The sequence below is a fragment of the Microbacterium sp. NPDC089696 genome (assembly GCF_044749125.1).
GTDB lineage: Bacteria > Actinomycetota > Actinomycetes > Actinomycetales > Microbacteriaceae > Microbacterium.
Genome location: NZ_JBIVHF010000002.1, coordinates 1,011,787 through 1,067,114, shown reverse-complemented (window position 1 = coordinate 1,067,114; position 55,328 = coordinate 1,011,787). Strand labels below are relative to the sequence as shown.

Sequence of the window (55,328 nt, the reverse complement as noted above, 5' to 3'; positions counted from 1 at the left end):
GTGAACGAGCTCGGCCTGGAGAAGGGCAAGATCACGATCGTCGGCTTCGACTCCGGTGCCGCGCAGATCAACGCGATCAAGGACGGCACGATGGCCGGCGCCATCACGCAGGACCCGATCGGCATCGGCGAGCAGGTCGTGCAGGCGGCCTACGACGCCGCCAACGGCAAGTCGGTCGAGGAGTTCTACGACACCGGTTCGTACTGGTACGACAAGACGAACCTCGAGGACTCGAAGATCGCCGCGGTCCTGTACGAGTGATCCTCTGAGAAACGGGAGAGCCCCTCGCCTTCGGGTGAGGGGCTCTTTCGCGTGCCGGGGTGTCTGTGTGTGGCGCGCGAGCCCGGATGCCGGCGCCCCACCTGCCCGTCGACGCCCCACCGTGTGGACGTCAGTCAGAGGGGGCGTCGGCACGCGGATGGGGCGCCGGCGTGGGGCGGAGAGGGATGCCGTCAGATGCGGCGCAGGAAGGTCAGCCGCGACGAGGGCTCGACGATGAGCTGCTGCAGCGCCTCGTTGAAAGGGACGCCCGCGGGGGAGGCGAGGTGCGCCTGGAACGCCGCCTCGTCGCGATACACCTCGTACACGAAGAAGCGGTCGGGGTCGTCGACGAGGCGCGTCGCGTCGAAGACGACGTTGCCCTCCTCGGCGCGCACGCCCTCCGCGAAGTCGGCGAGGAGCGCGGCGACGCGGTCGCCCTCACCCGGTCGTGCGGTGAAGGTCGCGTGGAGGATGGTGGGTGCGGTCATGAGGGGCTCCTTCGGGGTGGTGGGTGTGGGGGCCTGGTCGTTGAGCGAGGAGCGGAGCGACGAGACGAAACGTCGTGAGGTTGCTGCAGGGCGGTGTTCCGCGGGTCGTAGTGCGTTTCGCCTCGCTTCGCTCGCTCAACGACAGGTGACCTGACGAGCGGTAGGGGTCACCGGTTTCAGCGCGTGAGGGTCAGGAGGCGGGCGGGGTTGGCGACGAGCATCCGGTCGACGGCGTCGTCGCCGAGCGCCTCACGCAGCCGGGGCACGTAGCGTTCACCGAGGTACGCGAGTCCGGGCATCCCGCCGTAGGCGATGTAGCGGGTCGCGCGCGCGACGTCGCCGCCCAGCAGGACGCGATCGCCGGCGCCGCGAGCCACCACGGCTTCCGTGAGCGCCAGCAGCTCGGCATCCGACCTCGTGCGCGGTCGGGCGAACCCGTCGTACCCGAGGTACGCCCCGCGTTCGGCGAGGGAGGCGTGCAGCCCCGGATCGGGATCGCGGTCGGCATGGGCGAGGACCACACGGTCGGCGGTGACGCCCTCGGCGGCCAGCAGATCGAGGACCTCGTGCGCCGCGGTGCAGAACTCCAGGTGCACCATGATCGGCGCACCCGTCGTCCGATGCGCGACGGCGAGAGCGAGCAGGGTCGTGTGCTCGAACGCGCTGATGCGCCAGTAGTCGACGCCGCCTTTGAGCATCCCCGCCCGCACGGGCGCGCCATCCGGTCCGAATGCGCGGGCATCATCCGGTGCGGCGTCGTCGCGCGGCATCCCCTCGGCGATCTCGCGCACGAACCGGGCCGTCAGCGTCTCGACGTCCGCCGCGCGCGTGGGGTGGTCGGCGGCGTAGTGCGCCTCGCGGTGGCGTCCCGTCGTCGCGACGATGCGCAGACCCGTCGACGCACTGATCCGCGCCAGCGCCTCCGGGTTCCGCCCGAGGCCGAACGGCGTCGCATCGACCATCGACGCGAAGCCGCTGTCGCGCAGCAGCGCGGCCTCGGTGCGTGAGCGCTCCTCGTCGTCGAGCTCGTCGCCCGGCAGCAGCGGCGACACCTGGAAGAGGTGCTCGTGGTAGTTCGTCGACCCCAGGTCCGCGGGGTCGACGTCGCCGAGGACCGTGCGGATCATCGGCGCGCCGACTCCGCCGCTTCGGCCAGGCGCTCGACGGTCTCGGGCGTGAGGTCGAGCTCGAACACGTCGGCGACGACCTGCGACCAGCCGTGGATGAAGTAGCGCCACCCGTCGACCACGTGCAGGTTCCGGGCCGCCTCCTGCGCGCGCGCCTGGTGCAGGAACTCGAGCGATCCGCGGTAGTTGAACTCCCACACCCATGCGTCCTCCGGGAACACGACGTCGTCGGGGAGCGGCGAGCCCGGGCGGTCCTTGCCGAGTCCGGTGGCGTTGACGATCAGCGATCCGGCGGGGGCGGCGGCGACGAGTGCGGCGGCCTCCTCGACGGTGTCGGTCCGCATGTACGAGATGAGCCCCTCGCGGGTGCCGTGCTGGCGGTGCACCTCGCGCAGGTGGTCGAGCTTCTCGTCGTCGCGGGCCGTGACCGTGATCTTCGCCGGGGCGTCGCCGCGCTCCGCGAGCGCCCAGCTGAGCGCCGTTCCCGAGCCGCCCGCCCCGAGGATGACGACCTCGGCTCCGGTGCGGGAGAAGTGGTCGATCGGGAGGAAGTCGTTCAAGGCGAGGTCGACCGTGAGCGGATCCTTCGCACGGCCGATCAGGCGCTCGCCGCGCTTGGAGATGCTGGAGATCTCGGAGCACGACACCGCGAACGGGTCGAGCTCGTCGAAAAGGTCGGATGCCGCGGCGAACACGTTCATCTTGTGCGTCGTGACGAGCGCGCCCCGGTGGTGCGGGTCGTCGCGGATCTGCTCGACCATCGCGCGGTACTGCGCGGAGGTCGCGTCCATCGGCAGGTCGTGTCCCACGAGTTCGGTGGTCGGGAGGCCCAGCACCTCAGCCCACCGCGGGAACACCTGCATGATCGAGGAGGAGCCGGTGCTCACGCCGACGAAGCCCATGTAGCCGCCGGTCGTGGTCGGCGCGTTCTCGGTGATGGTCATGTCGGTGTCCTTCAGGGTCGGGGCTTCAGGTCGGGGCTTCAGGGTCGGGAGGAGACGAGGTGCGCCGGTGCGCCGCCCGTGAGCACGGAGAGCACGTCGTCGAGCGACAGCGAGCCCATGTTGTCGACGGCCTGGGTGGTCTGCGCGCCGAGGTGCGGGGTCACGGTCACGCGGTCGGCGAGGTCGGCGGTCAGCAGCGGGCTCGCGCTCGCCGCGGTGTCGCCGGCGAGCGTGTCGGCCGCGTAGGCACTCAGACGTCCGTCGCGGAGCGCCGCGGCCAGGGCCCCCTCGTCGACGAGGTCTGGACGTGCGGTGTTGACGATGACCGTGCCGGGGCGGATGCCCTCGAGCCGCGCCGCATCGACGAGCGTCTGCCCGCCGGGTGCGTGCAGCGTGATCAGGTCGGCGGCGCGAAACAGCTCGTCGAGGTCGACCGGGGTCGCGCCGAGCTCGGCGATCCGATCGGCGGGCAGGAACGGGTCGGCCGCGAGCACGGTGCAGCCGAAGCCGCCGAGTCGTCGGGCGACGCCCTGGCCGATCCGACCGAAGCCGACGATTCCCACGGTCGCGGCACCGAGCTCGCGACCGCGTCGCACGCTCCAGTCGCCGTTCCGCACGCGGCGGTCGCCGTCGGGGATGAACCGCAGCGCGGCGAGCATGAGTCCCACGGCGTGGTCGGCCACCGCATCGGCGTTCGCCCCGGGGGTGTTGGTGACCGGGATGCCTCGGCGCTCGGCGGCCGCGATGTCGACGGCCTCGGTGCCGACGCCGTAGCGGGCGACGATGCGCAGGTGCGGCGCGGCCGCGAGGTGTTCGTCGGTCACGGGTCCGGTGCCGGCGATCCACCCCTCGGCGCTCGCGAGCAGCGGCACGAGGTCGGCGAGATCGTGGTGCGCAGGCCCGCGGACGATCTCGTGCCCCGCGGCCTCCGCCCGGGCGACGAGGTCGAGGTCGCCGTCGGAGAACGATCGGCTCGTGGCGAGGATGACGCCCATCACGCCCCTCCGGCAGGGGCCGGCGCCGCGGCGAACCACGGTGCGAGCGCGTCGTAGGCCGACGTGAAGCGGGCGTGCCGCTGCGCGTAGACGTCGTGGCGACCGGCATCCGGGGCGAACTCCGCCGTGACCTCGCTGAGCGCGCGCGCCGCCGAGAAGTCGGCGAGTCCCAGGCCCACCGCTCCCGTGACGGCCGCGCCCAGGCTGTTCGCCTCCTCGACGATCGTGCGGCGCCGCACCGGCACGCCCCACACGTCTGCGAGGATGCCGAGCCAGACGTCGCTCTGCGCTCCGCCCCCGACGGCGTCGATGCGGTCGATCACGGCACCCGACTCGCGGAACGCCTGGATGCAGGTGAAGAGGTTGAACGCCACGCCCTCGAGCACCGCGCGCGTGAGGTGCGCCCGGGTGTGATGGCGTCCGATCCCGACGAACGCGCCGCGCGCCGCGGGGTCCCAGAGGGGCGAGCGCTCGCCGAGCAGATAGGGCAGGAAGTAGAGGTCCTCGGTGTTGAGGTCGCCGCCCGCGTCGGCGGTGAGCCGCCCGGTCTCGGGGCGGGCCGGATCGGGGGACAGGGCTTCGGCGATCCACTGCACCGAGGCGCCGCCCGCCTGCATGGTCGCGGTCGGCACGAACGAGCCGGGTACGACGTTGTCGAACGTCATGGTGCGCATCTGCGGGTCGTGCAACGGGGCGAGGCTCGCGAACGAGATCCACGACGACGTGCCCAGGCACACGTACGCGCCGTCCTCGGGCGCCACGACGCCGGAGCCGACCGCCGCGAGCGGACCGTCGCCGCCGCCCATCACCACGCGCGCCGAGCCGGGCAGGCCGAGGGTGGCCGCGGCGTCGGAGGTGAGCGTGCCGGTGATGGTCGTGGAGTCGAGGATCTCGGGGAACAGCGCGGGATCGAGACCGGCCGCCGCGAGGACGTCGGCCGACCACGCGCCGGCCACCTGGTCGTAGGCGTTCGTGCCCGAGGCGTCGGAGCGCTCGGTCGCCAGTCGTCCGGTGAGGCGGTAGACGATGTAGTCCTTCGCGACGCAGAAGCGGCGCACCCGCGCCCACACGTCGGGCTCGTTGTCGCGGACCCACATGATCTTCTCGAGCGAATAGGTCGGGTTGAGGCGGTGGCCGAGCACGCGGTAGGCCGCCTCGGCGCCGAGCGTCTGCTCCAGCATCCGGGTCTGCGCACCCGAGCGCGTGTCGGCCCAGATGATCGCGGGACGCACCGGGGAGCCGTGCGCGTCGAGCAGCACGGTGCCCATCATCTGGCCGCTCACGACCAGGCCGCCCACGGTCTCGGGTGCGACGTCGGCCTTCGACAGGAGCTCCCGGGTCGCGGAGACGACCGCGCCCCACCAGTCCTCGGGGTCCTGCTCGGCGATGCCGCCGGCCGCGAAGTGCGCGGGGTAGGGGACCGTGACCGAGGTCACGAGTCGACCGTCGTCGTGGTGCAGCGACGCCTTGTCGCCGGTGGTGCCCAGGTCGTGCGCGATGATCATGGCCGGAGCCTATTCCGCGGTCGAGGCGTAGGGGCGCAGGTCGACGCCCTCCGCCGCGCGGTACGCCCGGGAGCCCATGCCGTGCTCGAGCACCCAGCCGTAGTCGTGGCCGGCGCCGCCGGGGTACACCGCGAGGAACGCGTAGGGCTCGTCGCCCGTGTTGATCGAACGGTGCGCCCACCCCGGCGGGATGTAGCCGATGGTGCCCGGGAGCATGTCGAGCCACTCGGTGCGCTCGCCGTCGAACATGAGCAGGCCGCCGCGGCCCTTGAGCGCGAGGTAGATCTCGCCCTGGTGGTTCGGATGCTGGTGGCCCTTGGTCATCCAGAGCTCGCCCGAGGTGTCGCCGGGCATGATCGTCGTGATCGACTGCGGCAGCTCCCGGTCGATCTCGGGCACGGGGGAGCTCGTGACGGTGTACACGACGGGGTTGTCGCCCGCGGATGCCGCGGCCCAGGCGTCCGCGTCGAGGAACAGTCCCTCGAGGTCGGACATGCGCCGCGTGAGGGTGGGGCCCTCCGGCGACAGCGTGAGCCTCTCGGCATCGAAGGCGATCGCCATCGGGGAGATCGGCGGGGTGTGGAACTCGGGCATCGGTGCTCCTCGTACGGGTGCTGCGGCGCTGCGCAACCTGTAATGACAGGTTGAGCGTACCTGTTATGACAAGTGGTGTCCAGTGCTCATCTGCGCGCGAGCACGGGCGCGAGCGTGCGCGATGTCGCGGAGGTTCCGGAAGTGGTACGCGGGCCCGTGGCTCGGGGGATAGGAAGTGACTCGGGGGTAGGGGAAATCTCGGGAGATCGTCCTACGCCGGTGTCATCGCCTACCTGCAGGCGGGGATGCGGAGCGCAGCGCTCGAGCGAGGTGGGCGCGACCGCCGCGGACGGCGTCGGCCGTGACGGCATCCCACCCGGGGTACTCGGCGTGCCCCGCAGGGAGGACGGCCAGTTCGAGGTCGCGCGCGGCATTCGCGATGCCGAACTGCCCGGGCGGCGGCACGTACTGGTCCCAGAGCGCGGCCTCGACGCGCACGGGGACCTCCGTGAACCCGAGCGTGCTCGACGCGTCGAAGAGTCGCAGCCGCTCACGCGCCTCCGGGTGGGCGGCGACGTGCTCCCGGACGACCTCGCCGCTGCCGAGGCAGGGCACCGCGAGGCGTTCGTCGTACTGGCCGAAGCTCGGCACGATGAACGTCGCCCCGATGTACCGGTCGTCCCACGGCAGCGCGAGGGCGCCGATCCCGCCGCCGAAGCTCTCGCCCACGTAGTACAGCGGCACGTCGCCGGTCAGGGTGAGAAGAGCGTCGGCGGCGAGCCAGAGGTCCCGCGCGCACAGGCCGAGGACGTACGCCGCGGGGTCGTCCAGCCCCGCGAGGACGTGCTCCTCCACGGGCTCGGGCGCTCCCACTGCTGTATTCAGCGTCGGCAGTCCGCGGGCGACGGGGAAGATCGCCGCCGCGTCGTCGGGCAGGCGGTCCAGGTCGATCGCGTCGCGGCCGCCGTAGCCGTGCGAGTGCACGATCCCCACGCGCGCCGGGCCCGAGGCGGGACCCACGACCCAGGAGCGCAGGCGGATGCCGTCGACGCCGGCGTGCTCGACGATCGAGACCGTGCGCCCGTCGATCGCCTCGCTCGAGAGGGTACGCGGTGCGGCATCCACCCTCCGCGCCTGTGCGCGCCAGCGTCGCCAGGCGTCGGCGAGTCCGGGTGGCGCGGCGACCGGGGCGACCCGTCGCAGTGCGCTCTCGTCGAATCTGTAGGTGCCGTCGAACGCCGCATCGGGGAACCAGGTGTCGTAGGGCGCGGGAAGAAGCATGATCCTTCGACCGTATCCCGCTGGCCATTCAGGACGGAATCTGTCCTGGGTGCTCGGGATGATGAGTGAGACGAAAGGACGAGCCATGACTCATCTCCCCGCGATCCCCGCCGGATCGAACACCGTGAACCCCTTCCTGATGACCGACGACGCCTCGCGCATCATCTCCTTCCTCGTCGACGTGTTCGGCGCGCAGGACGTGCCGGAGGCCCGCACCCTCGACACCGACGGTCTGATCCTGCACTCCGAGCTGCGCATCGGGGACTCGGTCATCACGGTCGCCGACCGCAAGTCCGACTGGCCCTTCACCCCGGGATTCACCCAGGTGTACGTCGACGACGTCGAGGCGACGCTCGCCCGCGCGGTCGACCGTGGGGCGCGGATCGTCACGGCGCCGACCGACTTCTTCGGCGATACTCTCGCGCGCTTCGCCGACCCCGCGGGCAACCTCTGGTGGGTGTATCGCCACGTGCCGTACGCGGCGGAGGCCGGAGCCGCGGATGCTGAGGAGTGGGGTGCGGCCGGCGGCGAGGGTGCGGAGTCGGAGGACTGGTCGGCGTTCACCTCGCCGGAGCTCGAGTACATCCACGAGAGCCTCGTCGACGCGATGCGCGCGCTGCGCGATCCGCGGGCGCGGGAGGTCTAGGCGCTCGCCTGTCGGGCGCGGTACGCCGCGACGGCGTTGCGGTTGGTGCAGGTCGGCGAGCAGTAGCGCTTCGAGCGGTTGCGGGAGAGGTCGAGCGCGAGCGCCTCGCAGGTGTCGTCGGCGCAGACCGAGATGCGCGAGCCCTCGTCGGTGCGGATGACGTCGATCAGCGCCATGGCGGTCTCGATCAGCACGCGTTCGTCGAGCGGGCGCTCGTCGGCCACGGCGTGCAGGTGCCAGTCGGCGGCGTCGTGGCGGACGAGTCTCGGGGTGAGGCGCGTCTCGGCGAGGGCGGCGTTGACGTGCGCGGCCATGTCGTCGCGCGGGGCCAGCAGCATCGCGCGCAGGCGCGGACGGAGAGCGCGCATCGCCGCGAGCTCGGTCCCGTCGCGATCCAGCCGGCCGGAGTACGGGAACTCGTCGAGGAACGCGCGGTACTCGTCGATCGACTCGAGGGTGTCGGGGTCCTCGGCGGAGTTCACCAGCCACACGGCCGAACGCAGCGCCTCCTCGGTGTCATCGGTGAAGATCATGTTGACACCTTACTCCGGGCGCGAGTAGCGTCACTTTCCATGAGCATAGTCACCGATGACAGGCGGGCGACAGGCATGCGCCTGGGGCTGCCCCTCGCGATCGCCGCGGCGTTCTCGTTCGGCATGTCCGGTGCCTGGGCGCGCGGGCTCATCGACGCCGGCTGGACCCCCGGCGCGGCGGTCACCGTGCGGGTCGGCGTCGCCGCGTTCGTGCTGCTCATCCCCACGATCCTCGCCCTCCGCGGGCGCTGGCGCGCGCTGTGGCGGAACGCGGGCATGGTCGTCGCCTACGGGCTGCTCGCGGTCGCCGCGACGCAGCTGTTCTACTTCCAGGCCGTGGCTGTGATGGACGTCGGCATCGCGCTGCTGATCGAGTACACCGCGCCCATCGCCGTGCTCCTGTGGCTGTGGCTGCGTCACGGCGAGAGGCCGAGCCGTCGCAGCGTGATCGGCGCGGTCGTCGCCTTCGTCGGGCTCGTCCTCATGCTCGACATCGTCACGGGCGCGGAGGTGAACGTCGCCGGCATCCTCTGGGCGCTCGCCGCGATGGTCGGCGCCGCGACGTACTTCGTGCTCTCCGCCAAGGCCGACACCGGCATCCCGCCGATCGCGCTCGCGGGGTCGGGGCTGCTGCTCGGCGCCGTCGGGCTCTCGGTCGCGGCGGCCGTCGGCATCCTGCCCTTCCGCTGGACCACCGACGACATCGCCTACCGTTTCGGCACCGTGCCGTGGTTCGTGCCGGTGCTCGCGATCGGCCTTCTCGCGACGGCCCTCGCCTACGTCCTCGGCATCACCTCGACGCGGATGCTGGGGTCGCGCCTCGCGTCGTTCGTGGCGCTCGCCGAGGTCGTCGCCGCGCTGCTCTTCGGCTGGCTCCTGCTGGGGCAGCTCCCCGACCTGCTGCAGGCACTGGGGGGAGCGCTCGTGCTCGTCGGCGTCGTGGTCGTCAAGCTGGGCGAGCCCGTGCCGGCGCCGGAGTTCGTCGAACCCCTCCCAGCGGACGCAGTGTATACGGAGTCTCCGGGAAACTCGATAACCTAACGCCTCGATCGGTTTTGTGTATACACTGGCGGCATGTCCGTGGTCTCGCCCGAGCGTCTCAGCGCAAGCGAACGCGCCTACGGGACGCTGCTCGACGAGATCCAGTCGGGCGCGCTGCCGGCCGGGTCCGTGCTCGGCGAGGTCGAGCAGGCCGCCCGGCTCGGGGTCAGCCGCACACCCCTGCGTGAAGCCCTGCGCCGCCTCGTCGCCGACGGCCTCGTCGTGCAGCAGTCCCCGCGCGTGACGGTGGTCGCCGATCTCGACGTCTCCGACATCCGCGAGCTCTTCGAGATCCGCCGCGCCCTCGAAGAGACCTCCGCCCGTCTCGCCGCGCAGCGGGGGGATGCCGCGCTGTTCGCTGCGCTCGCCGAGGAGTTCGCGCACGTCGATCTCGACGGAGCCGCCGGACGCGACGACTACTACGTCCTCATCGCGCGATTCGACGCGGCCCTCGACGCTGCGGTCTCGAACGACTACATCGCCTCCGCGCTGCGCACCGTGCGCACCCACCTCGTGCGGGTGCGCCGCATGGCGAAGGACAAGCCCGCGCGCCTCGCCGCCTCCGCCGCCGAGCACCGCACGATCGCGCGGGCGCTCGCCGACCGCGACGGCGATCTCGCGGCCCACGCGACGCACGTGCACCTGCACAACGCGCTCGCCGGCATCCTCGAATCGCTCGCCACGACCACGACCTCCGACCAGTAGGGATCGATCATGACCGTCACGCACCACGTCCGAGTCCACCGCAGCGACGAGAACCTCGCGCGCGAGGACCAGCTCGCCTGGAAGATCGCCGAGGTCGCCGCCGACCCCGTCGAGGTGGAGCCCGCGGTCGTCGACATGATCATCAACCGCATCATCGACAACGCCTCGGTCGCGGCCGCCTCCCTGACCCGCGGACCCATCAACGCCGCCCGAGCGCAGGCGTTCAGCCACCCCGTCTCGACCGGCGGAGCGGGCGCCACCGTGTTCGGCGCCGCGCTCGACCAGCGCACCAGCCCCGAGTGGGCCGCCTGGGTGAACGGCGTCGCCGTGCGCGAGCTCGACTACCACGACACGTTCCTCGCGGCGGAGTACTCGCACCCCGGCGACAACATCCCGCCGATCCTCGCGGTCGCGCAGCACGTCGGCTCCGACGGCCGTGCGCTCGTCCGGGCGATCGCCACCGGCTACGAGATCCAGATGGACCTCGTGCGCGCCATCTGCCTCCACAAGCACAAGATCGACCACGTCGCGCACCTCGGGCCCTCGGCCTCCGCGGGCATCGGCACGCTCCTCGGACTCGACGTCGAGACGATCTACCAGGCGGTCGGTCAGGGGCTGCACACCACGACCGCGACGCGGCAGAGCCGCAAGGGCGAGATCTCGACGTGGAAGGCGCACGCCCCGGCCTTCGCGGGCAAGATGGCGGTCGAGGCTGTCGACAGGGCGATGCGCGGACAGACCAGCCCCGCCCCGATCTACGAAGGCGAGGACGGCGTGATCGCCTGGATGCTCGACGGCAAGGATGCCGCGTACGAGGTGCCGCTCCCGGCATCCGGCGAGCCGAAGCGCGCGATCCTCGACTCGTACACGAAGGAGCACTCGGCGGAGTACCAGGCGCAGGCGTGGATCGACCTCGCACGCAAGCTCGGCACCGAGAACCCCGCGCTGCGCGACCCCGCGAACATCGAGTCCATCGTGCTGCACACCAGCCACCACACGCACTACGTGATCGGCTCGGGAGCGAACGACCCGCAGAAGTACGACCCCACGGCATCCCGCGAGACCCTCGACCACTCGATCCCGTACATCTTCGCGGTCGCGCTGCAGGACGGCGGCTGGCACCACGTCGACTCGTACACGCCCGAGCGCGCGGGCCGCCCGGACACGGTCGCGCTGTGGCACAAGGTCACGACGGCCGAGGATGCCGAGTGGACGCGCCGCTACCACTCCGAAGACCCCGACGTGAAGGCGTTCGGCGGTCGCGTCGAGTTCCGGCTGACCGACGGGTCGACCGTGGTCGACGAGATCGCCGTCGCGGACGCGCATCCCCTCGGAGCCCGACCGTTCGCGCGGGAGAACTACATCGCGAAGTTCACACTGCTCGCCGAGCCCGTGCTCGAGCCCGCCGAGATCGAGCGGTTCCTCGAGCTCGTGCAGCGCCTGCCGGAGCTCACCGCGGCGGAGGTCGGCGAGCTGTCGATCATCGCGAAGCCCGGTCTGCTCGACGGTGCGGATGCGCCGAAGGGCCTGTTCTGATGCTGTACTCCACGACTCCGGTCGCCGAGAAGCGGCGGCTGTTCCGCGAGCGGCTCGCGTCGGGGGAGCTGCTGCGCTTCCCCGGTGCGTTCAATCCGCTGAGCGCACGGCTCATCGAGCAGAAGGGCTTCGACGGCGTCTACATCTCCGGTGCCGTGCTCGCGGCCGACCTCGGTCTGCCCGACATCGGCCTCACGACGCTGACCGAGGTCGCCGGGCGGGCGAAGCAGATCGCCCGCATGACCGACCTGCCCGCGATCGTCGACGCCGACACCGGATTCGGCGAGCCCATGAATGTGGCGCGCACGATCCAGGAGCTCGAGGACGCCGGCCTCGCCGGCACGCACATCGAGGACCAGATCAACCCGAAGCGCTGCGGTCACCTCGACGGCAAGAGCGTGGTCGACGAGGACACGGCGATCAAGCGCATCCGCGCCGCCGCCGACGCGCGACGCGATCCGAACTTCCTGCTGATGGCGCGTACCGACATCCGCGCGATCGAGGGGCTGGACGCGGCGATCGACCGCGCGAAGGCGCTGGTGGACGCCGGGGCCGATGCGATCTTCCCCGAGGCGATGCGCGACCTCGCCGAGTTCGAGGCGATGGCGGAAGCTCTGGACGTGCCGATCCTCGCCAACATGACGGAGTTCGGCAAGAGCGACCTGTTCTCCGTCGACCAGCTGCGGGACGCCGGCGTGAACATGGTCATCTGGCCGGTCTCGCTGCTGCGGATCGCGATGGGCGCGGCGGGCCGTGCTCTCGATACGCTGAACGACGAGGGGCATCTGACCTCGAAGCTCGGCGAGATGCAGCACCGCGCCGATCTCTACGACCTGATCGACTACGAGTCGTACAACCATTTCGACTCCGGGGTCTTCAACTTCACGATCACGAAGGAGTGAGCATGACCGAGCCGGACATCAAGAAGGGCCTCGCGGGGGTCGTCGTCGACACCACGGCGATCTCGAAGGTCAACCCCGAGACGAACAGCCTGCTGTACCGCGGGTACCCCGTGCAGGAGCTGGCCGACACCCAGCCGTTCGAGGCCGTCGCCTACCTGCTGTGGCACGGCGAGCTCCCCACGCCCGAGGAGCTCGCGGCGTTCCGGCTCGAGGAGCGGCGTCATCGCGCGCTCGCCGACAACGTCAAGGCCGCGATCGACCTGATCCCGCTCGAGGCGCACCCGATGGATGAGGTGCGTACCGCCGTGAGCGTGATCGGCGCCTCCGACCCCGGTGCCGGCGGGTCCGTGCTCGACGCCGGCGGCAGCCCCGAGCAGAACCTCGAGCGCAGCATCCGCCTCTTCGCCGCCCTGCCCTCGATCGTCGCCTACGGGCAGCGTCGCCGCCGCGGGCAGGAGCTCGTCGAGCCCCGAGACGACCTCGACTACTCCTCGAACTTCCTCTGGATGACGTTCGGCGAGGAGCCCGACCCCGTCGTGGTCGACGCCTTCAACCGCTCGATGATCCTGTACGCGGAGCACTCGTTCAACGCCTCGACGTTCACGGCCCGGGTCATCACCTCGACCCTCAGTGACCTGTACTCGGCGGTCGTCGGTGCGATCGGCGCGCTCAAGGGTTCGCTGCACGGCGGCGCGAACGAGGCCGTGCTGCACATCTTCGACGAGATCGGGGATGCCGAGAACGTCGTGCCGTGGCTCGACAAGGCGCTCGCCGAGAAGCGCAAGATCATGGGCTTCGGGCATCGCGTGTACAAGAGGGGCGACTCGCGCGTGCCGACGATGAAGGCCGCGCTCGACACGCTCGTCGAGCACTACGACAAGCCCGAGGTCGCGGCGCTGTACGACGCGCTCGAGTCGGAGTTCGTCGAGCGCAAGGGCATCTACCCCAACCTCGACTATCCGTCCGGCCCGGCGTACAACCTCATCGGCTTCGACACGCTCACGTTCACGCCGCTGTTCGTCGCCTCGCGGGTCACCGGCTGGACCGCGCACGTGATCGAGCAAGCGGGCGCGAACGCGCTGATCCGTCCGCTCTCGCACTACGACGGCGTCGACGAGCGGCACGTCGAGAGCTGAGGCGCACCGCGCGTAGCGCGATCGGCGACGGGGCGCAACCGGGTGCGCGTGCTGCGGCGACGGGAGTATCACTGATCCGTGGCGCGAGGGCGCCGCGTGAGAAGGAGGCCCCGTGTCCGCATCCGACGTGCCCGTGAAGGAAGTCCGCTCGCTCGTCCCCGCCCGGATGGACCGACTGCCCTGGGCGAGATTCCACTGGATGATCGTCGTCGGGCTCGGATTCTCCTGGATCCTCGACGGCCTCGAGGTGCAGATCGTCGCCGCGAACGGCTATGCCGCGACTCTCGGCATGGGGCCGGCCGAGGTCGGCCTCGCCGGCACGTGCTACCTGCTCGGGCAGGTCTTCGGCGCGCTCGTGTTCGGACGACTGACCGACCGGCTCGGCCGCAAGAAGCTCTTCATCCTGTCGCTGGCGGTCTACCTCGTCGGCTCCGCGGTCGCGGGCCTCGCGTTCGCGCCGTGGTTCTTCTACATCTGGCGTTTCGTCGCGGGTGCCGGCATCGGCGGCGAGTACGCCGCGATCAACTCGGCGATCGACGAGATCATCCCGGCGAAGTACCGCGGACGCGTCGACATCGCGATCAACGGCACCTACTGGGGAGGTGCGGCCCTCGGCGCCGTCGCCAACCTCTTCTTCCTCAACACCGACATCCTCCCCGCCGACATCGGCTGGCGACTGAGCTTCTTCCTCGGGCCGGTGCTCGGCCTCCTGATCATCTGGCTGCGCCGGCACATCCCCGAGAGCCCGCGGTGGCAGATGACGCACGGGCGCGAGGAGGAGGCCGAGCGCAACGTCGACGGCATCGAGGAGCGCATCCGCCAGGAGGGCAAGGAGATTCCGCCCGTCGACGAGTCGAAGGCGATCACGGTCAAGGAGTACGGGCAGGTCCCGTTCCTCGTCATCGCGAAGGTGCTGTTCCGGAAGTACCCGCGGCGCACGCTCGTCGGCATCACGATGATGGTGACGCAGTCGTTCCTCTACAACGCGATCTTCTTCACCTACGCGCTCGTGCTCGAGAACTTCTACGACACGCCTCCGGCATCCGCGTCGCAGTACTTCATCGTCTTCGCGGTCGGCAACCTCGCGGGCGCGCTCATCCTCGGCCATTTCTTCGACACGTGGGGCCGGCGGCGGATGCTGTTCCTCACCTATGTCCTCGCGGGATCGATCCTGCTCGTCAGCGCCTTCCTGTTCAACGCCGGGGTGCTGAACGCCGGAACCCACACCGCCTTCTGGTGCGCCTCGTTCTTCTTCGCCTCCGCCGGCGCCTCGGCGGCATATCTCACCGTCAGCGAGATCTTCCCGCTCGAGCTGCGCAGCCAGGTCATCTCGTACGTCTTCTCGATCGGCCAGCTCGTCGGCGCCATCGCTCCGGTGCTCTACGGCTCGCTGATCGGTCAGAGCGCCGAGACCGGCGATCGCGGTCCGCTGTTCTGGGGGTACGTGCTCGGCTCGGGGATCATGATCTTCGGCGGGGTCGTCTGCGGGATCTTCGGCGTGAGCGCGGCGGGCAAGTCGCTCGAGGACATCGCCGACCCGCTGTCGCTCGTCGAAGCGGGAGAGAAGCCGGTCACCCCTGACAGAGGTCGTTGAGCGAGGAGCGAAGCACCGAGACGAAACGCGGTGAGGGGCGTTAGACGCATCCTCACCGCGTTTCGTCTCGCTCGGCTTCGCCGGGCTCGCTCGACGACCGGGGCTACGCCAGCTCGATCACCGACCACGACAGCGGCGGCAGCGTCGCCCGCACGGCGCCGTCGACGACCTCGGTCGCGCTGAGGGGCACCATGTGCACGGCATCCGGGGTCGTCTCCAGGTTCGACGTGTGGCGGTCGCCGCCCTCCGGGATCGTCAGGGTCTCGGCGTTCACGACGCGCAGGTCCCCGAGGCCGTGCAGGTCGATCGTGAGGTCGCTCTCCTCGGTGAGCGAGCGGTTCGCCACGAAGACGACGACCCGTCCGGACGCCTCGTCCCAGGTGGCGGCGGCGTCGACGGCATCCACCCCGCCGTAGCGCTTCGTCTCGATCTGCGGGGCCGAGACGGCGAGACGCAGGATGCGCCCCTTCGCCAGGCGCGCCATCCGCTCGAAGGGCCAGAAGCTCGTCTGGCGCCACGCGGCCCCGCCCTCCTCCGACCGGATCGGCGCGATCACGTTCACGAGCTGGGCCTGGTTGGCGATCTTCACGCGGTCGCCGTGGCGCAGCAGGCTGTTGAGCAGGGTGCCGACCACGACGGCGTCCGTGACGTTGTACGTGTCCTCGATGAGACGCGGATGCTGTCGCCAGCCGGCCTTCGCGATCTCCTTCGCCTCCACGTCGTTGTACTTCGCCTGGTCCCACACGTTCCACTCGTCGAACGAGATGTCGATCTGCTTGGTGTGCTTGCCGGCGGCCTTGACCGCGTCGACGGTCGCGATGACTCCCTCGATGAAGGCGTCCATGTCGACCGACTCGGCGAGGAACGACTCGGCGTCGCCGTCGTGCTCCTGGTAGTAGGCGTGCATCGAGACGAAGTCGACCTCGTCGTAGGCATGGGTGAGCACCGTGTGCTCCCAGGTGCCGAAGGTCGGCATCGAGCGCCCGGACGACCCGACGGCCACCAGCTCGATCGTCGGGTCGACCAGGCGCATCGCCTTCGCGGCCTCCTGTGCGAGCCGGCCGTACTCGGTCGCGGTCTTGCCGCCGATCTGCCACGGGCCGTCGAGCTCGTTGCCGAGGCACCACAACTTGATGTCGAAGGGCTGCTCGGCACCGTTCGTGCGCCGCAGGTCCGACCAGTAGGTGCCTGAGGGGTGGTTCGCGTACTCGACGAGCGCCCTGGCCTCCTCGACTCCGCGGGTGCCGAGGTTGATCGCCTCCATCACCTCGACCTCGGCATCCTTCGCCCAGTCCATGAACTCGTGCAGGCCGAAGGCGTTGGTCTCGATCGTGTGCCATGCGCCGTCGATGCGCACCGGGCGGTCCTCGGCCGGGCCGACGCCGTCCTCCCAGCGGTACCCCGAGACGAAGTTGCCGCCGGGGTAGCGGACGACGGTCGGTCCCATCTCCTTCACGAGCGCGAGGACGTCCTGACGGAAGCCGCGCTCGTCGGCCTGCGGGTGACCCGGTTCGTAGATGCCGGTGTACACGCAGCGCCCCATGTGCTCGACGAACGAGCCGAAGAGCCTCCGGGGGACGTCGGCGATCGTGAAGTCGCGGTCGATGGTGATGCGGGCCTTGCTCATTGCTCTCCTTGGTCGGCGGGATGCCGGTCGGTGGGGATCGGGGGACTACTGACCGCCGAAGCCGCTGGTCGCGACTCCCTTGACGATCTGCTTCTGGAAGATGATGAACACGACGATCAGCGGCAGCGCCGCGAGCACGGCCTGGGCCATGACCTGCGCATACTGCACGCCGTATGCGCTGATCACCGTCTGGAGGCCGACCGGCAGCGTCATCAGGGTCGTGTCGTTGATGACGAGGAACGGCCAGAGGAAGTTGTTCCACGCGCCGATGAACACGAAGATCGCGACGGACGCCAGGATCGGACGCGACAGCGGCAGCACGATCGACCAGAAGATGCGGAACCGGCTGGCCCCGTCGACGCGGGCGGCGTCTTCGAGCTCGATCGGGATGGCGTCGAAGAACCGCTTCAGGATGAACACCATCGCGGGCGCGACGACCTGGGGGAGGATCAGCCCCCAGTGGGTGTCGATCATGTTGAAGGCGAGCATCTGGTAGAAGAGCGGGATGATCAGCACCTGCGGCGGCACGACGATCGAGGCGATGATCACGACGAACAGCCACTTGCGACCCGAGAAGTCCAGCCGTGAGAAGGCGTAGGCCGCGAGCGCCGAGATTGCGAGCGTGATGAGCGTGATCGCGACGGACGTCCAGAGGCTGTTGAGCGCCCAGATGTAGACGTTGCCCTGCGACAGGATCGCGGTGAACGCCTCGACGGTCGGTCCGGTGGCACCGATCCACGACGGGTCGCCGCTCGCGGCATCCGTCTCGGTCTTGAAGGCCGTGGCGACCGCCCAGAGGAACGGCAGGAGCCAGCCGACCGCGAGGATGATCAGGACGACGAGCGCGCTGATGCGCAGGATGCCGAACGGCTTCTGCCCCGGGAGGTGCGAGCGCCGAGCGCTGCGCGGCGTCGGGGTGACGATGGTCTCGGTGAGGGTGGCGGAGGACATCAGTGCTGCTCCTTCCGGCGGCGCGTGATGAGCGCCTGCGCGACGCCGATGATGACGATGAGAGCGAAGAACACGTAGGAGATGGCGGCGGAGTAGCCGAACCGGTAGCTGACGAATCCGGCCTCGTAGATGTACTGGACGATCGAGCGGGTGGTGTCGCTCGCGACGCCGCCGAGCATCTGGTACGCCTGGTCGAACAGCTTCAGCGACGCGAGGATCTGCAGGATCAGGATCAGCACGGTCGCCGGTCCCAGCTGCGGGAGCGTGATCGACCAGAACTGCCGCCAGGGTCCCGCGCCGTCGAGCGACGCCGCCTCGTACTGCTGCGACGGGATGTTCTGCATCGCGGCGAGGTAGAGCAGGAAGTTGAAGCCGACCGTCCACCAGACCGTCGCGATGACGATCGACAGCATGTTCGTGTCGGGGTTTTGCAGCCACGCGAGCGGCTCGAGGCCGAACGCCTTCAGGATGTTGTTGGCCGCGCCGATCTGCGGGTTGAAAATCCACACCCAGATCTGCGAGATCACGGTCGACGCCAGCAGGTACGGCATGAAGAACGACAGCCGCCACAACCATTGACCGGGGATGCCGCGGTCGACGAGCGCCGCCATGAGCAGGGCGATAACGACGAGGGGCACGGTCGAGAGCAGCGTGAACCACACCGTGTTGCCCATCGACTGCCACATCTTGGGGTCGGCGAGCGCTTCGGCGTAGTTCGCGAAGCCGACGAACGACCCCCCGGCGCCCGTGAGCGACTGGTCGGTGAAGCTGAGGATGATGCCGTGGACGATCGGCCACACCAGGAACAGCGCGAACGCGATGAGGAACGGGGCGAGGAACGCCCAGCTGATGAGCTGCTCGCGGTTGCGTGAGCCGGCGCGGCGGCCTCGCGACGTGGTCTTCGAGCCGGTGACGATGGTGCGCGTGGAATCTGTGGGAGCGGTCGTGGTGGTCATGATGCGAACGCCCCTTCCGGGTCGGCGGGGTTCGGCTGTCGGAGGAGTGCGTTCACGCGGGCCTCGAAGCGGTCGATCGCGGCTGCGGGGTCGTCGCCGGAGAGGAGGACGCTCTGCACCGCGGCACCGAACTCGCCCTGGAAATTCGAGCCCGAGCCGGTGAACCACGCGGTCGGGTCGTAGACGACGTGCTGCGCCGCCTCGGCGTAGTGCGCCTGCGGGACGAGCTCGTCGTACTCGGACGACTCGGTGACCGGGAGGTAGGCGGGGATGTGCCCGGCCTCGGCCCAGCCGAAGGAGCCCTTCAGCATGTCGGCGACGAACTGGTACGTCAGGTCTCGCTTCTCGGGATCGGCGTTCGTCTGGTGGGGGAGCACGAACGAGTGGGAGTCGGCGTACACGGCCGGAGTCCCGAACAGGGTCGGGATCATCGTCGCGTCGAACGGCAGCTCTGCCGCCTGCATGGTGCGCAGCTCCCAGACGCCGGTGAACAGCATCCCGCTCTTCCCGGTCGCGAACTCGGCGATCGCGCTGCCGTAGTCGGCCTGCGCCTGGGCGATCTCGCCGTCGAGGAGCGTGCTCATGAGCGTGAGCGACTCGATCGCGGCATCCTTGTCGATCACGGCCTTCCCGCCAGCCGGGAGCTCCATCTGGAGTCCGTGCTGCGAGTAGAAGGTGTAGAAGAGGCGCCACATCTGAGCGCCGTCGCCCAGGTATCCGAACGAGAGCGCGTGGCCCTCGGACTGACCGCCGATCGCACGGAGCTGATCGATGAACTCCTCGGGCGACGAGGTCTCCTGCAGACGCCCGTCGCTGTCGAGCACGCCGGCCGCGTCGCAGATGTCGGTGTTGAACATCGCGACGAACGGGTGCGCGTCGAGTGCGACGCTGAACATGTCGTCGCCCACGAACCCCTTCTCCCAGATGGGCGTCGGGAAGGTGGAGCTGTCGACGCCGAGGGCGGCGAGCCGGTCGAGGTCCCAGGGGTCGAGGAGCCCGCCGGGTGCCCAGCCGACCGTGCGGGTCGCGTGCATGATCGCGACGTCGGGAGCGCGGCCGCCGGCGCCCGCCATGGCGAGCTTCGTGTAGTACGGGGTTCCCCAGGCGAGCACGGTCGGACGGATGCGGTAGGCGCTCTGCGCACCGTTCGCGACGTCGAGCAGCTGCGACATGGTCACGCCGTCGCCGCCGGAGAGCAGATGCCAGAACTGGAGGGTCTTCGTGTTCGCGCCGGGAACGGTGCCGGGGGCGCATCCGGCGAGCAGGGCGGCACCTGCCATGACGGAGGCGGCAGTGAGGAACTGCCGCCGAGACAGATCGAGCGGGGGCGTCATCGTCACTCCTTCGTGACTGCGGGGGTGGTCGGCTACATCATTACATCGATGTAATGCGGACGGCAAGAGACGCTCAAATCCGGTTCCGGTCGCACTTCGCGTCGAGCAGCGGTATCCGGAGCGGCACGAAGTGCGACGGGAGCGGGCAGCGTGACAGCGCGAGCGGCACGAAGTGCGACGGGAGTGGTCAGCGTGACAGCGCGAGCGGCACGAAGTGCGACGGGAGCGGCAACGCGGCGCCGGCGCTAGGGGCGGTAGCCCGCGGGGGAACCCTGCGTGCTGTCGCGCTCCAGCAGATGGTGGGAGAGGGTGAGGCCGCGCGGCGGCGAGACGCGGTCGTCCATCCGGGACTCGAGCAGCGTGATCGCGGCATCCGCGAACGCCCGACGGTCGAACGCGATCGTCGTCAGCGAGGGTGACGTGTACCGCGAGAACTCGACGTCGTCGAAGCCGGTCACGATCACGTCGTCCGGCACACGGATGCCGTTGTCGTGCAGCGCGTGCAGAGCGCCGAGGGCCAGCGAGTCGGTGAGCGCGACGATCGCATCGAAGGCCACACCGCGACCCAGCAACGTGCGCACACCGTCGGCGCCGCCCGTCATCGACCACGGCATCGGGTTGATCTCGAGGGCGGGATCGCGCGGGATGCCGGCGTCGCGCAACGCGTCGTGCACCCCCTCGAGGCGCAGTCGGCTCGTGGCGGTCGCGACCGACGGGTCGTCGTCGGCCCCGATCACGGCCACCCGCGTCGCACCGCGCGCGAGCACATGACGAGTGGCGTCGGCGGCGGCGCGTCGACTGTCGATGCGCACGTGATCGGCCCTGTTCTGCTCGACCTCTCCGATCACGACCAGCGGCGGCAGGCGGTCGGCGTACTTGAGCACGCTGTCCTCGAGGCGGATCGGGTTCAGGATGAGGCCGTCGACGAGGTGGGCGCGAGCGCGCGAGACGAGCTCCTTCTCACGCTCCGGCGCCGTCGCCGTCTCCTCGATCTGCACCGCGAGGCCGCGCTCGTGCGCCGTCTCGACGATGCGGTGGACGAGCTCCGCGGAGAACGCGGTGGCGAGATCGGGCAGCGCCACGGCGATGATGCCCGAACGTCCCTTGCGGAGTCCGCGGGCGCTGAGGTTGGGCACGAAGTCGAGCTGCGACATCGCCGCCTCGACCTTGACACGAGTCTCCTCGCGCACCGAGACGGTTCCGGTGACGACGTTCGACACGGTCTTGATCGAGACGCCCGCGAGTGCCGCCACGTCCTTCATCGTCGCGCGAGGAGGCGGCGTCGCTGTCATCCGGTCAGCATAGTCGGAGGGCCGACGTGCATCGATGTACGCAGAACCCCGCTGGTTATCATGGCGCCATGACCACCGAACGCAACTGGGCAGGCAATCTCGCGTACCGCGCCGCACGCGTCGAGCATCCGGAATCCGTCGTGGAGCTGCAGGCGCTCTTCGCGCAGGGCGGGGCGGTGCGGATGCTGGGGTCGCGGCACTGCTTCAACGACATCGCCGACACCGACGGCCTGCTGATCGCGCTCGACCGGATGTCGGCGGTGTTCGAGATCACCGCCGATCGCGACGCCGTGCGCGTGGGCGGTGGTCAGCGCTACGGCGACATCGCCCCGCTGCTCGAGGCGGAGGGGCTCGCGCTCGCGAACCTCGCCTCGCTCCCGCACATCTCCGTCGCCGGTGCGGTCGCGACGGGCACTCACGGTTCGGGCGATGCGCTCGGGTCGCTTGCGACAGCCGTGCGAGCACTCACGATCGTGACGCCCTCGGGTGAGCTGCGCTCGCTGCAGCGCGGCGACGACGACTTCGCGGGCGCGGTCGTGAGCCTCGGCGCACTCGGCGCGGTGGTCGACGTCACCCTCGACGTCGAGCCGACGTACGAGGTCGCCCAGCACGTGTTCGAGCATCCGTCGTGGGACGCGATCCTCGCCGACTTCGACGACGTGACCGGCATCGGCACGAGCGTCAGCATCTTCTCGCGATGGGAGCGCACCGACGTCGCCGACCAGATCTGGGTCAAGCAGCGTCAGCCCGAGGCGCGGGAGCTGACCCGTGCCGACCTCTTCTCGCGTCTCGACGGCGAAGCGGCGACGACCAAGCGGCATCCCATCCTCGGGGCGGACCCGATCGCGTGCACCGAGCAGCTGGGGGAGGCCGGACCGTGGTCCGAGCGGCTCGCGCACTTCAAGCTCGAGTTCACGCCGTCGGCGGGCGCGGAGATCCAGAGCGAGTACCTCGTGCCGCGGGCGGATGCCGTCGCCGCGATCCAGGCGGTGCGCACCCTCGCCGGGCAGATCGCGCCGCTGCTGTTCGTCAACGAGATCCGCACGGTCGCAGCCGACGACCTGTGGCTGAGCCCGGCGTACGGCACGGATGCCGTCGGCATCCACTTCACCTGGAAGCCCGACGAGGCGGCTGTGCGTGCGTTCCTCCCGACGCTCGAGGCCGCGCTGCCGCAGACCGCCCGGCCGCACTGGGGCAAGGTCTTCACCCTCGACGGCGCCGAGACGCGCTCGAGGTGCGAGCGATGGGACGACTTCGCCGGACTGGTGAGCCGTTTCGATCCCGAGCGCCGCCTCGTGAATCCGTACCTGGAGCGCCTGGGCCTGTAGGCGGTCCGTTGCACCTTCGCGGTTGTTCTCGGTAACATTCTCCGAGGCTCGGCCGACGGAGGTGCGCATGGCCAACGTCGGCTCCGACAAGCCCAACATCCGTCAGGTCGCGACCATCGCGGGCGTCTCGCACATGACCGTGTCGCGGGTCCTCAACGATCACCCGAACATCAGGCCCGACACGAAGCGCCGCGTCCTCGAGGCGATCGAAGAGCTGGACTACCGGCCCAACCTCGTCGCCAGGGCCCTCGCCACCCAGCGGACCCGCCGCATCGGCGTCATCGTCGAGAGCGCGGTCGCGCACGGCCCCACCAGCATCCTGCGCGCTGTCGAGCTGTCGGCGAGGGCCGCCGGATACTCGGTGACGCCGATCGCCCTGCACGAGGGCGACGCGCTGTCGCCGCAGGAGGCGGTCGACAATCTCGTGACGCAGGGCGTCGATGCGCTGTGCGTGATCGCGCCGCGGTCATCGTCGGTCGCAGCGCTGCGGCGCATCGCTATCACGGTGCCGATGCTCGTGGTCAAGGCCGACGCTGACCCCACCTTCCTCACCGTCTCGATCGACCAGCATGCGGGCACGACCCTGGTCGTCGATCACCTCGTCGCGCTGGGACATCGCGACATCCTGCACCTCTCCGGACCGCTCGACTGGCTCGATGCACGGGCCCGTGAGCGCGCCTTCCACTCCCGGGCGAAGTCGTGGGGCATCCGCGAACGGCCGATCGTCGTCGGCGACTGGTCGGCCGACTTCGCCTACGACTTCGCGAAGGGCCTGACGAGACTGCCCGACTACACCGCGATCTTCGCCGCGAACGACGACATGGCCATCGGGCTGATCCACGGGCTGCACGACCGCGGCTTCGAGGTGCCGACGGATCTGAGCGTCGTGGGATTCGACGACATCCCCCTCGCGAAGCACTTCGTGCCTCCCCTCACGACCGTTCGCCAGGATTTCGGCGCGCTCGGGGTGTCGGTGGTCGAGATGCTGAGAGCCGCCATCGAGGGGCGCGACATCCCGTCCCTCACGAGGATCCCGACGGAGCTCGTCGCGCGAGCCTCGTCTGCGGCACCCCGGGAGGCACGATGACCCTCGACCGTGATGTCGAGCCGGTCGTGCGGCTCGAGGGCATCACGGTCGACTTCCCCGGTGTGCGTGCGCTCGACGCGGTCGACTTCCGGCTGTTCCCCGGCGAGGTGCACGCCGTGATGGGCGAGAACGCCGCCGGCAAGTCGACGCTGGTGGCCGTGATCACCGGCACGCTCGCGCCCGAGCAGGGCGACGTGATCGTCGACGGCGAGCCGCGCCGATTCGCCGGCGTGGCCGACAGTCGGGAGGCCGGCATCGCCACGGTGTTCCAGGAGGCGCAGCTGAGCCCCAATCTGAGCGTGGGCGAGAACGTCATGCTCGGCAGGGAGCGCCGTGGGCGCTTCGGCATCGACTGGCGGCGCACGCGGGCGGATGCCGCGGAGGCGCTGGCGTGGCTCGGTCTCGACGACCTCGACCCCAAGACGCCGCTGTCGCTGCTCACGCCCGCGCAGAAGCAGCTCGTGGCGCTGGCGCGCGCGGTGGTCGACGAGCCCCGCGTGCTGATCCTCGACGAGCCCACCTCGAGCCTCGATGCCGCCGAGGTCGCCACCCTGATGCGAGTGATCCGCGGTCTGCGCGGGCGTGGGGTCGCGATCCTCTTCATCTCGCACTTCCTCGAGCAGGCGTTCGCCATCAGCGACCGGATGACGGTGCTGCGCGGCGGGGTGCGCGTGGGGGAGTTCGCGACGCGCGACCTCGAACGAGCCGACCTGATCTCGAAGATGCTCGGCAAGGACATCGACAGCCTCCGGGCGCTGGGCTCGGAGCGCAAGGCGCACCATTACGCCTCGGACGGCGAGCCCGCGATGCAGGCCACGGGCGTCGGTCGGCGCGGCGAGCTCGAGCGCACGGACATCGAGGTGCAGCGCGGCGAGATAGTGGGTCTCGCGGGGCTGCGCGGATCCGGTCGCACCGAGCTCGCCTCGCTGCTGAGCGGGTCGGTGAGGGCCGACAGCGGTGAGCTCTGGGTCGACGGCGATCGGGTGAATCTGCGGAGCCCGTCGGTCGCGCTGCGGCATCGGATCGCGCTGTCGGCGGAGAATCGCGGGACGCAGGGCATCATCGATCAGCTGACGGCACGCGAGAACATCGTGCTGTCGCTGCAGGCGCTGCGCGGGTGGACGCGCCCGCTCTCGCACGCCGAGTCGGCGACGCTGGTGGAGACCTATGTCGAGGCTCTGCACCTCGACCCCGCCGACCTCGATCGGCCGGTGGGTCTGCTGTCGGGCGGAACGCAGCAGAAGGTGCTGCTCGCGCGCGCACTCGCGGTGCGGCCCCACGTGCTGATCCTCGACGAGCCGACCCGTGGCATCGACATCGCGGCGAAGGTCGAGGTTCAGCGCCGCATCAGCCAGCTGGCCGGCGATGGCGTGGCGGTGGTCTTCATCTCGTCGGAACTCGAAGAGGTGGTGCGGCTCAGCGACCGCATCGTCGTGCTGAAGGACCGCGAGAAGATCGGCGAGCTCAGCAACGGACCGGGAGTCACGGTCGACACCGTGGTCGAGATGATCGCCGCCGAGCTGGAATCCACCGCTGAACTGTGAGCGGTAACAACATCGTTATCCGATGACACTCGCGACTTCTGAATAAATTCTTGTGTTCCAGAAATTGTTCCCGGTAACATCGCCGCAGGACCCGACGACGGCGTCCCGCATTCACGACAGGACCCGCGGGTCCACCACCGCCGGACTAACCGCCGGCATCTCAAAGAGGAGAGAGAAATGTCCGCGAAGAAGCGCACCCGCATCGCGTTCGGACTGGCAGCAGTCGGCGCACTCACCATCGGCCTCGCGGCCTGCTCGACCGGCGACTCCGGCGCCGGAGGCGACGGCGGCGGCTCGGACGAGATCACGACCGTCGGCTTCGTCGCCGTCGGCCCCGAGGGCGCGTGGCGCGAGGCCAACGAGCAGAACATCCAGGACATCTTCACGGAGGAGGCCGGATACGACCTGAAGTACGCCCCCGCCACCAACCTCGACCAGAAGTCCCAGATCGACGCGTTCACGTCGTTCGTCGACGAGGGCGTCGACGTCATCCTGCTGTCGGCCACCGAGGCCTCCGGCTGGGAGGACTCGCTCAAGCGCGCGCAGGAGGCGGAGATCCCGGTCATCCTGCTCGACCGCGGCATCGAGCCCGACGACGACAGTCTCTACGTCACCCGCATCGCGCCCGACAACGTCGAGGTCGCCAAGGAGGTCGGCAGCTGGGCTGCGGCGACGTTCCCCGACGGCGGCAACTACGTCGTGCTCGAAGGGCCGGCCGGTGTCGGCGTGGTGAACGAGCGCAACACCGGATTCGACGAGGGCCTCGGAGACTCGTCGCTGAACAAGGTCGACGCGCAGACCGCGAACTGGTCGGCGGAAGAGGGCAAGAGCGTCTTCGAGACCATGCTCAAGGCGTCGAACAACGACATCCAGCTCGTCTTCGCGCAGAACGACGAGATGGGTCTCGGCGCCGCTCAGGCCGCCGAGGAGGCGGGGCTCGTCGTCGGCGAGGACGTCAAGATCGCCACGATCGACGGCACGAAGAACGCCATGCAGGCGCTCGCCGACGGTCAGCTCAGCTACGTGCACGAGTACAACCCGCTGTTCGGGGAGACCGCCCTCGAGGTCGTCGAGAAGGCGCTCGCCGGTGAGGACGTCGACTCGTACATCGTCGTCCCCAGCGAGGCGTTCGACTCGGCCGAGGCCGCTCAGGCCGTGCTCGCCGACCGCAAGTACTGACCGAGCAGAGAACCCGACGCCGGAGAGATCCGGCACCGAGCCCGGGTGGCGCAGCCGACTGCGCCGCCCGGGTTCTGCGGACGGAGAGACAGCGATGAACGACACACTGCCCATCGTCGAGATGCGCGGCATCTCGATCGAGTTCCCGGGGGTGAAGGCTCTCGACGGGGTCGACTTCCGGCTGCTCCCCGGCGAGGTCCATGCCCTCATGGGGGAGAACGGCGCAGGGAAGTCGACCCTGATCAAGGCTCTGACCGGCGTCTATCGGATCGACTCCGGGTCCATCGTGGTGGCGGGGCAGGAGCGCAGCTTCGCCGGTGCCGGCGATGCTCAGGATGCCGGCATCTCGACGGTCTACCAGGAGGTCAACCTCGCCCCCAACCTGTCGATCGGCGAGAACGTCATGCTCGGTCACGAGGTGCGCGGAGCCCTCGGGATCAACTGGGCAGCCACCCACCGGGCCGCCGGCGACGCCCTCGGTCGCCTCGGCCTGGCGCACCTCGACACCCGCAAGCCGTTGTCGACCCTATCGATCGCCCTGCAGCAGCTCGTCGCGATCAGCCGGGCGATGGCCATCCAGGCCAAGGTGCTCATCCTCGACGAGCCGACCTCGAGCCTCGACGCCGCCGAGGTCGAAGGCCTGTTCGCCGTCATCCGATCACTCCGCGATCAGGGCGTCGCCATCCTCTTCGTCTCGCACTTCCTCGACCAGGTCTACGCGATCAGCGACCGCCTCACGGTGCTGCGCAACGGCCGCTACGAGGGCGAGTACCTCACCCGCGACCTCGACCGCCACGGCCTCATCTCGAAGATGATCGGCAAGGACCTCGATGCGCTGAAGTCGCTCGGCGGCAACCGTCGCCGTGCGCCGCGCGAGGCAGACGAGACGCCGCTGCTGGCCGCGTCCGGCATCGCACGTCGTGGAGCCGTGGAGGCCACCGATCTCGACATCCGACCCGGCGAGGTCGTCGGCTTCGCGGGTCTGCTCGGATCGGGGCGCACCGAACTCGCTCGGCTGCTCTACGGCGCCGATCGCGCCGACGAGGGCACGATCGAGCTGCACGGCGGCCCGGTGGATCTGAGGTCGCCGGCCGATGCCCTGCCGCGTCGCATCGCCTTCTCGACCGAGAACCGCCGCGATGAGGGCATCGTCGGCGACCTCACGGTGCGCGAGAACATCATCCTCGCGGTGCAGGCCGAGCGCGGGTGGGCGCGTCCCATGAGCCGCAAGGAGCAGGATGCGATCGTCGACCGCTACATCGAGCAGTTCAACGTCCGTCCCGCCGACCCCGACCGCATGATCAAGAACCTGTCCGGCGGCAATCAGCAGAAAGTGCTGCTCGGACGCTGGCTCGCGACGCAGCCGGAGCTGCTGATCCTCGACGAGCCCACTCGTGGCATCGACGTCGGCGCCAAGGCCGAGATCCAGGAGGCGGTGGCCGAGCTCGCGGAAGACGGCGTCGCCGTGGTCTTCATCTCGTCAGAGCTCGAAGAGGTCGTGCGTCTCTCCGAGCGGATCGTCGTGCTGAAGGACCACCGCAAGATCGGTGAGATCCAGAACGGGCCCGACGTGACCGCGCAGGTGATCGTCGACGTGATCGCCGCGCACGGGGTGGATGCCGCGGCTGAGACTCTCGATGACACCGACGGCGCCGTGCCCGATAGCATCACCCCCACGACCGACAAGGAGGCAGCGCGATGACCGCGTCAGCCGACTCCGCCCTGTGGCGGACCCTCATCCACAAACCCTTCTTCTGGGGCATCGTCGCGATCCTCGCACTCCTCGCACTGAACGTGATCAAGGACCCGACCTACCTCGCGCTCTCGATCAACCCCAACAACGGCAATCTCGTGGGAAACCTGGTCGACATCTTGCGCCAGGCGGCCCCGATCATGATGATCGCGATCGGGATGTCCCTCGTGATCGCCACGGGTGGCATCGACCTCTCCGTCGGCTCGCTCATGGCCGTCGCCGGCGCGGTCTCGATGGAGTTCCTCAGCGCGGCGGACGACTCCCTCGGCGCGGCGCTCTCCGCCGTCGGTCTGGCGCTCGTGATCACCGGCATCCTCGGTGCCGTCAACGGCATACTCGTCGCCTACGTCGGCCTGCAGCCGTTCATCGCCACGCTGGTACTGATGCTCGCCGGACGCGGCATCGCCAAGGTGATCACGGGCGGGCAGAACACCACCGCCTCCAACGATGCGTTCCGCTGGATCGCGAACGGCTTCGTGATCGGCATCCCGGTGGTGTTCATCCTCGCTGTGCTGATCGTGATCGCCGTCGGATGGGTGGTGCGGCGCAGTGCGCTCGGGCTCATGATCGAGGCGATCGGCATCAATCCCCGCGCGAGCCGGATGGCGGGCATCAAACCGAAGGGTCTGCTGCTCACCGCGTACATCATGAGCGGCATCCTGGCGGGCATCGCCGGCGTCATGTCGGTCGGCAGCGTCATGACGGTGGACATCTCACGCACCGGATATCAGCTCGAGCTCGACGCGATCCTCGCGGTCGTCATCGGCGGCGCCTCGCTGGCCGGCGGCAAGTTCTCGCTCAGCGGCGCGTTCGTGGGTGCGCTGCTCATCGCGACGCTCGACAAGACCGTGCTGTACCTCGGCGTCTCGTCGTCGGCGACGCCGGCGTTCAAGGCCATCGTGATCGTCGTGCTCTGCCTGCTGCAGTCGCAGCGCGTGCGCAGCTGGTTCCGCACCCGCCGCAGGACCCGCCCCGTGGAACGAGACCAGACGAAGGAAGAGGTGGCCGCATGAGCGTCATGACCGCGGCCCCCGCGCTGCAGACGAGCGAGACCGTCGCCGACCGGATGCGCCGGATGATCTCAGCCAACCCCTCGGTGCTCCCGACGATCGCCTCGGTGATCATCTTCGTGGGAATGGTGATCTTCGGCGAAGTCGCCTACGGGCGCATCGTGCAGTTCAACACCCTGTCGAACCTGCTCATCAACAACGCGCACCTCATCGTGCTCGCCGTCGCCCTCACCTTCGTGATCCTCACCGGCGGCATCGACCTCTCGGTGGGGTCGATCATCGCGGTGTCATCGGTCGCCGGCGTGATGCTCTCGAACGCGGGCTGGAACGCCATCGCCGTGATCGTCGCGATGATCGGCATCGGCGTGCTCTTCGGCCTCGTCTCGGGAGTGCTGATCAGGTACTTCAACGTGCAGCCGTTCATCGCGACGCTCGCCATGATGTTCCTCGGACGCGGTCTCGCATCGCTGCTCAGCACGAAGCCAGAGCGTCTGGGCGAGGAGTCGCCCATCCGCTGGATCGGCGCGCAGCTGAAGATCATCGACGGCCCCAAGGTGAACGACCTCGTGATCACCCCGGCCGTGCTCATCGCCGTGCTCGTCGTCGTGGCGGCGTTCTTCGTGCTGCACCGCACCCGCACCGGTCGCACGGTGTACGCGATCGGCGGCTCCGAGAACTCGGCCCTGCTGATGGGGCTGCCCGTGCAGCGCACCAAGGTGCTGGTGTACGTGATCAGCGGAGCGCTCGCCGGTCTCGCCGCGGTGCTCTACACCGCCCGCCTCGGCACGGCGCAGAACATCACGGGCATCGGCTGGGAGCTCGACGCGATCGCAGCGGCCGTCATCGGCGGCACCGTGCTGACCGGGGCGTACGGCTACGTGCTCGGGTCGGTCGTGGGCGCTCTCGTGCTCGGACTGATGAACGTGCTGATCACCCGCGACGGCGGTATCCCTCCGGAGATGACGACGATCATCACCGGCGGGATCCTGCTCGTGTTCGTGCTGCTCCAGCGGGCCGTGACGAGGAAGCGGGAGTAGCAAGGCGGTGGGCCATCCGCACAAGGGGTGGAATCCTCGTCCGGTCGCGTCGAGACTGGTGTCCAGCGGACAGGGCACCGCGCTCGCCGCAGAAGGTGAGGAACGGACATGGGCCACAGAGTCGGGTACTTCATCGGCAGTCTGTCTTCGACGTCGATCAACCGCATCCTCGCGACGGCGCTGATCCGCCTGGCGCCGGACGATCTGGAGTTCTTCGAGATACAGATCCGTGATCTCCCGCTCTACAGTCAGGACTACGACGACGCCTATCCGCCCGAGGCGGTCGTGCTGAAGGAGGCGATCGACTCGGCGGATGCCGTGCTCTTCGTCACCCCGGAGTACAACCGGTCGATCCCCGGCGGTCTCAAGAACGCCATCGACTGGGCGTCGCGTCCGTGGGGTCAGAACTCGTTCGATCACATCCCCGCGGCCGTGATCGGCGCGTCCGTGGGCCAGATCGGCACAGCGGTCGCGCAGCAGAGCCTGCGCGGTGTGCTCAGCTTCTGCAACGCCCGGCAGATGACGGCGCCCGAGGCGTACATCCGCTTCACACCGGAGCACTATGAGAAGGACGGCACCGTCTCGGACCCCGGCACCGAGGCCTTCCTCCGGGCGTTCATGACCGAGTTCCACGATCACATCGAGCGGGTGCTGACGGTGCTGCCCCGCGAGACCGACGGCTGACTCGGGCGTTCTCTCTCACTCGGAGCCCGTTCCGGTACACCGATATATGACACGTTTGTATCGAGAAACGCCTCATGTGAGCGGCGTCGGGAAGCCGATCGCATCCTTGCGAGCGAGCTCGCGAGGAGGGCGTCGGAGGCGTGGGACGGACTCGATTGTGAGGTCGCAACCGTCGGTCCCTTCGCGCGCGATCAAGCCGATGGACGCGTCGCAGACCTCTTCTTCGGGTTCGCGACCGGAGACAGCCCGCGAGGACTGGTGCTCGCAAGCAACGACCCCTTCGTGTCGATACTCATGCGGAGCGACCATGTGAACGCAGTGAGACAACGGGGCCTCGCAGACCTGCGATCAGGCGAGCTGAGTTCCGGTGTGAATGGCAGACCCTACGATCGGGACATCAGCAATAACGGATTCGTGTTGCTGAACGATGTGATCAACGTGTTGTCCAGTCCACTCAGCGGTCCGGCCGATCCCGATTCTCTGCACGCGCGCAACCTGCCGGAATCGTTCCTTGTCTCCTACCATCTCGACGTGTTCGCAAGCGAGCCCGCCCCAGACGGCGCAGTCGAAGTGACCTACGTCATCAACAACGACACGACCACAGACTCGCTCACCCGGATACCCATGTCTGGCGGAGCCCACCTCCCCGTGGCGTCTTCGGCGTTGCTCTCGGCGGAGGCAGACAGCGGTGACTGGGCGTCGCAGCATCAGACGATCGCCTGGCCTGAGAAGGTCTATCCGTGAGGGGGGCGGCCGAACGGTATCGGCTCACCACCGCAATGGTGCTGCTCACCCTCTCCGCCTCGGCGCTGTCGGGCTGCGCCGAGAGAGTCTCTCCGCCGGTCGGCGTATGGGAAGCGAGCGGGGAAGACCACGGGACGCTCACGCTCGATCCAGATGGCGGGTTCGAGGCCGCGGATCTGTCCTCCAACCTTCTCGAACGCAGTGAAGCGGAGTATGACTTCAACGGTGAGGGAACATGGCGATTGTCCGCCGACGGGCACGCGGCCATTCTGAGTTTCGAGCGTGCGTCCGAGGGAGTCTTCACCGTGGGTACTGACGTCTCCGTCCCCGTCGACTTCACCTCCGGATCGATGTACTTCGTCGACGTAGAGCACACCGCCAGCATCGAACTTCGAATGAGCGAAGGTGACGACTGACCGCGTTCGCCACAGGGGCCCGGTCGCCGCTATGCGAGCGCGAGGGCGCTCTCATCTGCGATTGTCGCTGTCATCATCGTTGCGCTCGCCGCGTGTGCACCCAGAGTCGTGTCACCGGTCGGTACGTGGGAGGCGACGGGCGATGATCGCGGCACCATCGCGCTGGACGCGGACGGCACGTTCCGGGCGTTCGATGTCTCCTACAACCTCCTAGACGGCTATCGCACGGATGGTGATCTCTTCTTCGCCCGGGGTGAGTGGTGGGTCGAGGAAGGTCCGGAGATTCGGTTGCGTTTCACTCGCGCGGAGTACGGCTGTCAATACATCGACCCGGTCACGACGTCCATTCCGTTCCCGATCGGGACGCTCCGCTTCGGCGACGTGGAAGGCTTCACGAGTATCGAGTTCAGGAAGCTCGATCCCGATGAATGACAAGACACATCGGGCCTCCGGCGCATCGTATTCACCGGCGCGTTCCAGGGCCTGCTGACCCGGCTGAGGTGGATCGGAGCCCTCTCCGCCGGGTTCCTGCCCTTCATCTTTCCCACGCAGCGTCGATCGAGCCGAGCCGAAAACCGCCTCGGGTGCAACCTCCCGAGCGCTGACGCCTTTCACACGGTCGGGATCCACACCCTCATCGTCGAAGGTCCCCGGCGCGCCCAGTCGTGATACGCCACGAGAGGCGACTCCACGACATCGCCGGACGAACGCCGCCGCACCGGCAGCACCACCCGTCCGTCCCGCTCGACCGGGTCGCCGGCGACGACGGCCTCGCCCACATCCGCGCCGAAGTCGAGCGACTCCAGCGCCAGCACCTCGGGCCCGCGTTCGATCACGACACTGCCGCGCACGGCATCCACCATCGGATGCGGTGCGACGGCACGCGGAGTCACCGGCAGACTCAACTCGACCACATCGCCTGCGCGGAACGCGCGAGACACGGCCACCCATCCGGCGGCAGTCGGTTCTTCCGTGACGGAGTCGCCCGAGCGCACGCGCAGACCCGCGCCCTCTGCCCACGACGGCACGCGCAGCGACAGCGTGAACTCGGCATCCTCGACGATCTCGATCCGGACGTCTCCGTCGGCCGGGTACCCCGTCGACACCTCGAAGGCGACGACCCTTCCGTCAGGCAGAGCGGCCCGCACGGATGCCGGGGCGTACTGGTGCAGCTGCACTCCGTCGTCATCGGCGGTCGCGACATAAGCGGCGAGGCTCGCGAACGTGCGGGCCACGTTCGGCGGGCAGCACGACACCTCGAACCAGGGAGCCCGCAGCGATGACGAAGCACGCGGCGACGTGGCATCCGGATCCGCCGGCGTTCCCGGCGTGCGCTGGTGCAGCGTGTTCGCGTAGAAGAACGAGCGCCCGTCGGAGCCGGGCGACGTCGCGACCACGTTGAAGAGAGTCCGTTCGATCAGATCGGCGTACTGCGTCTCACCGGTGGCGAGCAGCAGCCGCCACGAGAACATGATCGACCCGATGCCCGCGCATGTCTCGGAGTACGCACGGTCCGGAGGCAGCTCCCAGTCGTCGCCGAACGCCTCGTCCTGATGGTGCGAGCCCTGGCCGCCGGTGACATAGGTGCGCCGCTCGGCCGTGCGATCCCACTGCGATCGCAGGGCGTCGAACAGCGTCGAGTCCGACAGCTCGGTCGCGACGTCGGCCGCAGCCGACGACAGGTAGTTCGCGCGCACGGCATGACCGCGGAGGGCCTCGGCGTCGCGCACGGCGACATCGTCCTGGAAGTACTCGCGGCCCCACTCGATCTCCCCGAGCGAGCCGGCGCCGTGGCGCTCCACGAACAGTGCGGCCTGATCGAGGTAGCGCTGCTCGCCGAGCGCGCGTCCGAGCTCCACGAGACCCACCTCGACCTCGGCGTGACCGCAGATCGCGTCGCGCCCGTCGGGTCCGAACTCCGTGCACACGAGGTCGGCGGCGCGGCGGGCGATGTCGATCAGCCCGTCGTCGGCATCCGGTCTCGTCCGCACCCGCGCGACCGCGGCCTGGAACAGGTGCCCGAGGCAGTAGAGCTCGTGTCCCCACTGCAGCTGCGTCCATCGTTCGTCCTGGCCCGGTCGACCGAACATGGTGTTGACGTATCCATCGGGCTCCTGAGCCGCCGCGACCCGGCCGACCACCGCATGGAATCGCTCCTCGAGGTCGCCGTCGCGCCCGGCATCCGTCCGTCCGATCTCCCACGCGAGCGCTTCGAGGTACTTATAGACCTCCGAGTCCGAGAACTCGCGGCCCCGCCGCCCCGCGGGCAGCGTTCCCGCGGCGGCGCGATCGAAGTTCGGCAGCCAGCCCTCCGACTCGAGTCGCGATTCGATGTGAGAGAGCGTCGCCGAGCCGTTCACGGCCTGGCGCTCGCCCCAGAATCCGCCGGTGATGCGGACCTCGTCGAGGCCGAGCGGGCGCAGGCGACCGCGCGTGGGGACCACCGGAGCGGCGGGTGTCGTGGTGTCGGACATCGTCATCCCTTGAAGGCGCCGGACATGAAGCCGCGCACGTAGTGTCGTTGGAGGATCAGGAAGAGCAGGATGCAGGGGAGCGCCAGCACGACGACCCCGGCCTCGGTGGCGCCGTAATCGACGACGCCCTGCACCTGCCCGCGGAGGTTCGCGACCGCGAGCGGCAGCGTCATGCGGTTGGTGTCGTTGATGAGGATCAGCGGCGCCATGAAGTCGTTCCACGCGGTGAGGAATGCGAACAGGCCGACCGTGACGAGGCCCGGCTTGACCGCCGGAAGCAGCACTCGCCAGAGCGCTCCCCAGCTGGAGCAGCCGTCGACCATCGCCGCTTCGTCCATCTCCTTCGGGATCGACTCGAACGAGATGCGCATCATGAACATCGAGAACGGCAGCTGGAACATCGTGATCACGAGCGCGACGCCGACGAGCGAGTTCTGCAGGCCGACCGCGTTGAGGATCACGTACAGCGGGATCAGCAGCGTCGCGTACGGCACCATGAGGATCGCGAGCGTCAGCAGGAAAAGGGCGTTCTTGCCCGGGAACGAGAACCGCGCGAACGCGTAGCCGCCGAGCAGCGAGATGAAGAGGGTCAGAGCGACCGTCAGCACCGAGACGAACAGCGAGTTGCCGAGGTACACCCAGATGCCCGCCTGGTACTCGCCGAGGGCGGCGTAGTTGCCGAAGCCCCACCCGTCGGTCTGGCTGGTGCCGGCCATCGGGCTCACCGATGAGACGCCCGTCCAGATGAGCGGGTAGAGGAAGATCACGGCGAGGGCGGTCGTGAACACCCAGTACGGGATGCCGTAGACGACGCGTGCGGCCTTCGACCGGTAGCGGGGGATCGTGGGCTGCGAGTTCGGCGCGACGATCGTGCGCGTGAGGGTCTCGGTCATGATGATCAGCTCTCTGTTCCCTGTGTCAGTCGTTCTCGGGGCGGCGGAACGCGCGCAGCTGGAAGACGTTGATGACGATGAGGGCGAGCAGCACGATCACCGACAGCGCTCCCGCGATACCGAGGCTGTTCTGCCCCTGGAAGGCGACGTTGTAGATGAGCTGCACGACCGTCATGGTGCTGTTGTCGGGTCCGCCCTTGGTCAGGATGTAGAACTGCTCGAACGCGAGCAGCGATCCCGTCACGCACATCACCGTGGTCAGCGCGAACGTCGGCTTCAGCAGCGGCACCGTGATGTCGCGGAACGTCTGCCACCGGTTCGCGCCGTCGATGCGGGCGGCCTCGTAGACGTCGTCGGGGATGCCCTGCAGCCCCACGAGCATCAGCAGCATGTAGAACCCCGCATACCGCCACACGATGAGGAAGATCGTCGACCAGAGCGCACCCTCGGGGGTGCCGAGGAAGGTGATGCCCCACGACGTCATGAGGTCGGCGAAGGGGCCGGCGATCGGCGAGTAGAGCACGTAGAACAGCAGCGAGGCGGATGCCAGGCCCAGCGCGCTCGGGATGAGGAACGCCGTGCGCAGGAACCCCTTCCACCGGGTCGACTCCTGCACCAGGAGCGCGAGCCCGAGCCCCAGGCCGATGAGGATCACGGTCGTGATGACGGTGTAGAGCAGGGTGAAGCGGATGCTGTCCCAGAAAAGGCGGTGCGTGACGGCATCCGTGTAGTTCTCGGGGAAGTTGAGGCCCCGATTGCCGCTCAGCAGTGGCCAGTCGGATGCCGACATCTGGAGCACGAGCACGAGCGGGACGACGAACAGGAGGGCGACGAAGATCGCCGTCGGTGCGGCGTACAGCCAGCCCTGGACGGGACCGCCGAATCCGGTTCGCGGTCTGCGGCGGCGCAGCGGGGGTGCGGCCTGGGTCATCTCGTCCTCTTTCGGAAGGGGTGAGCGGAGGGGGGATGCGGGGCGACGCTGTGCGCCGCCCCGCAGTCACTCGGATCGAGGGGGTCACTGCGACAGGATCGCGGTGATCTCCTCGTTGTCGGTCGGCACGGAGTCCTCGCCGTTCAGCACCGCGTTGCGGATGAGCGTGAGCCACGGGCTTCCGGGCGCGTTGAACGCCTGCTGGAAGTTCAGCGCGACCGGGGTGTCTCCCTGGGCCGCGACCTCGTTGATCGTGACCAGGCGCGGGTCGGCGGCGGCGTACTCGTTGTCGGCGAGGTCACCGCGGGAGACCGCGTTGCCGTCTTTCGCGAGCACCTCGACCTGGGCGTCCTCGGACATCATCCAGTTGAGGAAGTTCCACGCCTGCGCGGCCTTCTCCGAGTCCTTCGAGATGCCGATGCCGTCACCGCCCACGAAGGTCGAGACGCCGCCGTCGACACCGGGGATGCCGGCGACCCCGGCGTCGAACTCGAGGGACGGGAGCAGCGTCGCGGGGAACGGCATGACGCCGACCTTGCCCTCGCTGAACGCCGCGGTCCACGTCGGGCCCGCCTCGTCGGTCGAGCTGGGGAGCACGGCCCCGGCCTCTTCGAGTTCGGCCCACGTGTCGTAGACGGCCTGTGCCGAGTCGCCGTCGAGCAGGGACTCGGTGCCGTCGTCGCTCAGGACCTCGTCGCCGGACGCCCAGATCGAGGGGAACCAGGTGAAGACCAGGCACCCGCCGCAGTTCAGACCGGTCGCCGTGCCGTAGGTGTCGGGCTTGTTCAGCGCCTGCACGGCCATCGCGGCCTCGGCGAACTCCTCGAGCGTCGCGGGCGCCTTCTCGGGGTCGAGTCCGGCCTCGGCGAAGAGCTCCTTGTTCCAGAACAGCATCGACAGGTCGAGGGCGAACGGCAGCACGTACTCGGCGTCGTCGACCGTGCCGGCCGAGAGGTGCCCGGGGTTGATCTCGTCCTTGAAGTCGAGTCCGTCGATCTGCTCGGAGATGTCCTGGAACAACCCCTGCTGCGCCCAGTTGGGCACGTACACGATGTCGGCGGCGAACAGGTCGGGAAGTCCGCCGGATCCTGCGGCCGCCCCGACCTTGGCGACGTAGTCGTCGTTGGGGACGACCGTGAGCTCGACCTGGTTCTCGTGGCTGGCGTTGTACGCGTCGACGAGGAGCTTGGCCTGGCGCTCGATCGGGGCGCGGGTCCACAGCGTGAGCGTCGTGCCGTCGTCGGTGCCCTCGGCGGTGATGGGCTCGCCGGAGCCCTCCGACGAGGCGGGTGCGCAGGCGGCGAGGCCTCCCGCGACGAGGCCTGCCGCGAGCAGCGCGGCGGCGGCGCGCCGTGCGGCGCGGGAACGGGTGGTGTTCATGGAAGGAGCTCCTCTTGGCTCGTCTTCGAGCGGTGCGATGGGGCGCTTCGACACTGCAGCGCCGGGAGGGGGAAAACCCGACTTTCCGAAAGTTACGAAAAGCCTTTCGAAAAGGTATAGCGTGATTCTGGCGAGGGCGTCAAGCCTTGTTCCGATAACCTTTCAGCAACAGGGAGAGCGATGAGCGACACGAACGGATCCCGGGCGGTAACCCTCGGAGACGTCGCCGCGCGCGCCGGGGTGTCGATCTCGACGGCATCCAAGGCGCTCAACGACCGCGGCGACGTGTCGGCCAAGACCCGCGCGAAGGTGCAGGCGATCGCCGAGGAGCTGTCGTTCACGCCCAACGCCATGGCCCGAGGCCTGCTGGCCGGGCGCACCGGCACCGTCGGCCTGCTCACGAGCGACCTCGAGGGGCGCTTCATGATCCCGATCCTCATGGGAGCGGAAGACGCCTTCGGCGCCGGACGCATCAACGTGTTCCTCTGCGACGCGCGCGGCGACGCGATCCGGGAGCAGCACCACCTGCGCGAGCTGCTCAGCCGCCGGGTCGACGGGATCATCGTGGTGGGGCGGCAGACCGATCCGCGGCCGTCGCTCGGTCAGGACATCCCCGTGCCGGTGGTCTACGCGTACGCCCCGTCGGACGATCCGGGCGACCTGTCGCTGACCCCCGACAACTACGCGGGCGGGCGCCTCGCGATCGAGCATCTGCTCTCGTGCGGACGTCGCCGCATCGCGCACATCTCCGGGGACCCCGCGTACGCCGCCGCTCAAGACCGTCTCGCGGGTGCTTGCGCGGCGCTCGGCGAGGCAGGGCTCGAGCTGGTCGGCGAGCCCATGTTCTCGGAATGGACGGAGCACTGGGGGAGGGATGCCGCGGCGATGCTGCTGCAGCAGTATCCCGACATCGATGCGATCTTCTGCGGATCGGACCAGATCGCCCGCGGCGTGCTCGACTCGGCACGGGATCTCGGCCGCAGCGTGCCCGACGACCTCGCCGTGATCGGCTACGACAACTGGGAGGTCCTCGCGACGAACGCCCGCCCCGAGCTCACCAGCATCGACGCCAATCTGCAGCAGCTCGGCCGTCAGGCGGCGCTGCGGGTGTTCGACGCGATCGACGGGATCGACGTCGGCGAGGGCGCGCACCACCTGCCGGTGCGGCTCGTGATCCGCGGATCGACGATCCCTCGGCGCTGAACCCAGGGATTGGGTCCCTGAGCCTGTCGAAGGGCCCAGCAACCCACCGGGGCCGGTCAGACCTCGTCGCGCCAGGAGTGCTGCGGGTCGAACCCCAGCATCCGCCGGGCCTTGTCGATCGACAGCAGCGTCTCGTTCGGGCCGAACTCACGCGCCACCGGGACGTCGGGGAAGACCTCGGCCAGCAGCTCGGCGTTCGGGCGCGACATGACGGTGTCGGCCGCCGCGATGATGAAGTTGTCGAACCCGGGGGCGGCCCCTTCCAGCGCGCGCTGCACGGCCTGAGCGCCGTCGCGCGCGTCGATGTAGCCCCACAGGTTCCACTTGCGTGCCAGGGCGTCGTCGTCGAACGCCGGGAAGGCCGCGTAGTCCTCGGGCACCATGACGTTCGAGAACCTCAGCGCCGTGATCGACAGGTCGGGGTTCCATCGCACGAGCTCGACGGCCAGATGCTCCTCGAGCGTCTTCACCAGCGAGTAGACCGACTCGGGGCGCGCCGGGTAGTCCTCGTCGACCGGCACGTAGGGCGGCGGGACGTCGAAGGGCAGGCCGAGCACGGTCTCGCTCGACGCGTAGACGATGCGGCGGATGCCGAGTCGCACCGCCGCCCAGAACACGTTGAACGTGGCGGGCATGTTGTTGTGGAAGGTCGCGACGTCGCTGCGGATGCCGGGCGCCGGGATCGCCCCGAGGTGCACGACGGCGTCGATGCCGTCGTGACGGTCGCCGACCGCCGTGAAGGCGTCGATGACCTGGCCGTAGTCCGTGAGGTCGACCTGCACGAAGTCGGGGCCGCGGACGCCTGCGACGTCCATGCCGACGACCTCGTAGCCCTGGGCGCCGAGCTCCCGCGCGACGACGCTGCCGAGCTTGCCCGATGATCCGGTGAGTGCGATGCGCATGACACCAGAGTGGCACGCCGACGGGAAGGGCGGGGCCGCTCGGCATACACTCGTCGGCGTGACCGACACGAGCAGCGAGACCCGACGGACCGTGGGCGTGCGCGATGTCGCGGCGCTCGCCGGAGTCTCACGGCAGACGGTCTCGCGGGTGCTCAACGACCATCCCGAGGTCGCCGTCGAGACTCGCGAGCGCGTCGTCGCCGCGATGGACGAGCTCGGCTACCGCATGAACAACGCCGCCCGCGCCCTCGGCACCCGGCGGTCGCGCACGCTCGGCGTCCTGGCATCCGACGCCCTGCAGTACGGACCCTCGCGCAGCATCGCGGCGCTCGAGGCGTCGGCGCGACGCGCGGGCTACTGGGTGAGCGCGGCGTTCGCCGACGCGGGGGATGCCGAGGCGGTCGCGGCCGCGGTCGACCACCTCGTCGCGCAGGGCGTGGAGGGCGTCGTCGTCGTCGCGCCGCACGCGCGCACCCTCGAGGTGCTCGACGAGCTGCGCATCGGCGTGCCGGTCGTCACCCTGCACTCGGCCGACCGGGGAGCACGGGGTCTCTCCGTCGATCAGGCCGCCGGTGCCCGTCTCGCCGTGGCTGCGCTCGCCGATGCCGGGCACACGCGCATCGCGCACCTGGCGGGCCCCGCCGACTGGCTCGAGGCCGAGTCGCGAGCCGAGGGATTCGCGGCGGAGCTCGCGGCGCGCGGACTCCCCGCGGGGCCCGTGATCGCGGGGGACTGGTCAGCGGGTTCGGGGTACGCGGCCGTCGACCCCGTTCGCGCCGCGGCCGTCACGGCGGTGTTCGCCGCGAACGACCAGATGGCGCTCGGCCTCCTGGGCGGCCTGCACGAGGCCGGTCTGTCCGTGCCCGGCGACATCAGCGTCGTCGGGTTCGACGACATCCCCGACGCCGCCTTCTACTGGCCGAAGCTGACGACGGTGCGGCAGGACTTCGACGAGCTCGCCCGCCGCGCGGTCGCCGCGGTGATCGGCGGGGCAGAGGCGACGGCACCCGACCTGTCGCCGGTCGCCCCCGTGCTGGTGCGGCGCGACTCCGTCGCGCCGCCGCGCTGACCCGCCTCGCGTGTCTTGACGTCGTAACGCCCCCGTGACACACTTCTGTGACCGGTCACAGTCGCCGTCCCGAACACCACGAGGTCCCGTGAGCAACGAAGCCCCCACCTTTCCCGCCGAGGTCGACGCCGCCATCGCGGTGGTGCGTGCCGAGGTCGCCCGACTGCACGGCGAGCTGGTCCGCTACGGACTCGTCGTCTGGACCGGCGGCAACGTCTCGGGCCGCGTCCCCGGTGCCGATCTGTTCGTGATCAAGCCCAGCGGCGTGAGCTACGACGACCTCGCACCCGAGAACATGATCCTCTGCGACCTCCACGGCGTGGTCGTGCCAGGCACGCCCGGCAGCGACCGCTCGCCGTCGAGCGACACTGCCGCGCACGCCTTCGTCTACCGGAACATGCCCGAGGTCGGCGGCGTCGTCCACACGCACTCGACGTTCGCCGTGGCCTGGGCCGCGCGCGGCGAGGAGATCCCCTGCGTCATCACGGCGATGGCCGACGAATTCGGGGGACCGATCCCGGTCGGTCCGTTCGCGATCATCGGCGACGACTCGATCGGCCGCGGCATCGTCGAGACGCTGCGCGGCCACCGCTCCCGGGCCGTGCTCATGCAGAACCACGGGCCGTTCACGATCGGGGCTGATCCGAAGGATGCGGTGAAGGCCGCCGTGATGGTCGAGGACGTCGCCCGCACCGTGCACCTCGCCCGCGAGGCGGGACCGCTGATCCCGATCCCGCAGGCCGCGATCGACAGCCTGTTCGACCGGTACCAGAACGTCTACGGCCAGACCGAGGACGCGCGCCGATGAGCGCCGTCGACGACCTCCGCGAGGGCCGGACGAGCCTGGGCATCGAGCTCGGATCGACCCGCATCAAGGCCTGCCTGATCGGCTCCGATCCCACCGCCGTGCTCGCGACCGGCTCGTTCTCGTGGGAGAACCGCCTCGAGGACGGTCTGTGGACCTACCCGCTCGCCGAGGTGTGGACGGGCCTGCAGGCCGCGTACGCAGAGCTCATCGCCGATGCCGAGCAGCAGCACGGCATCCGCCCCACGGCGTTCGGGGCGATCGGGATCTCCGCGATGATGCACGGCTATCTCGCGTTCGACGAGGCGGGCGAGCTGCTCGTGCCGTTCCGCACCTGGCGCAACACCAACACCGGCGCGGCCTCCGCCGAGCTCGGCGAGCTGTTCGGAGTCAACATACCTTTGCGGTGGTCGATCGCCCACCTGCATCAGGCCGTGCTCGACGACGAGTCGCACGTGTCGCGCATCGCGAGCGTGAACACGCTCGCCGGATACGTGCACGAGAGGCTCACCGGCGAACGGGTGCTGGGGGTGGGCGACGCCTCGGGCATGTTCCCGATCGACTCCGCGACCGGCGACTACGACGAGCGGATGCTGCGCGCGTACGCCGCACGGACGGGCGACCTGCTTCCCCGCGCCCTCGACGAGATCCTGCCCGAGGTGCGCCCCGCCGGAGCGCCGGCCGGCGTGCTGACAGACGAGGGGGCGGCGCTGCTCGACCCGACCGGTGCCTTGCGCCCCGGCATCCCGCTCTGCCCGCCGGAGGGCGACGCCGGAACCGGGATGGTGGCGACGAACGCGGTCGCGCCGCGCACCGGCAACGTCTCCGCAGGAACGAGCATCTTCGCGATGGTCGTGCTGGAGCGACCGCTCGCCGAGGTGCATCACGAGCTCGACCTCGTGACCACTCCGGCGGGCGACGCCGTGGCGATGGTGCACTGCAACAACGGCGCCAGCGAGCTCGCCGCCTGGGCGGGACTGTTCTCGCGGTTCACCGCGGCCGCCGGACAGCCGCTCGACGATGACGCGGTGTTCGACCTGCTCTTCCGCGAGGCCCTCGACGGGGAGGCGGATGCCGGTGGCCTGCTCGCCTACAACCACCTCGCCGGCGAGCCCATCGCCGGGCTCGACGCCGGACGCCCGCTCTTCGTGCGCACGCCCGACAGCGTCCTGACCCTCGCTAACGTCGTTCGGGCGCAGCTCTACGGCGTGTTCGGCACGCTCGCGCTGGGCATGCAGGTGCTGCAGGACGAGGGCGTCGAACTGGACCGGATGTTCGCGCACGGGGGCATGTTCCGCACCGCCGGCGTGGCCCAGCGCTTCCTCGCCGGGGCGCTGGGAGCACCCGTCGCGGTCGGCGACCTCGCCTCGGAGGGCGGCGCCTGGGGCATCGCCGTGCTCGCGTCCTACCTCGCGCACGCCGACGACCGGTCGCTGGGGGAGTACCTCGACGAGACGGTGTTCGCCACGGCATCCGTCTCGCTCGCTGATCCCGACCCCGCCGACGTCGCCGGTTTCGCGACCTATCTCGACCGCTATCGGGCGGGGCTGGCCATCGAGGCCGCCGCCGTCGCGTCCCTCTGAAAGGCAGCACCGCATGACCCTCACCACCTCGCTCGACGGCTACGAGGTCTGGTTCCTCACCGGCAGCCAGCACCTGTACGGGCCCGAGACGCTCGCGCAGGTCGCCGAGCAGTCGCAGGAGATCGCTCGACTGCTCGACACCGCCGCCGACGTGCCCGTGAAGATCGTCTGGAAGCCGGTGCTCACCGACTCCGCCGCCATCAAGCGCACCGCCCTCGAGGCCAACGCCGACGACAAGGTCATCGGCCTCATCGCCTGGATGCACACGTTCAGCCCCGCGAAGATGTGGATTGCCGGTCTCGACGCGCTGCAGAAGCCGCTCGCCCACCTGCACACCCAGGCGAACGTCGAGCTGCCGTGGGCCGACATCGACTTCGACTTCATGAACCTCAACCAGGCCGCCCACGGCGACCGCGAGTTCGGCTACATCCAGACCCGCCTCGGCGTGCCGCGCAAGACGATCGTCGGCCACGCGTCCGATCCGCGCGTGCAGCGCGAGCTCGGCACCTGGCAGCGGGCGGCCGCCGGACTCGCCGCGTCCCGCGACCTGAAGCTCGCCCGCTTCGGCGACAACATGCGCTACGTCGCGGTGACCGAGGGTGACAAGACCGAGGCCGAGCTGCGCTTCGGCGTGCAGGTCAACACCTGGGGCGTGAACGAACTGGCGGACGCCGTCGCCGCGGCATCCGCGTCGGACATCGACGCCCTGGTGTCGGAGTACGAGGAGCAGTACGAGGTCGCGCCCGAACTGCGGCGCGGCGGCGAGCGGCACCAGTCGCTGCGCGACGGCGCGGCCATCGAGATCGGACTGCGCTCGTTCCTCGAGGAGGGCGGGTTCGGCGCGTTCACCACGTCGTTCGAAGACCTCGGCGCGCTGCCGCAGCTGCCCGGTCTCGCCGTGCAGCGCCTCATGGCGGAGGGCTACGGCTTCGGCGCCGAGGGCGACTGGAAGACGGCGATCCTCGTGCGCATCGCGAACGTCATGGGCGCGGGGCTCCCCGGTGGGGCGAGCCTCATGGAGGACTACACGTACGACATGACCCCCGGTGACGAGCTGATCCTCGGCGCGCACATGCTCGAGGTGTCGCCGTCGCTGACCACCGCGACGCCCACGCTCGAGATCCATCCGCTCGGCATCGGCGGCAGGGACGACCCGGTGCGCCTCGTGTTCACCGCCGACCCCGGCCCCGCTGTCGTGGTCGCGCTGAGCGACATGCGCGATCGGTTCCGCCTCACCGCGAACGTCGTCGAGAACGTCGCGCCGCGCGCCGCGCTGCCGAAGCTCCCCGTCGGCCGCGCGGTCTGGAAGCCCGCCCCCGACTTCACGACCTCGGCCGCCGCGTGGCTCACCGCCGGAGCGGCGCACCACACGGTCATGTCGACCGCCGTCGGGATCGAGGCGTTCCGCGACTTCGCCGAGATGGCCGAGGTCGAGCTGCTCGTGATCGACGAGAGCACCACGCTGCCCGAGTTCCAGAAGCAGGTGCGCTGGAACCAGGCGTACTACCGACTGGCGCAGGGGCTGTGATGGTGACCGTACCGAGGTCGGGCCGGCAGCTGCACCTCGCCGCCCACGGCTACGAGGCCGACATCGCGAGCGTCGGCGTGTCGCTGCGCACGCTGACGTTCGACGGCCGCGACCTCGTCGTGCCGTTCGAGGCCGACGAGGTGCGTCCGGCCTATCGCGGGGCGACGCTCGCCCCGTGGCCCAACCGCATCGTCGACGGACGGTACCGCTTCGGCGGCGTCGAGCACCAGCTGCCGCTCACCGAGCCCGCGCGCGGGCAGGCCCTGCACGGGCTGCTCGCGTGGGCGGAGTTCGAGGACAGACTCGTGCTCGACGACCGCGTCGTGCTCGCTGCCGTGATCGAGCCGCAGACCGGGTACCCGTTCCGCGTCGAGGTCGAGGTGGAGTACCGCCTCGACGCGAACGGTCTGGAGCAGACGGTGACGGCACGGAACCTCGGGGCGGATGCCGCGCCGTGGGGCACCGCACCGCATCCGTATCTCGTGGCGGGCCCGTCTCGCGGGTCGTCGAGCGAGAGCAGCGTCGATGCCTGGACCCTCAGCCTTCCGGCATCCGAGGTGCTCACGGTGACGCCGGACCGGCTGAGTCCCGTCGCCGTCGAGCCGGTGACCGAGCATCCGGAGTGGGATTTCCGCACCGCACGCCGGATCGACGACGTCTTCATCGACCACGCCTTCACCGGGCTCGCCCGCACGGACGGCATCGCCGAGGTGCGCCTCACGACTGACGACGGCTCCGGGGTCGCGATCAGCTTCGACGAGCGCTGCCCGTGGGTGCAGGTGCACACGGCAGACACTCCCGAGACGGCGTCGACGCACCGGCTCGGACTCGCGGTCGAGCCGATGACCTGTTCGCCCGGCGCGTTCACCTCCGGGACCGACCTCGTCGTGCTCGAGCCGGCCGCCGCGCACGCGGCATCCTGGCGCATCCGCGCCCTCTGAGAGCGGGTGCGCGAGAGCTAGCGGGCGAGCCAGTGGCGCAGCGAGCGCGTGACCCAGGGGAGCACCCAGTAGGTCATGATCGGCGTGAGCACCAGCGTCGTGGCGAGCACGCGCAACCAGATCGGCAGCTCGTTCCAGCCGGGGATCGGGCTCATGGCGTACGTGAAGACGAGGTTGACGGGGAAGAAGCCCAGCCAGATCGACACCGCCTGCTTCCATCGCGGCGGTGCCTTCACGATCGCGGCGGGGCCCGTCCCGTCGGCGACCTGCACCGTGATCGACCCCGTCGCGGGCTCGTCGAACCATCCCTCGATGCCGCTGCGGCGCCGCGAGCGCTCGCTCAGCACGAGGCCCTCGCCGGTGGCGAGCCAGGCCGCGCGCTCCGCGGAGTCCTCCCACGCGACAAGCGTCTCCTCGTCGGCGAACCGGTAGAGCATGTGCCACACGTGCGAGTCGGCGCCGGCACGCACCCACCCGGATCCGAGGAACCCGGGGTACGCGTTCGCCTTGTTCACTCCGCGCTGCACCCACTCGGTGGTCTCGGCGATGCGGCCGGGGTCGACCTCGCGGCGGATGGACACGGTGATGGGATCGGACATGGCGGGGTCCTCGGGGAGCACGGCCCGGGTCGCGGGCGCATCGGCAGGGGGCGGCGCCAGGATGCGGCGCCTAACGATCGTACGTCGGATGCGGGGCCTCGTCGCGCGCGCGGGGTCAGAATGGAGGCATGAGCGCGCGCAGTGAAGCCGTCCTGATCGACGTCGTCCGCACCCCCGTGGGGCGGGGCAAACCCGGAGGGATGCTCTCGGACGTGCATCCCGTCGATCTCGCGGCCGGCGTGCTCGCGGAGCTCCTCGTCCGCAACGGCCTCGAGTCGGCGCAGATCGATGACGTGCTGCTCGGTTGCGTGAGTCAGATCGGAGACCAGTCGTCGAACATCGCCCGGCAGGCCGTGCTGGCGGCGGGCTTCGCTGAGACGGTCCCGGCCGCGACGATCGACCGGCAGTGCGGATCGAGCCAGCAGGCCGTGCACTTCGCCGCCCAGGGCATCATCGCCGGGTCGTACGACGCCGTGATCGTGGGAGGCGTCGAGTCGATGAGCCGCGTGCCGCTCGGATCGTCCGCGGCCGGCGGGACTCCGATGTCGCCGCGCTTGCGTGAGCGCTATCCCGACGGGCTCGTGAACCAGGGTGTGTCGGCGGAGCTGATCGCCCAGCGGTGGGACCTCGACCGTGACGCGCTCGACGCCTACGCCGCGGAGTCGCACCGACGTGCGGCCGCCGCGTGGGACGAGGGGTTCTTCGACCGCACGGTGGTCCCCGTGGCGGAGGCGCCCGACGCCCGGCGCGACGAGACCGTGCGCGCCGCGACCACCGCATCCGGGCTGGCGGGTCTGCAGCCGGCGTTCCGCACCGAGGCGCTCGCTGCGCGCTTCCCCGAGCTCGACTGGCGCATCACGCCCGGGAACTCCTCGCCCCTCACCGACGGCGCCTCGGCCGCACTGCTCATGAGCGCCGAGCGGGCGGAGCAGCTGGGTCTCACGCCGCGGGTGCGCTTCCGCGCCTTCACGGTCGTGGGCGACGATCCGCTGATGATGCTGACGGGTCCGATCCCTGCGACGCGGCGCCTCCTCGATCGCTCGGGACTCTCGATCGACGACCTCGATGCCTACGAGGTCAACGAGGCGTTCGCGTCCGTCCCGCTGGCGTGGGCCGCCGAGCTCGAGGCGGATGCCGCGAAGCTCAACCCGCGCGGCGGGGCCATCGCGCTCGGTCACGCTCTCGGCTCCTCCGGCACCCGGCTGCTCGGCACACTCGTCGACCACCTGGAGGCGACGGGCGGCAGGCTCGGCCTGCAGACCATGTGCGAGGGCGGCGGCATGGCGAACGCCACCCTCATCGAACGGATCTGACTGTCGGAGGCGCGGGCGCCCCGGAAGGACATGTGCGCCACGGAAGGATGCGTCGGACTCCGGCATCCTTCCAGGGCGCACGTCTCCGTGCGACGCGCACGGGAGCCGGCTTCCCAGGATGAAGAAGACCCCCGCCGACCCGATTCGGCGGGGGTCTTCGCGGTGGGTGCCACCGCGACGGGAGCAGATGCTCACCGTGTGGCGCGGATGACGTGACTACCCGATCCGGTCTGAGTCCTGTGTCCGCGCATCTGCAGTTGTAGTCGTCCGATGTGTCCGATCGGTGAACACGGGGAGAACTCCTCCGTCCGCGACGCGATGAGAGATAGTAGGACGCCCTAGTAAATGAATGGATGCCGAAGTATGATCGCAATGTGCCAATGACGGCTCGAAGGGACATCGCACAATGACTCGCACCATCCCCCATTTCGTAGGCGGAAAGCCCGTGACTCCGGACTCCGGCCGCTTCGCCGACGTCTTCGATCCCAGCACGGGTGGCGTGCAGGCCCGCGTGCCCCTCGCCTCGGCCGAGGAGGTGCGCGCAGTCATCGCGAACGCCGAGGCCGCCCAGGCCGAGTGGGCGGCGACCAACCCGCAGAAGCGTGCTCGGGTGCTCCTGCGATTCCTCGACCTCGTGCAGCGCGAGATGCAGTCGCTCGCCGAACTGCTCGCGAGTGAACACGGCAAGACCGTCGACGACGCGAAGGGTGACATCCAGCGCGGCCTCGAGGTCATCGAGTTCTCCGCGGGTGCGCCGCATCTGCTCAAGGGGGAGTACTCGACCGGAGCCGGCGCCGGCATCGACGTCTACTCGATGCGCCAGCCGCTCGGCGTCGTCGCCGCGATCACCCCGTTCAACTTCCCGGCGATGATCCCGCTGTGGAAGGCCGGTCCCGCGCTCGCCGCCGGCAACGCGGTCGTGCTCAAGCCCAGCGAGCGCGACCCCTCGGTGCCGGTGCGCCTCGCCGAGCTCTTCCTCGAAGCCGGGCTCCCCGCCGGAGTGCTCAACGTCGTGCACGGCGACAAGGAGGCCGTCGACACGCTGCTCACCGACGACCGCATCCGCGCTGTGGGGTTCGTCGGCTCGACTCCCATCGCCGAGTACATCTATGCGACAGCGGCGGCGCACGGCAAGCGCGCCCAGTGCTTCGGGGGCGCCAAGAACCACATGATCGTGATGCCCGACGCCGACCTCGACCAGGCCGTCGACGCGCTCATCGGGTCGGGCTACGGCTCGGCGGGGGAGCGCTGCATGGCGATCTCGGTCGCCGTGCCGGTCGGGCAGGAGACAGCGGATGCTCTCGCCGCGAAGCTCGCGGAACGCGTGGCGCGGCTGCGCGTCGGCCCCTCGCTCGCGGCCGACGTCGACTACGGACCCCTGGTGACCCGCGCGGCGGTCGAACGCGTGGAGGGGTACATCCAGCAGGGCGTCGACGAGGGCGCGACGCTGCTCGCCGACGGCCGCGGGTTCTCGGTCGCCGGTCACGAGGAGGGCTTCTTCCTCGGCCCGACGCTGTTCGACCACGTCACGACCGACATGGCGATCTACCGCGAGGAGATCTTCGGTCCGGTGCTCGTGATCGCCCGCGCGGCCGACTACGAGGAGGCGCTGCGCATGGCCTCCGAGCACGAGTTCGGCAACGGCGTCGCGATCTTCACGCGCGACGGCGACGCCGCTCGCGACTTCGCTGCGCGGGTCGAGGTCGGCATGGTCGGCGTGAACGTGCCGATCCCCGTGCCGATCGCGTACTACACGTTCGGCGGCTGGAAGCGCAGCGGGTTCGGCGACCTCAACCAGCACGGTGCCGACGCCTTCCGCTTCTACACGAAGACCAAGACCGTCACCAGCCGGTGGCCCAGCGGCATCCGCGAAGGAGCCAGCTTCGTCATCCCCACCATGCACTGACCCCGATGCCCCACAAGGACTCACCATGACCGACACGATCACCGTCACCACCGCCGAGGAGCGCGAGGCCATCCTCGGCGCCGTCCGCGAGTTCGCCGAGACCGAGCTCGCCCCGTTCGCCGCCGAGCGCGACGAGAAGCACCTGTTCCCCCGGGAGTCGCTGCAGCGCGGCGGCGAGCTGGGCCTCGGCGGCATCTACGTGCGCGAGGAATTCGGCGGCACCGGACTCAGCCGCGCCGACACGGTCGCGATCTTCGAGGAGCTCGCGAAGGGCGACCCGGCCGTCGCGGCGTACATCTCGATCCACAACATGGTCGTGTGGATGATCGACACCTACGGAGACGACGCGCAACGCGGACAGTGGCTGCCGCAGCTCACCGCGATGCAGGAGTTCGGCGGCTACTGCCTCACCGAGCCCGGAGCCGGGTCGGATGCCGCGAACATCGCCACGAGCGCGGTGCGCGACGGCGACGACTACCTGCTCACCGGTGTGAAGCAGTTCATCTCGGGTGCGGGTGAGGCGGCGGTGTACGTCGTCATGGCGCGGACGGGTGAGCCCGGCGCGCGGGGGATCAGCGCCTTCCTCGTCCCGGGTGACGCCGCAGGGCTGAGCTTCGGAGCCCCGGAGAAGAAGATGGGCTGGCACGCGCAGCCCACGCGCCAGGTCATCCTCGACGGGGTGCGTGTGCCGGCATCCGCTCTCCTGGGCGAGGAGGGGCGCGGCTTCGCGATCGCGATGTCGGCCCTCAACGGCGGTCGCCTGAACATCGCGGCGTGCTCGCTCGGCGGGGCGCAGTGGGCGCTCGACCGGGCCGTGCAGTACGTGCACGAGCGCATCGCGTTCGGCGAGCCGCTCGCCGAGAAGCAGTCGATCCTCTTCCAGGTCGCCGACATGCGCACCGAGCTCCAGGCCGCGCGGCTCATGGTCCGGGACGGAGCGCAGGCGGTCGACGAGCACGCCCCCGACGCGACCATGCGCTGCGCCATGGCCAAGCGCTTCGCGACCGACGCCGGGTTCGACGTCGCCAACCGCGCGCTGCAGCTGCACGGCGGATACGGCTACCTGCAGGACTACGGCATCGAGAAGGTCGTGCGCGACCTGCGCGTGCACCAGATCCTCGAGGGGACGAACGAGATCATGCGCCTGATCGTCGGACGCGAGATGCTGCGGCCGGCGGGCTCCGCCTCCCTCCAGCGCAGCGGCGGGAACCCGATGCGGAGCGCATCATGACCATCGGATCCGTCCAGCGGATCGCGTTCCTCGGCCTCGGGCATATGGGCCTGCCGATGGCGAAGAACCTCGTCGCCGCGGGGCACGAGGTGCACGGCTTCGACCTCGTGCCGGCCGCGATCGACGCGGCGCGTGCGGCCGGCATCCCGGTCGCCGCGAGCGGAGCGGATGCCGTCGCCGACGCCGACGTCGTCATCACGATGTTCCCGGCCGGAAAGCACGTGATCGACGCGTACCGCACCGAGCTGCTCGCCGCCGCGCGCCCCGACACGCTCTTCATCGAGTCGTCGACGATCGCGGTCGACGAGGCGCGGGCCGCGCACGCCCTGGCGCTCGCGGCCGGGCACCGCAACGTCGACGCCCCCGTCTCGGGCGGTGTCGTGGGTGCGGAGAACGGCACGCTCGCGTTCATGGTCGGCGGATCCGACGAGGACTACGCCGCCGCGCTGCCGGTGCTCGAGGTGATGGGGAAGCGCATCGTGCACTGCGGAGGGGCGGGCCTCGGACAAGCCGCCAAAGTGTGCAACAACATGGTGCTCGCGGTGTCGCAGATCGCCGTGGCCGAGGCGTTCGTGCTCGGCGAGCGGCTCGGACTCGAGCACCAGGCGCTGTTCGACGTCGTGTCGCAGGCCTCCGGCCAGTGCTGGTCGATCACGACGAACTGCCCGGTTCCCGGCCCCGTGCCGACCAGCCCGGCCAACCGCGACTACCAGCCGGGTTTCGCCGGCGCACTGATGGCCAAGGACCTCGGTCTCGCCCTGCAGGCCATCGAGCAGACGTCGACGGACGCACGCATGGGCCGTCTCGCGCAGGAGCTCTACGCCGCGTTCGCGGCGGGCGACGGCGCCGGGCGCGACTTCTCCGGCATCATCACCGACATCCGCGACGGGATCGTGTGAAGCCCGGGATACTGGAACGACCACGACGGAGAGGGCCTTCATGACCGAGTACGAGACGATCCTGGTCGAGCAGCGCGGACGCGTCGGATGGATCACGCTGAACCGCCCGCAGGCGCTCAACGCGCTGAACTCCCGCCTCGCGGAGGAGATCACGGCCGCCGCGCAGGCCTTCGACGGAGACGACGGGGTCGGTGCGATCGTCGTGACCGGGTCGGAGAAGGCGTTCGCCGCCGGCGCCGACATCAAGGAGATGGAGGGCATGACCTCCGCCGAGATGCTCGACACCGACCACTTCGGCATCTGGCACGAGTTCGCCGCCGTGCGGACACCCGTCATCGCCGCGGTGTCGGGCTTCGCGCTGGGCGGCGGTTGCGAGCTGGCGATGATGTGCGACATCATCCTCGCGGCCGACACCGCGAAGTTCGGCCAGCCCGAGATCAACCTCGGCGTCATCCCGGGCATGGGGGGCACGCAGCGTCTCATCCGCGCGGTCGGCTACTACAAGGCCGCCGAGCTCGTGCTGTCCGGGCGGCTCATGGATGCCGTGGAGGCGGAGCGTGCCGGTCTCGTGTCGCGCGTCGTCCCGGCATCCGACCTGCTCGCCGAGGCGACGACGCTCGCCGAGACGATCGCCGCGAAGTCGCTGCCCTCGCTGTTCGCCGCGAAGGCCGCGTTGGACGCTGCGATGGAGACCGGCCTCGCCGATGGCCTGGCCCACGAGAAGCAGGCGTTCGCGGCGTTGTTCGACACCGCCGACCAGAAAGAGGGCATGGCCGCCTTCCGGGAGAAGCGTGCCCCCGACTTCCAGAACCGCTGACGTCCGGACCGGGGCGGGGCGCGGCGCGCGCTCAGCCCAGCGAGTCGAGGATCTTCGCGATGCGTCGGTCGCGGGTCGCCTCCTGCTTGGCCTCGGCGACCGTGCGGGCGTGCTCCTTGCGCACCGAGTACGAGAGCGCGTCGAAAGCGGCGCGCGTCGCGGGGTCGGCGTCCAACGCCGCGGCCAGCGCTTCGGGAACCTCGACCGTGCGCTCCCCGCCGTCCACACGGATGACCGCGTCGACCTCCTGGTCGATCTCGACGCCGAGGTCGGCGTGCACGGCCTTGCTGAAGCCGATCATGTTCTGCCCGCCCATGCGCGCGAGACGCAGGCGTGCGGTGCGGCCGGCGATCGTGACGGTGACCGGGAACGCCTTGCCGGCCGCGAACGAGGCGACCTGCTCGTCGGTGAGGATGATCGCGGCGGCGGGGCCTCGGCCTTCGAGGACGGTGTGCAGGCGCAGTTCGCTCATGCCGACAGCGTACGCCCGCGCCCCTCGATCTCGGCGGCGATCGTGTCGTTGCGCTCGTCGATGAGCCGTCGCAGGTGCTCGCGCATCACGAGGCGGTCGACGAGCCGTCCGAGCGGACCGAACGGCGAGTGGAACGTGACCGTGTCGCGCATGAGCGTGCCCTGCGGATGCTCCTCGAACACGTGCTCGTGCAGGAAGTCGCCGAACGGGCCGGCGATCTGGCGGTCGCGGAACCCTCGGGGCGGGTCGATGTCGAACACGAGCGAGCGCAGGCGGAACGGGATGCCGAAGTGCCGCGCGCGCCACGTGACGGTCGAGCCCTCCGTGAACACGCCTCCGGTGGGAGCCTCGACCATCGTCTCGCCGTGGCGGGCCATCGACCGCACGTGCAGCGCGGGGTCGAGCGACGCGGCGAACACCTCGGCGGGCGGCGCCGCGATCACCCGCTCGAGTACGAAGCGGGCCATGTCAGAGCGCGTCGGGCTGCGGCCGCGGATCGGCGAAGTCGCCGGCCGCCTTGCGCATGCGCGCGACGATCGCGACGAGCTCGGTGGCGTCCTCACGGCTGATGCCCGGGTCGACGAAGACCTCGGAGTTCAGGGCGGTCGTGGCCCGCTCGACGAGGGAGCGACCCTCGTCGGTGAGGGCGAGCAGCGCGGCGCGGCCGTCGTGCGGGTGCGGCTCGCGCACGATGAGTCCGTCGCGCACCAGACGCTCCGCCGTGCTCGTGACCGTCGTGGCGTGCACCTGCAGGCGGGCCACCACGCTCGACAGGGGCAGGCGCCCGGAGCGGCTGAACGCCAGCAGCCGCAGCATCTCGTAGCGGGCGAAGCTCAGAGAGAAGGGCTTGAGCGCGGCATCCACCCGGGCGAGGAGCAGCTGCTGCGCGCGCATCACGGAGGTGACGACGGTCATGCCGTCGGCGGCATCCGTCCATCCGTGCGCGAGCCATTGACGCTTGGCTTCGGCGAGCGGATCGACGGGGAGCGGGCGGGATCGGACCACGCTTCTACGGTAGGGCATGGCAGGGGTCGGGGCGCTTTGGTCCTCGGTCGCTTGTCGAGTGGGACTCAGTTTCAACGCGCTAGAATCGAGGCAGTCGTGAGGAGCAATCGATGAAGATCTTCGTCCTGGTCAAAGAGGTGCCCGACACCTACGGCGACCGCACCCTGAACCTCGAGACCGGGCTGGCCGAGCGCAGCGCGGGAGACGTGGTCCTCGATGAGATCACCGAGCGGGCCCTCGAGGTCGCTCTGAGCCACGCCGACAAGAACGAGGGCACCGAGGTGGTGGCGCTCGCGATGGCTCCCGAGGGGTCGACGGCCTCGGTGCGCCGCGCGCTCGCGATCGGCGCCGGATCCGCGGTGCACATCGCCGACGCCGAGCTCGCCGGAGCGGATCTCGGCCTCACCGCCGAGGTCCTCGCCGCCGCGATCCGCCGCGGCGAGCCCGACCTCGTCATCACCGGCAACCTGTCGACCGACGGCTCGGGCGGCGTCATCCCCGCGATGCTCGCCGAACACCTCGGCTGGGCGCAGGCGACCGCGCTCACCGCCGTCGAGATCACGCCCGAGGGCATCACCGGCACGCGAGGAGCGGATGCCGGGGCGCAGCCGATCTCGGCACCCCTGCCCGCCGTGATCTCGATCACCGAGGCGCTGCCCGACGCGCGGTTCCCGAACTTCAAGGGCATCATGGCCGCGAAGAAGAAGCCCCTCGAGGTGCTGTCGCTCGCCGACCTCGGCGTCTCCGCCGACCCGTCGGCAGCGCCGCGCACCATCATGACCGCGGTGTCGGAGAAGCCCCCGCGGGCCGCCGGCGTCAAGATCGTCGACGAGGGCGACGCCGCCGAGAAGCTCGTCGAGTACCTCGCGCAGAACAGGCTGGTGTGACCATGGGCTACCCCGAGAACCCGATCCTCGTGCTCGTCGACGTGACGCCCTCGGGTGAGGTCGCGTCGAGCACCGCCGCGCTGATCGGCGCTGCCTCGACCATCGGCTCACCGATCGCGCTCGTCGTCGGCGGGTCCGCGGAGGCCGCCGCGCAGGCCGCGGCGGCCGGAGCCTCCGTCGTGCTCACCGCCGACGCCGATGCCGCTGCACTGACCGTGCCGGTCGTCGACGCCCTGCAGCTCGCCTTCGAGCGCGTGCAGCCCGACGCCGTGCTCGTGTCGAACTCGATCGCCGGGCGCGACGCCGCCGGGCGCTTCGCG

At 69.9% G+C, this 55,328-nt stretch carries 54 protein-coding genes (2 of these 54 only partly in view); 32 read left to right on the top strand and 22 right to left on the bottom strand.

All coding sequences use genetic code 11. From position 1 onward, the window contains the following. Window positions 1-261, top strand: partial view of an ABC transporter substrate-binding protein gene (locus ACIPY8_RS15500; RefSeq protein WP_400819954.1) — the end only. 741 nt of this gene lie to the left of the window's left edge; the window shows 261 of its 1,002 coding nt (coding positions 742-1,002); the start codon falls outside the window, past its left edge; its stop codon occupies window positions 259-261. Window positions 262-452: 191 nt separating this feature from the next. On the opposite strand, the gene ACIPY8_RS15495 is transcribed toward ACIPY8_RS15500, so the two are convergent. The 7 genes from ACIPY8_RS15495 to ACIPY8_RS15465 form a co-directional block, all read right to left on the bottom strand. Beyond that, on the bottom strand, window positions 453-749 hold the full coding sequence (locus tag ACIPY8_RS15495; RefSeq protein ID WP_400819951.1) for a putative quinol monooxygenase: 297 nt from the start codon (window positions 747-749) through the stop codon (window positions 453-455). Window positions 750-925: 176 nt separating this feature from the next. Continuing rightward, window positions 926-1,876, bottom strand: a complete 951-nt coding sequence (locus tag ACIPY8_RS15490) for a phosphotriesterase (protein WP_400819948.1) — start codon at window positions 1,874-1,876, stop codon at window positions 926-928. Next, on the bottom strand, window positions 1,873-2,820 hold the full coding sequence (locus ACIPY8_RS15485; protein WP_400819947.1) for a shikimate dehydrogenase family protein: 948 nt from the start codon (window positions 2,818-2,820) through the stop codon (window positions 1,873-1,875). The genes ACIPY8_RS15490 and ACIPY8_RS15485 overlap by 4 nt, the downstream gene beginning before the upstream one ends. Before the next feature lie 38 nt (window positions 2,821-2,858). After that, the gene (locus ACIPY8_RS15480) at window positions 2,859-3,815 is read right to left on the bottom strand and encodes an NAD(P)-dependent oxidoreductase (RefSeq protein WP_400819945.1); all 957 of its coding nucleotides are present in this window, start codon (window positions 3,813-3,815) and stop codon (window positions 2,859-2,861) included. Then, a complete protein-coding gene (gene xylB, locus ACIPY8_RS15475; RefSeq protein WP_400819943.1) occupies window positions 3,815-5,320 on the bottom strand; it encodes a xylulokinase in 1,506 nt (501 codons plus the stop codon). The genes ACIPY8_RS15480 and xylB overlap by 1 nt, the downstream gene beginning before the upstream one ends. A gap of 9 nt (window positions 5,321-5,329) precedes the next feature. Next, window positions 5,330-5,914 (bottom strand): glucose-6-phosphate isomerase family protein, encoded by a 585-nt coding sequence (locus ACIPY8_RS15470; RefSeq protein WP_400819940.1) that lies wholly within the window; start codon window positions 5,912-5,914, stop codon window positions 5,330-5,332. Window positions 5,915-6,136: 222 nt separating this feature from the next. Next, window positions 6,137-7,135, bottom strand: coding sequence for an acetylesterase (locus ACIPY8_RS15465; RefSeq protein WP_400819938.1), 999 nt, complete (start codon window positions 7,133-7,135; stop codon window positions 6,137-6,139). Window positions 7,136-7,220: 85 nt separating this feature from the next. Between ACIPY8_RS15465 and ACIPY8_RS15460 the strand changes: the two genes are divergently transcribed. After that, window positions 7,221-7,781, top strand: coding sequence for a VOC family protein (locus ACIPY8_RS15460; protein ID WP_400819936.1), 561 nt, complete (start codon window positions 7,221-7,223; stop codon window positions 7,779-7,781). On the opposite strand, the gene ACIPY8_RS15455 is transcribed toward ACIPY8_RS15460, so the two are convergent. Then, entirely contained in the window at window positions 7,778-8,314 is a 537-nt protein-coding gene (locus ACIPY8_RS15455) for a CGNR zinc finger domain-containing protein (RefSeq protein ID WP_400819935.1), read from the bottom strand. The two genes, ACIPY8_RS15460 and ACIPY8_RS15455, sit on opposite strands and share 4 nt — an antisense overlap. Window positions 8,315-8,353: 39 nt before the next feature. On the opposite strand from ACIPY8_RS15455, the gene ACIPY8_RS15450 reads away from it, so the two are divergent. The 6 genes from ACIPY8_RS15450 to ACIPY8_RS15425 all read left to right on the top strand — a co-directional run bounded on the left by ACIPY8_RS15450 (window position 8,354) and on the right by ACIPY8_RS15425 (window position 15,228). Further along, the gene (locus ACIPY8_RS15450) at window positions 8,354-9,355 is read left to right on the top strand and encodes an EamA family transporter (protein WP_400819932.1); all 1,002 of its coding nucleotides are present in this window, start codon (window positions 8,354-8,356) and stop codon (window positions 9,353-9,355) included. Window positions 9,356-9,388: 33 nt separating this feature from the next. Further along, complete coding sequence (locus ACIPY8_RS15445) at window positions 9,389-10,060, top strand: GntR family transcriptional regulator (protein WP_400819930.1); 672 nt, start codon at window positions 9,389-9,391, stop codon at window positions 10,058-10,060. A gap of 9 nt (window positions 10,061-10,069) precedes the next feature. Continuing rightward, complete coding sequence (locus tag ACIPY8_RS15440; protein ID WP_400819927.1) at window positions 10,070-11,596, top strand: MmgE/PrpD family protein; 1,527 nt, start codon at window positions 10,070-10,072, stop codon at window positions 11,594-11,596. Beyond that, the gene (gene prpB, locus ACIPY8_RS15435) at window positions 11,596-12,498 is read left to right on the top strand and encodes a methylisocitrate lyase (RefSeq protein WP_400819925.1); all 903 of its coding nucleotides are present in this window, start codon (window positions 11,596-11,598) and stop codon (window positions 12,496-12,498) included. The genes ACIPY8_RS15440 and prpB overlap by 1 nt, the downstream gene beginning before the upstream one ends. 2 nt (window positions 12,499-12,500) lie before the next feature. After that, window positions 12,501-13,634, top strand: coding sequence for a bifunctional 2-methylcitrate synthase/citrate synthase (locus tag ACIPY8_RS15430; protein WP_400819923.1), 1,134 nt, complete (start codon window positions 12,501-12,503; stop codon window positions 13,632-13,634). Between the two features lie 166 nt (window positions 13,635-13,800). Next, window positions 13,801-15,228, top strand: a complete 1,428-nt coding sequence (locus ACIPY8_RS15425; protein WP_400820371.1) for an MFS transporter — start codon at window positions 13,801-13,803, stop codon at window positions 15,226-15,228. A gap of 103 nt (window positions 15,229-15,331) precedes the next feature. Here ACIPY8_RS15425 and ACIPY8_RS15420 read toward each other — a convergent pair whose 3' ends face one another. The 5 genes from ACIPY8_RS15420 to ACIPY8_RS15400 form a co-directional block, all read right to left on the bottom strand. Continuing rightward, window positions 15,332-16,855, bottom strand: a complete 1,524-nt coding sequence (locus ACIPY8_RS15420) for an alpha-N-arabinofuranosidase (RefSeq protein WP_400819920.1) — start codon at window positions 16,853-16,855, stop codon at window positions 15,332-15,334. Window positions 16,856-16,900: 45 nt separating this feature from the next. After that, window positions 16,901-17,806 (bottom strand): carbohydrate ABC transporter permease, encoded by a 906-nt coding sequence (locus ACIPY8_RS15415; RefSeq protein ID WP_400819918.1) that lies wholly within the window; start codon window positions 17,804-17,806, stop codon window positions 16,901-16,903. Continuing rightward, window positions 17,806-18,762, bottom strand: coding sequence for a carbohydrate ABC transporter permease (locus tag ACIPY8_RS15410; RefSeq protein WP_400819916.1), 957 nt, complete (start codon window positions 18,760-18,762; stop codon window positions 17,806-17,808). The genes ACIPY8_RS15415 and ACIPY8_RS15410 overlap by 1 nt, the downstream gene beginning before the upstream one ends. Next, complete coding sequence (locus ACIPY8_RS15405; protein ID WP_400819913.1) at window positions 18,759-20,096, bottom strand: extracellular solute-binding protein; 1,338 nt, start codon at window positions 20,094-20,096, stop codon at window positions 18,759-18,761. The genes ACIPY8_RS15410 and ACIPY8_RS15405 overlap by 4 nt, the downstream gene beginning before the upstream one ends. A gap of 245 nt (window positions 20,097-20,341) precedes the next feature. Then, window positions 20,342-21,388, bottom strand: a complete 1,047-nt coding sequence (locus tag ACIPY8_RS15400; RefSeq protein ID WP_400819910.1) for a LacI family DNA-binding transcriptional regulator — start codon at window positions 21,386-21,388, stop codon at window positions 20,342-20,344. A gap of 68 nt (window positions 21,389-21,456) precedes the next feature. Between ACIPY8_RS15400 and ACIPY8_RS15395 the strand changes: the two genes are divergently transcribed. The 11 genes from ACIPY8_RS15395 to ACIPY8_RS15345 all read left to right on the top strand — a co-directional run bounded on the left by ACIPY8_RS15395 (window position 21,457) and on the right by ACIPY8_RS15345 (window position 32,602). Beyond that, the gene (locus ACIPY8_RS15395; RefSeq protein WP_400819907.1) at window positions 21,457-22,716 is read left to right on the top strand and encodes an FAD-binding protein; all 1,260 of its coding nucleotides are present in this window, start codon (window positions 21,457-21,459) and stop codon (window positions 22,714-22,716) included. A 67-nt stretch (window positions 22,717-22,783) separates the two neighbouring features. Then, entirely contained in the window at window positions 22,784-23,803 is a 1,020-nt protein-coding gene (locus tag ACIPY8_RS15390; protein ID WP_400819905.1) for a LacI family DNA-binding transcriptional regulator, read from the top strand. After that, a complete protein-coding gene (locus ACIPY8_RS15385) occupies window positions 23,800-25,347 on the top strand; it encodes a sugar ABC transporter ATP-binding protein (protein ID WP_400819903.1) in 1,548 nt (515 codons plus the stop codon). Before ACIPY8_RS15390 ends, ACIPY8_RS15385 begins: the two co-directional genes overlap by 4 nt. 177 nt (window positions 25,348-25,524) lie before the next feature. Further along, complete coding sequence (locus ACIPY8_RS15380) at window positions 25,525-26,526, top strand: substrate-binding domain-containing protein (protein ID WP_400819901.1); 1,002 nt, start codon at window positions 25,525-25,527, stop codon at window positions 26,524-26,526. 94 nt (window positions 26,527-26,620) lie between these two features. Beyond that, entirely contained in the window at window positions 26,621-28,228 is a 1,608-nt protein-coding gene (locus tag ACIPY8_RS15375; protein WP_400819899.1) for a sugar ABC transporter ATP-binding protein, read from the top strand. Further along, window positions 28,225-29,292, top strand: a complete 1,068-nt coding sequence (locus tag ACIPY8_RS15370; RefSeq protein ID WP_400819896.1) for an ABC transporter permease — start codon at window positions 28,225-28,227, stop codon at window positions 29,290-29,292. The genes ACIPY8_RS15375 and ACIPY8_RS15370 overlap by 4 nt, the downstream gene beginning before the upstream one ends. Further along, window positions 29,289-30,326, top strand: coding sequence for an ABC transporter permease (locus tag ACIPY8_RS15365; protein WP_400819894.1), 1,038 nt, complete (start codon window positions 29,289-29,291; stop codon window positions 30,324-30,326). Before ACIPY8_RS15370 ends, ACIPY8_RS15365 begins: the two co-directional genes overlap by 4 nt. Before the next feature lie 108 nt (window positions 30,327-30,434). Next, window positions 30,435-31,010, top strand: a complete 576-nt coding sequence (locus ACIPY8_RS15360; protein ID WP_400819892.1) for an NADPH-dependent FMN reductase — start codon at window positions 30,435-30,437, stop codon at window positions 31,008-31,010. Between the two features lie 258 nt (window positions 31,011-31,268). Next, on the top strand, window positions 31,269-31,754 hold the full coding sequence (locus tag ACIPY8_RS15355) for a hypothetical protein (RefSeq protein WP_400819889.1): 486 nt from the start codon (window positions 31,269-31,271) through the stop codon (window positions 31,752-31,754). 35 nt (window positions 31,755-31,789) lie between these two features. After that, window positions 31,790-32,170, top strand: a complete 381-nt coding sequence (locus tag ACIPY8_RS15350; RefSeq protein ID WP_400819886.1) for a hypothetical protein — start codon at window positions 31,790-31,792, stop codon at window positions 32,168-32,170. Window positions 32,171-32,278: 108 nt separating this feature from the next. After that, window positions 32,279-32,602: a hypothetical protein gene (locus ACIPY8_RS15345; protein WP_400819883.1), complete on the top strand. Its 324-nt coding sequence runs from the start codon at window positions 32,279-32,281 to the stop codon at window positions 32,600-32,602. A gap of 179 nt (window positions 32,603-32,781) precedes the next feature. Here ACIPY8_RS15345 and ACIPY8_RS15340 read toward each other — a convergent pair whose 3' ends face one another. From ACIPY8_RS15340 to ACIPY8_RS15325, 4 genes are all read right to left on the bottom strand, one after another. Continuing rightward, window positions 32,782-34,650: a glycoside hydrolase family 127 protein gene (locus ACIPY8_RS15340; RefSeq protein WP_400819880.1), complete on the bottom strand. Its 1,869-nt coding sequence runs from the start codon at window positions 34,648-34,650 to the stop codon at window positions 32,782-32,784. Further along, window positions 34,647-35,537: a carbohydrate ABC transporter permease gene (locus tag ACIPY8_RS15335; RefSeq protein ID WP_400819879.1), complete on the bottom strand. Its 891-nt coding sequence runs from the start codon at window positions 35,535-35,537 to the stop codon at window positions 34,647-34,649. The genes ACIPY8_RS15340 and ACIPY8_RS15335 overlap by 4 nt, the downstream gene beginning before the upstream one ends. 25 nt (window positions 35,538-35,562) lie before the next feature. After that, the gene (locus ACIPY8_RS15330) at window positions 35,563-36,468 is read right to left on the bottom strand and encodes a carbohydrate ABC transporter permease (RefSeq protein ID WP_400819877.1); all 906 of its coding nucleotides are present in this window, start codon (window positions 36,466-36,468) and stop codon (window positions 35,563-35,565) included. Between the two features lie 84 nt (window positions 36,469-36,552). Beyond that, window positions 36,553-37,848 (bottom strand): ABC transporter substrate-binding protein, encoded by a 1,296-nt coding sequence (locus ACIPY8_RS15325; RefSeq protein ID WP_400819874.1) that lies wholly within the window; start codon window positions 37,846-37,848, stop codon window positions 36,553-36,555. Window positions 37,849-38,028: 180 nt separating this feature from the next. Here ACIPY8_RS15325 and ACIPY8_RS15320 point away from each other — a divergent pair, with 180 nt between their 5' ends. Beyond that, a complete protein-coding gene (locus ACIPY8_RS15320) occupies window positions 38,029-39,051 on the top strand; it encodes a LacI family DNA-binding transcriptional regulator (protein ID WP_400819872.1) in 1,023 nt (340 codons plus the stop codon). 56 nt (window positions 39,052-39,107) lie between these two features. Here ACIPY8_RS15320 and ACIPY8_RS15315 read toward each other — a convergent pair whose 3' ends face one another. After that, window positions 39,108-39,953 (bottom strand): NAD-dependent epimerase/dehydratase family protein, encoded by an 846-nt coding sequence (locus ACIPY8_RS15315; RefSeq protein ID WP_400819869.1) that lies wholly within the window; start codon window positions 39,951-39,953, stop codon window positions 39,108-39,110. A gap of 58 nt (window positions 39,954-40,011) precedes the next feature. Between ACIPY8_RS15315 and ACIPY8_RS15310 the strand changes: the two genes are divergently transcribed. The 5 genes from ACIPY8_RS15310 (at window position 40,012) to ACIPY8_RS15290 (ending at window position 45,879) form a co-directional block, all read left to right on the top strand. Further along, window positions 40,012-41,022, top strand: a complete 1,011-nt coding sequence (locus ACIPY8_RS15310; protein ID WP_400819866.1) for a LacI family DNA-binding transcriptional regulator — start codon at window positions 40,012-40,014, stop codon at window positions 41,020-41,022. A gap of 88 nt (window positions 41,023-41,110) precedes the next feature. Continuing rightward, window positions 41,111-41,830: an L-ribulose-5-phosphate 4-epimerase gene (locus tag ACIPY8_RS15305; RefSeq protein ID WP_400819863.1), complete on the top strand. Its 720-nt coding sequence runs from the start codon at window positions 41,111-41,113 to the stop codon at window positions 41,828-41,830. Continuing rightward, entirely contained in the window at window positions 41,827-43,410 is a 1,584-nt protein-coding gene (locus ACIPY8_RS15300; RefSeq protein WP_400819861.1) for a xylulokinase, read from the top strand. The genes ACIPY8_RS15305 and ACIPY8_RS15300 overlap by 4 nt, the downstream gene beginning before the upstream one ends. 13 nt (window positions 43,411-43,423) lie before the next feature. Then, entirely contained in the window at window positions 43,424-44,938 is a 1,515-nt protein-coding gene (gene araA, locus ACIPY8_RS15295; protein ID WP_400819858.1) for an L-arabinose isomerase, read from the top strand. Beyond that, on the top strand, window positions 44,938-45,879 hold the full coding sequence (locus tag ACIPY8_RS15290; protein ID WP_400819857.1) for an aldose 1-epimerase family protein: 942 nt from the start codon (window positions 44,938-44,940) through the stop codon (window positions 45,877-45,879). Before araA ends, ACIPY8_RS15290 begins: the two co-directional genes overlap by 1 nt. Window positions 45,880-45,896: 17 nt before the next feature. On the opposite strand, the gene ACIPY8_RS15285 is transcribed toward ACIPY8_RS15290, so the two are convergent. Beyond that, complete coding sequence (locus ACIPY8_RS15285; protein WP_400819854.1) at window positions 45,897-46,478, bottom strand: antibiotic biosynthesis monooxygenase; 582 nt, start codon at window positions 46,476-46,478, stop codon at window positions 45,897-45,899. Window positions 46,479-46,606: 128 nt separating this feature from the next. Between ACIPY8_RS15285 and ACIPY8_RS15280 the strand changes: the two genes are divergently transcribed. From ACIPY8_RS15280 to ACIPY8_RS15260, 5 genes are all read left to right on the top strand, one after another. Further along, window positions 46,607-47,791 carry a thiolase family protein gene (locus ACIPY8_RS15280; protein ID WP_400819851.1) on the top strand — a complete coding sequence of 395 codons (1,185 nt, stop codon included), beginning with the start codon at window positions 46,607-46,609 and terminating at the stop codon, window positions 47,789-47,791. A 406-nt stretch (window positions 47,792-48,197) separates the two neighbouring features. Beyond that, window positions 48,198-49,697: a CoA-acylating methylmalonate-semialdehyde dehydrogenase gene (locus tag ACIPY8_RS15275; protein WP_400819849.1), complete on the top strand. Its 1,500-nt coding sequence runs from the start codon at window positions 48,198-48,200 to the stop codon at window positions 49,695-49,697. Between the two features lie 25 nt (window positions 49,698-49,722). Further along, window positions 49,723-50,928 (top strand): acyl-CoA dehydrogenase family protein, encoded by a 1,206-nt coding sequence (locus tag ACIPY8_RS15270; protein WP_400819846.1) that lies wholly within the window; start codon window positions 49,723-49,725, stop codon window positions 50,926-50,928. Next, complete coding sequence (gene mmsB / locus ACIPY8_RS15265; RefSeq protein WP_400819844.1) at window positions 50,925-51,827, top strand: 3-hydroxyisobutyrate dehydrogenase; 903 nt, start codon at window positions 50,925-50,927, stop codon at window positions 51,825-51,827. The genes ACIPY8_RS15270 and mmsB overlap by 4 nt, the downstream gene beginning before the upstream one ends. A gap of 40 nt (window positions 51,828-51,867) precedes the next feature. Next, window positions 51,868-52,644 (top strand): enoyl-CoA hydratase-related protein, encoded by a 777-nt coding sequence (locus tag ACIPY8_RS15260; RefSeq protein ID WP_400819841.1) that lies wholly within the window; start codon window positions 51,868-51,870, stop codon window positions 52,642-52,644. A 31-nt stretch (window positions 52,645-52,675) separates the two neighbouring features. On the opposite strand, the gene ACIPY8_RS15255 is transcribed toward ACIPY8_RS15260, so the two are convergent. Genes ACIPY8_RS15255 through ACIPY8_RS15245 form a run of 3 tightly spaced genes read right to left on the bottom strand, consistent with a single transcriptional unit; the run spans window position 52,676 to window position 54,121 of the window. Beyond that, window positions 52,676-53,116 (bottom strand): YdeI/OmpD-associated family protein, encoded by a 441-nt coding sequence (locus tag ACIPY8_RS15255; RefSeq protein WP_400819840.1) that lies wholly within the window; start codon window positions 53,114-53,116, stop codon window positions 52,676-52,678. Beyond that, window positions 53,113-53,583 carry an SRPBCC family protein gene (locus ACIPY8_RS15250; protein ID WP_400819838.1) on the bottom strand — a complete coding sequence of 157 codons (471 nt, stop codon included), beginning with the start codon at window positions 53,581-53,583 and terminating at the stop codon, window positions 53,113-53,115. The genes ACIPY8_RS15255 and ACIPY8_RS15250 overlap by 4 nt, the downstream gene beginning before the upstream one ends. Before the next feature lies 1 nt (window position 53,584). After that, a complete protein-coding gene (locus tag ACIPY8_RS15245; RefSeq protein WP_400819836.1) occupies window positions 53,585-54,121 on the bottom strand; it encodes a MarR family winged helix-turn-helix transcriptional regulator in 537 nt (178 codons plus the stop codon). A gap of 110 nt (window positions 54,122-54,231) precedes the next feature. Here ACIPY8_RS15245 and ACIPY8_RS15240 point away from each other — a divergent pair, with 110 nt between their 5' ends. Both ACIPY8_RS15240 and ACIPY8_RS15235 read left to right on the top strand, forming a co-directional pair. Continuing rightward, a complete protein-coding gene (locus ACIPY8_RS15240; protein ID WP_400819834.1) occupies window positions 54,232-55,008 on the top strand; it encodes an electron transfer flavoprotein subunit beta/FixA family protein in 777 nt (258 codons plus the stop codon). 2 nt (window positions 55,009-55,010) lie between these two features. After that, a protein-coding gene (locus ACIPY8_RS15235; RefSeq protein WP_400820369.1) for an electron transfer flavoprotein subunit alpha/FixB family protein crosses the window boundary here: on the top strand, window positions 55,011-55,328 show its 5' portion. It continues 654 nt past the right edge of the window; 318 of the gene's 972 nt are visible here — the first part of the coding sequence; its start codon is at window positions 55,011-55,013; its stop codon lies off the right edge, out of view.

Bases quoted from the DNA above. Each gene is read 5' to 3' on its own strand.
- ACIPY8_RS15495 (WP_400819951.1), bottom strand. From the start codon at position 749: ATGACCGCACCCACCATCCTCCACGCGACCTTCACCGCACGACCGGGT.
- ACIPY8_RS15490 (WP_400819948.1), bottom strand. From the start codon at position 1,876: ATGATCCGCACGGTCCTCGGCGACGTCGACCCCGCGGACCTGGGGTCG.
- ACIPY8_RS15485 (WP_400819947.1), bottom strand. From the start codon at position 2,820: ATGACCATCACCGAGAACGCGCCGACCACGACCGGCGGCTACATGGGC.
- ACIPY8_RS15480 (WP_400819945.1), bottom strand. From the start codon at position 3,815: ATGGGCGTCATCCTCGCCACGAGCCGATCGTTCTCCGACGGCGACCTC.
- xylB (WP_400819943.1), bottom strand. From the start codon at position 5,320: ATGATCATCGCGCACGACCTGGGCACCACCGGCGACAAGGCGTCGCTG.
- ACIPY8_RS15470 (WP_400819940.1), bottom strand. From the start codon at position 5,914: ATGCCCGAGTTCCACACCCCGCCGATCTCCCCGATGGCGATCGCCTTC.
- ACIPY8_RS15465 (WP_400819938.1), bottom strand. From the start codon at position 7,135: ATGCTTCTTCCCGCGCCCTACGACACCTGGTTCCCCGATGCGGCGTTC.
- ACIPY8_RS15460 (WP_400819936.1), top strand. From the start codon at position 7,221: ATGACTCATCTCCCCGCGATCCCCGCCGGATCGAACACCGTGAACCCC.
- ACIPY8_RS15455 (WP_400819935.1), bottom strand. From the start codon at position 8,314: ATGATCTTCACCGATGACACCGAGGAGGCGCTGCGTTCGGCCGTGTGG.
- ACIPY8_RS15450 (WP_400819932.1), top strand. From the start codon at position 8,354: ATGAGCATAGTCACCGATGACAGGCGGGCGACAGGCATGCGCCTGGGG.
- ACIPY8_RS15445 (WP_400819930.1), top strand. From the start codon at position 9,389: ATGTCCGTGGTCTCGCCCGAGCGTCTCAGCGCAAGCGAACGCGCCTAC.
- ACIPY8_RS15440 (WP_400819927.1), top strand. From the start codon at position 10,070: ATGACCGTCACGCACCACGTCCGAGTCCACCGCAGCGACGAGAACCTC.
- prpB (WP_400819925.1), top strand. From the start codon at position 11,596: ATGCTGTACTCCACGACTCCGGTCGCCGAGAAGCGGCGGCTGTTCCGC.
- ACIPY8_RS15430 (WP_400819923.1), top strand. From the start codon at position 12,501: ATGACCGAGCCGGACATCAAGAAGGGCCTCGCGGGGGTCGTCGTCGAC.
- ACIPY8_RS15425 (WP_400820371.1), top strand. From the start codon at position 13,801: ATGGACCGACTGCCCTGGGCGAGATTCCACTGGATGATCGTCGTCGGG.
- ACIPY8_RS15420 (WP_400819920.1), bottom strand. From the start codon at position 16,855: ATGAGCAAGGCCCGCATCACCATCGACCGCGACTTCACGATCGCCGAC.
- ACIPY8_RS15415 (WP_400819918.1), bottom strand. From the start codon at position 17,806: ATGTCCTCCGCCACCCTCACCGAGACCATCGTCACCCCGACGCCGCGC.
- ACIPY8_RS15410 (WP_400819916.1), bottom strand. From the start codon at position 18,762: ATGACCACCACGACCGCTCCCACAGATTCCACGCGCACCATCGTCACC.
- ACIPY8_RS15405 (WP_400819913.1), bottom strand. From the start codon at position 20,096: ATGACGCCCCCGCTCGATCTGTCTCGGCGGCAGTTCCTCACTGCCGCC.
- ACIPY8_RS15400 (WP_400819910.1), bottom strand. From the start codon at position 21,388: ATGACAGCGACGCCGCCTCCTCGCGCGACGATGAAGGACGTGGCGGCA.
- ACIPY8_RS15395 (WP_400819907.1), top strand. From the start codon at position 21,457: ATGACCACCGAACGCAACTGGGCAGGCAATCTCGCGTACCGCGCCGCA.
- ACIPY8_RS15390 (WP_400819905.1), top strand. From the start codon at position 22,784: ATGGCCAACGTCGGCTCCGACAAGCCCAACATCCGTCAGGTCGCGACC.
- ACIPY8_RS15385 (WP_400819903.1), top strand. From the start codon at position 23,800: ATGACCCTCGACCGTGATGTCGAGCCGGTCGTGCGGCTCGAGGGCATC.
- ACIPY8_RS15380 (WP_400819901.1), top strand. From the start codon at position 25,525: ATGTCCGCGAAGAAGCGCACCCGCATCGCGTTCGGACTGGCAGCAGTC.
- ACIPY8_RS15375 (WP_400819899.1), top strand. From the start codon at position 26,621: ATGAACGACACACTGCCCATCGTCGAGATGCGCGGCATCTCGATCGAG.
- ACIPY8_RS15370 (WP_400819896.1), top strand. From the start codon at position 28,225: ATGACCGCGTCAGCCGACTCCGCCCTGTGGCGGACCCTCATCCACAAA.
- ACIPY8_RS15365 (WP_400819894.1), top strand. From the start codon at position 29,289: ATGAGCGTCATGACCGCGGCCCCCGCGCTGCAGACGAGCGAGACCGTC.
- ACIPY8_RS15360 (WP_400819892.1), top strand. From the start codon at position 30,435: ATGGGCCACAGAGTCGGGTACTTCATCGGCAGTCTGTCTTCGACGTCG.
- ACIPY8_RS15350 (WP_400819886.1), top strand. From the start codon at position 31,790: ATGGTGCTGCTCACCCTCTCCGCCTCGGCGCTGTCGGGCTGCGCCGAG.
- ACIPY8_RS15340 (WP_400819880.1), bottom strand. From the start codon at position 34,650: ATGACGATGTCCGACACCACGACACCCGCCGCTCCGGTGGTCCCCACG.
- ACIPY8_RS15335 (WP_400819879.1), bottom strand. From the start codon at position 35,537: ATGACCGAGACCCTCACGCGCACGATCGTCGCGCCGAACTCGCAGCCC.
- ACIPY8_RS15330 (WP_400819877.1), bottom strand. From the start codon at position 36,468: ATGACCCAGGCCGCACCCCCGCTGCGCCGCCGCAGACCGCGAACCGGA.
- ACIPY8_RS15325 (WP_400819874.1), bottom strand. From the start codon at position 37,848: ATGAACACCACCCGTTCCCGCGCCGCACGGCGCGCCGCCGCCGCGCTG.
- ACIPY8_RS15320 (WP_400819872.1), top strand. From the start codon at position 38,029: ATGAGCGACACGAACGGATCCCGGGCGGTAACCCTCGGAGACGTCGCC.
- ACIPY8_RS15315 (WP_400819869.1), bottom strand. From the start codon at position 39,953: ATGCGCATCGCACTCACCGGATCATCGGGCAAGCTCGGCAGCGTCGTC.
- ACIPY8_RS15300 (WP_400819861.1), top strand. From the start codon at position 41,827: ATGAGCGCCGTCGACGACCTCCGCGAGGGCCGGACGAGCCTGGGCATC.
- araA (WP_400819858.1), top strand. From the start codon at position 43,424: ATGACCCTCACCACCTCGCTCGACGGCTACGAGGTCTGGTTCCTCACC.
- ACIPY8_RS15290 (WP_400819857.1), top strand. From the start codon at position 44,938: ATGGTGACCGTACCGAGGTCGGGCCGGCAGCTGCACCTCGCCGCCCAC.
- ACIPY8_RS15285 (WP_400819854.1), bottom strand. From the start codon at position 46,478: ATGTCCGATCCCATCACCGTGTCCATCCGCCGCGAGGTCGACCCCGGC.
- ACIPY8_RS15280 (WP_400819851.1), top strand. From the start codon at position 46,607: ATGAGCGCGCGCAGTGAAGCCGTCCTGATCGACGTCGTCCGCACCCCC.
- ACIPY8_RS15275 (WP_400819849.1), top strand. From the start codon at position 48,198: ATGACTCGCACCATCCCCCATTTCGTAGGCGGAAAGCCCGTGACTCCG.
- ACIPY8_RS15270 (WP_400819846.1), top strand. From the start codon at position 49,723: ATGACCGACACGATCACCGTCACCACCGCCGAGGAGCGCGAGGCCATC.
- mmsB (WP_400819844.1), top strand. From the start codon at position 50,925: ATGACCATCGGATCCGTCCAGCGGATCGCGTTCCTCGGCCTCGGGCAT.
- ACIPY8_RS15260 (WP_400819841.1), top strand. From the start codon at position 51,868: ATGACCGAGTACGAGACGATCCTGGTCGAGCAGCGCGGACGCGTCGGA.
- ACIPY8_RS15255 (WP_400819840.1), bottom strand. From the start codon at position 53,116: ATGAGCGAACTGCGCCTGCACACCGTCCTCGAAGGCCGAGGCCCCGCC.
- ACIPY8_RS15250 (WP_400819838.1), bottom strand. From the start codon at position 53,583: ATGGCCCGCTTCGTACTCGAGCGGGTGATCGCGGCGCCGCCCGCCGAG.
- ACIPY8_RS15240 (WP_400819834.1), top strand. From the start codon at position 54,232: ATGAAGATCTTCGTCCTGGTCAAAGAGGTGCCCGACACCTACGGCGAC.